Source organism: Minwuia sp. IMCC3060 (genome assembly GCF_029909435.1).
Taxonomy (GTDB): Bacteria; Pseudomonadota; Alphaproteobacteria; order Minwuiales; family Minwuiaceae; genus Minwuia.
This window is the reverse complement of sequence record NZ_CP123782.1, coordinates 1825194-1882864: the sequence shown is the minus strand read 5'-3', so window position 1 is coordinate 1882864 and position 57671 is coordinate 1825194. Positions and strand designations below refer to the sequence as shown.

Genomic DNA, 57671 nt, shown 5'->3' with positions numbered 1-57671 from the left:
CATGCCGGGTACCTTGTGGCACTGCATTTCTGGCTCAACCGATTGAAACAAAATCATTTTTCCGCCGACTTCCGGGTTGGTTGCGATGGCTGTGCATCTGTTCATGGTGGGGACAGTGCACAGGGTGGACCAGATGGCCGGCGGGGCACGGAAGCCGCATCTCCGCACTACCGTGTGTCCGAGCGGTTCCGCTATCCTGCCCCTGGGCCGAAGCGGCATCCGGAAGGGGGGGGAACAATGGACAGAGCCACGGAACTTTCATTGCTGAACGAAGTGCTGGACCTGCTGGGGCGCAAGACCTTCTTCCTGGACGACTGCCAGACCACCAACGCGGTTGCCAACTACTGCTCCGCCGAGCGGTTCGCGCAGGAAACGGCTGGAATCTTTCGCGCTCTGCCCCTGATGGTCGCGCATGTCAGCGAACTCACCGGGGACAATGCCTTCCTCAGACGCGATATCGCCGGACTGCCGATGCTGGTCACCCATGACGGGGCAGGGGCGTACCGGGCCTTCATCAATGTCTGTCGTCATCGCGGTACCCGGCTGGTGGATGCGGAAAGCGGTTGCGCGCGACGTTTCACGTGCCCCTATCACGCATGGACCTGGAACAATCGTGGCGAGCTGATCGGCATTCCCCACGAACGCGAGGGCTTTCCGGAGGCCGACCGGGAGAGCCTGGGCCTGAAACCCCTGGCCTGTGTGGAGCGGCACGGCTGGATATGGGTTGCGCCGGATGACGCCACGATGGGGGAACTGGACGGTTTCCTGGCGGGGATCGGTGATGACCTGGACTGGATCGGCAGTCGGGACCTGCACGTGGTGGCGGAGACGACCGCGGTGCATGACGTGAACTGGAAGATCCTGATCGAGGGCGGCCTGGAATCCTATCATTTCAAGGTAGCGCACAAGGCGACCATCGGCCCGTACTTCAACGACAATCTGTCCACCTACCAGGCGTTCGGAAGTCATCTGCGGTCCGTTCTGCCGCGCGTGTCCGTGAAGGAACTGGCAACGCAGCCGGAGGCGGACTGGCAATTGCGGCAGCATGCCAACCTGGTCTACACGGTCTTTCCGCTCAGCCAGTTGCTGGTACAGCAGGACCATCTGATCTGGGTATGCATGGATCCCGTCAGCGAGACCAGGACCCGCATCAACCTGAAGACCATGGTGCCGGAGGGCGCGCAGCCGATTGAATACTGGCAACGCAACCATGAGATCACCTGTACGACGCTTGCGGAGGATTTCGTGATCGGTGAGAGCATCCAGTCCGGTCTGGCGTCTGGCGCGAACGATCATCTGACCTTCGGGCGGTTCGAAGGCGCCCTGCACATGTTCAACGACGCGGTCGAGCGAATGCTTGGTGGGTGCGACACGGCCTGAAACGGAAGGCACCGGGATGCGTCACGAAAACCACAGATTATCGCTGTGCTTAACGTCAGATTAAGATCGTTGCCCTATTCAGTCCGTGAAGGGCGGTGCATGCCGTCGTCCGTCCCCGTTTCTCGAGCAGTGCCGCAAGTTGAACAGAACCAGGAAATCGTCAGGTAGCAGACGCTTCTTCGAGGTCTTCGAGACCATGATCGGAGCAACAGCACCGGTGCATCTGCGTACGATGGTTATGGAAGAACGCATTGCGCGTCAGATTGATGCTTCCGTTATCTTTGCGGCAGGCAACTTCACGTTCGCTGTGGTTCTCGCGATCGCCCTCAGTCCGTTCGTTCATCCGCTCTTCGTCTGGCCCTGGTTCGCGCTGACAGTCAGCCTGAGTGCGATGCAACTGATGCAATGGCGAACGAAACGGCGCTCGACGCGACGCTCCCATTCCTCGCGGACAGTGGCGTCCATCGTTCAGAAGAACCTGATCTTCGGGGTAATCTGGGGCGTCTTCGGGGCAGTTGCGGTGACGAACGGGACAATCGCGACGGACGTTCTGCTGTTCATCCTGCTGACCATCACGATTTCGGGTGGCGTGATGCTGAACGCCATGATCCCGCTAGCCGCGGTGGTGCTCTATCTCTGTGCCGGGGTGGTTCCCATGGTCGCGGTTTCGACGAAGTACCCTGATGTCGCGGTCTACATGCTGATCCTGTGCCCGGTTCTCCTGGCCCTGATCGCTTTCGCCGCGCGCCAGAACTTTCTGGTCGGCATCCAGTTTGTCCAACGTGAGTTCGAGCTGCTTGAGACCATGACAAGGCTGGAGAATGCGACTCGCGAGAAGAGTGCCTTTGTCGCCAGTACGAGCCATGAGCTCCGTACCCCGCTGAACGCCATCATCGGCTTTTCCGAAGTCATCCGGGACGAGGTCTTCGGCAAGGTGTCGCCGCCCAGGTATGGCGAATACGTCAAGGACATCCATGGCAGTGCGAGACATCTGCTGGGTGTCATCAACGACCTGCTTGATCTCTCGCGCATTGAAACCGGCAATGCGGAGATCACGCTGGAATGGACCAATCTTTCCGAACTGCTTGCCGAGGCGACAGCGATGGTCGCGTCATTGGCGGAAAGCAGGAACATTGCCGTCACCACCAGGGAGATTGACAGCGATCTGATGGTGCGGACCGACATGCAGAGGTTCCGTCAGGTCGTCCTCAACATTCTCAGCAATGCGATCAAGTATTCCAATGAAGGGTCGCAGGTCACCATCAGCCTGGATACGGGTCGGAAGGGTGATCTGGTCCTTTCGGTCAAGGATCAGGGACTGGGCATGAACCCGATAGAGGTGAGACAGGCACTGACGCCGTTTGGCAGAACCGAATCCTCCGTGAGGACAGGTGAGCAGGGGTCCGGTCTGGGCCTGCCCATCACCCGTCACCTGATGCAGGTGCTCGAAGGCGAACTGCAGATCGACCGCGCCAAGGGGCAGGGGACAACGGTGCGGATACTGCTTCCGGCCGAGTTCTGGGCGACGCGGGTGGAAGATACGCCAACCGGTGGCTCGCAGACGGTCGACGCGGCCTGAATCCTGCCGGCGGGCGAGACCATGCGGTCAGTCGGCGGGCATCAGGAACGCAACAGATGTGCCCTTGCCCTCGTCACTGTCGATCTCGAGCCTTCCGCCATGCAGTTCGACCAGCATGCGGGCAACCGGCAGCCCGAGCCCGGCTCCGGTCTTCGCCGAGTAGGCGTTGGTGCGGACGAGTTCAAAGGGCCTGACGACCTGCTCCATCATCTCCTCGGGAATGCCCTGACCACTGTCCGAGACACTCAGTCTGATCTGGCCCCGGTCCCCGGCAATCGCGACGCTGACCTCACTCTCCGGGGCCGAGTACTTGATGGCATTGTCCAGCACGTTGCACAGGGCACGCGTCACAGCCTCCGCGTCCACCGTCGCCATGACGGCATCACGGTCGTGCCGAAGGTGGACCTGGATACCGGCCGAGGCAGCCTCCGTCGCAAACCTGGCAATGCAGGCCTGCGCGAGGTCGACGAGGTCGGTCGGCTGGACATTCAGCTCGTAGTGACCTGATTCGATCCGCGAGATGTCGAGAACATCGTCAACCAGCTTCAGCATGTTCTGACTGCTGGCATGAATGTCCGCCGCATAGTCCCGGTAGGCAGACGGCTGGATCGGTCCCAGCATCTGTTCCTTCATCATCTCGGAGAAGCCCATGATCGCATTCAGCGGCGTGCGCAGTTCGTGGCTCATCCCGGCCATGAACTGGTTGCGGGTGTCGTTGATGGTCTCGGCGAGCAGCAGCTTGGCCTGCTGCCTGCGCAGACCCAGGGCCTGGGCAATGGCGAAATACAGGGTGGCGATAGCGCAGCCGATGGCTGTCAGGTAGTGGTTCACTTCCAGGTAAGGCGTGATGTCGAATACCCGCAGGTACAGATAGACCGAGGTGACATGACTGAACGCCCATCCGACAGTCACCACAGCGGCATTGTCGACGCCGCGGATCCAGAGATAGATCGCGGTTCCCAGCACGAGAACTGCGCCCGGTCCCGCGACGAAGGCTATCAGCAGAGTATCTATCGGTTTCGGCAGGAACGGCGATACGGTCGTCAGCAGGCCCGCGATGATCAGCAGGCGCATGGCGATGTTGATGCGGGGCGTGTGCTCGGCGGTATTCAGGTAGCGCTGAAAGAACCGCACGCCACTGGCGAACAGCAGCCCCTGGACGACGAAATAGAGCAGGTTCGCGTGCTGCCAGGCCTCCGGCCATATCCAGACCTGACCGAACCCGGTCGCGACCGCCACATAGAGCGCATAACTGAGGCTGAACGGCACGAAATCCAGATAGGCCTTGTCCCGCACCGTCAGATAGACGGTCAGAACGTAGAGGCAGACGGCGATGACCGCCCCGAACAGGAGGCCGAGCAGGATCTGGTCGAGCATCAGTTCGCGTGCGAAACGCTTCTCGCTCAGAAGTTCTAGAGGGGCGAGCAGGACCGACGTGCTCTGGACCTGCAGATAGACAACCGTCGTCGCCATGGCGGGCAGGTGGACCGGAAACGCCGGGAAATGACTCTGCCGGAAGCTCTCCGGCAGGGGCAGGCTGTCGCCGCGCGCAATCCGGACAGGTTCGCCGCCCTCCGGGCGTGGCAGATATGCGGTCACGGAATCAATGTAGGGAAAGCGATAGACGAGCACAGCCGACAGAGCCTCCGCTGCCCTGTTGGTCATGGTCAGTCGCAGCCAGAGGGGGCGGTCGCTGAATCCGAGGTGCAGGGATTGCATCGGGCCGTCTGCGAAAGTCAGGCGCCGGGCGTTCTGCAGGTCCGCCGTACCGGATTCATCAAACGCATATGCCAATGCGAGTTCGGTATTCCCCTCCGGTGACGATTGTCATGGCAGGCCCTCCGGCGCATTTGGGAACAACAGGAAGCCGAGCACCACCAGTGCAGCAATCCCGACTGCCCAGCCGGTGTAGGGCGGAACCCCGGGAAACCGGATCTTCCGTATGACGGCAGGTCTGGTCATCGGATCTTCAATTTCCAGGCTCTCCGCGGAAACAACATCATCGTGCACTGTCCCTGCGATAGCAGCTTTTCCGGATTCCGCAAAAAGGAGGAATTGCGAAAGACGGCATTTCCTTTATCTGCCTGTGGCATATGATTAGGCGCGCTAGGCATTTTTCGGGTGGCATGATGGACGAGGTTCTGAAACTGAGGGCAGAGGCGCTGCGCCGCTTCAACCGGACCCACACGAGTCTGGTCGGGCTGCTGCAACAGGCCTATCTGGACAGCGGCCTCTCGCTGACCGAGGTGCGGGTGATCTACGAGATCGCGAACGGGGACGGATTGACCATCTCGGATCTCGCACGGGACCTGATCCTCGACAACGGCTATCTCAGTCGCCTTGTGCGGGGACTCAAGGACCGCGGACTGATCACCGCCGCGGTGTCGCAGGCGGATGGTCGCCAGCAGATCCTCGCGCTGACGGCTGACGGGGCTGAATTGTACCGATCCCTCTCCGGCAGGTCGCAGAGCGAGATGATGAAACTGATCTCCGGCCTTGGGGAGCAGGATCAGCGGAACCTGATGACGGCGCTGCAGTCTGCCGGGACGTTGCTCGCCAGGGCTTGCGGTCGGCCCGCGCCCACGCCGGTCGTCACGCTCAGAAGCCATCGGCCGGGCGACATGGGGTGGGTGATCTCGGCACATGGACGGATCTATGCCACCGAGTTCGGCTGGGATCATACCTTCGAGGCGATGGTCGCGGACATCGCCGCCGCATTCCTGCGCGACTTCGATCCGGAGTGGGAACATTGCTGGATGGCGGAGATCGACGGGGTCCCCGTTGGTTCGGTCACCGTCGTCAGGAAATCACCTGCAGAAGCGCAACTGCGCCTGCTGATCATCGACCCTTCCGCGCGCGGTCTGCGCCTGGGTGAACGCATGGTCGAGGAATGTATTCGCTTCGCGAAATCAAAGGGCTACGGCAAGCTGGTGCTCTGGACCAACGACAATCTGCACGCGGCCCGCCGGATATACCAGAAGGCCGGATTCCGACTGGTGGAGGAGGAGCCGCACCACAGTTTCGGTGTCGATCTGGTCGGTCAGAACTGGGAACTGGAACTTTGAACCGCCGCGCGGGCCTTGTGGCTGCGGCAGCCACCGGGATCCAGGTCGGTCTCGGCATTGTCGCCACGCGCTTCGTCGTGGACCAGGCCGGACCGGTCTCACTCGCCTTCTTCCGCTACGCGCTTGCGTTCCTCTGCCTTCTGCCCGTCGCGCTGAAGATCGCGCCCTGGCCATTTGCCCGCCGGGACGTGATACCGGTGGTCCTGCTGGGTATTGTCCAGTGCGGACTGGTGATCGTCTTCCTCAACATTGCCCTGCAATACATCCCCTCCGCCCGAGCATCGCTGATCTTTGCCACGTTCCCGCTGCTGACCATGGTGCTCTCCGTCCTCTTCGGGAAGGAGGCGTTCAGTACCCGCGTGGCCTTTGCCGTGGTCGTCACGATCATCGGTGTCGGCCTGGCATTGGGGGAGAAGGTGACGGAAACCGCTGTCGTCGATGAAGGCTGGATCGGTGAACTCGCTGCCTTTGCGGCAGCCCTGTCGGGCGCGGCCTGCTCGATCTTCTATCGCCCCTACCTGATGCGCTATCCGACCGTTTCTGTCGGATCGCTCGCCATGCTGGCATCGGTCATCTTTCTTGCTGCCGCGGCGGCGCCGGAGGGACTCTTCGAGACGCTTCCGGCCTTCAGCGACATCGGGTGGATGGCCGTGATCTTCATCGGCGTCGGCAGCGGCGCCAGCTATTTCCTCTGGCTGTATGCGTTGAGCAACGCGGGCGCGACCGAGGTGACGATCTATCTTGGCCTCAGCCCTGTGACGGCCGCGCTGGGGGGGGCCGTTCTGCTGGGCGAGATACCGGGAACGGCGACCTTTGCCGGTCTCGTTCTGGTACTGGCAGGCCTCTGGCTGGCCTCCCGCCAGCAGCCACCACAGGCAACCGGCCCGGCATGACGGCAATCGGCTCTGATCTTGCTTGAAGTGACCCAACGTCTCTGGCTTGGTGTCGAAATGAAACCCTTTCCGGTCCTGATTGCCGTTCCAATGCTTGCCCTGGTGCTGGCGCTGTCTGCTGCCCATCCGGCCCAGGCGCAGCTTGGCAGTCTATGGCGTGCCATAACGGGGCAGGATGAAGGACCGAAACCGGACAAGGGGTTTGGTCCGTTTCGCGATGAATCCCGACGCGTGGAGGAGGCGCTGAACTGCAGTCGCGTGGTGGAACAGGCGACCGATGCCTTCTCGGACCTGCGACGTCACTGCATCCTGGGCGACAATCGGACGGTGCGTGTCACAATCACCGAACCGGTCGGTCATGAGGGGCTGACCAAACGCGTCCGGCTGACCTGGACCGACAATGGCACCGGCGAGAACCGCGCGCTCAACGCCCCGCCGCATGTCGATCGCTCGGCCGCACAGGCGGCTCTGGCGAGGCTTGCGGCGCTGTTCGTGCCGGAGGAGGCCGACTGGCTGATCCGGCTCTTCACCGAAGGGACCGACGGGACCTTCGACGCAGGCCCGTTCAACGTCTCCGTGGTGCACCAGTCCCGCGCGGGCATGGATCTCCGCACCGTCGAACTGCGGGACGGCAACTATGCGGCCCTGGCCAATTCCGAAGCCGAAAGTGCCCGCCCCGGTTTCGATCGGTGCCTCTTCATCGTGCGCAACATCGAAGTCCTGAAGAAACTGGAGATCGACGGGGAGCCGAGGCCTCAGCGCTCTGACCTGCACCTGACCTACTTCCTCTATGCGAAGCGGGGCGACCGGTTCCTGTGCGAGCTGCATGATTCCGGCTATTACCGCATCAGGATCTCGCAGAAGGATGGTGAGGAGTTCCGCACCCTCGCGCATGGCAACATTCGTTGAGCCGACAGCCGTCACCGTCCGAGTGACTGTGATACCGCCACTCGCCAAAATCGTTTAGGCTTCCCGTACGGGCGCGCGAGAATGCTCGTCGGGGGGAATGAACATGGGTTTCGCACGCTCACTGCTGGCATTGATGATCCTGATCCTGCTCGGGTTCTCCTGGTCCGGAACAGGAGAGGTGAAGGCGCAGGCGCTCCAGGTCCTGAAACAGGCCGAGAAGCGTTCCGAGACCGAGACCGCGCCCGCGCCGGGACAGCAGAGCCTGGAGACCCTGCTGGAACCCACTGTCCGGAAACTCGTCGAAGAGAAGCTCGCTGCGGGCAATGCCGCACAGCAGGATGCCGCACCGCAACAGGGCGGGGGCGATCCCTTCGCGGCACTGATCGACGGTGCGCGCAACAGCATGAACGGCATCATCAGGGGCATTGACGGGGTCATCGCCATCTGGCCCCTGTGCCAGAGCGAGGTCGAGGATGCCTTCATCCTGCTGACGGATTTCGAGGGCTGGCCGCGCATGTGGACCGGCATTGCCAATCTTGCGCTGATGCTGGCCGGCGGCGGACTGCTGGCCTGGCTGACGCGGCGCATGTTCGGTCAACTGGTGGTCACGCCAGCGGCGATCCGCGGTCGGCTGCTGCCATCCCTGACGGTCACCCTGGTGGTGCTGCTGCGTGATCTGCTTGTGCTGGCGGTGATGGTTGCTGCCGGTTTCCTGCTGTCACTGGTCTGGTTCAGCCAGTTCGACCCCATGCGGATCTTCCTGATCAGCTATCTCGCCGTGACGGTCGTCGCGATGGCCGGGTGGTTCCTCGGCAATGCGCTGTTCGCGCCGAAGGCACCCGAACGGCGGATGGTGGACCTGGACGACCGCGCCGCGCGGCGCATGGTCTACTGGCTCACCATCGTCCTCGGGCTGGCTGCGCTTGCCGGGTTCAGCATGGGCATGCTGCGCCTGCTGGGCATGCCGCAGGCCATGCTGGACATCGTGCAGCTCGGTGTTGGCGGTCTTCTGGCGCTCGTGTCACTGGTGGTGATCCTCAGAACACCGGTTGATCACGACCGGCCATCGGCGAGCACAGGTCTTGGCGCGATGCTGCACCAGTTGTTCGGGCGCTATCGCCGGGTCTGGCTGGTCGTTGCGACGGCCATGTTCCTGCTGCTCTGGTCCCTGAGTGTCTTTTCCCCGGACCCGAGCAAGACCGTCGCGGTCTTCTGCCTGTTCGGGGCGCTGGCCGGCGGCCTGTTCGTCTCCCGTCTCCATAATCCGGCGGAACCGGACGAGGAATCTGCCGCGCGCGCGACCGACGCGGGCGGGGAGGCCGGGATACTGGAGATGAAACAGGGTGGCGGCCTGCTGCCGTCTGTCCGCCAGATCGCCTATCTGGTGCTGGCACTGATCGGCCTGGCGGCGTTCCTGCACGTGGTTGCCCTCGATATCATTGCCCTGCAGCAGAGCCCGGCCGGGCAGCTGGCGACCGAGGTGCTGCTGGATGTGCTGGCCATCCTGCTGGTGGCCTCCATCGGCTGGGCACTGGTGCAACGGACGATCACCCGCTTCATCGACCGGGAGAACGAGCGCGCGATGGCCGCTGCCGCCGATCATGCAGTTGATGAAGACGGTCTGGGCGGTCTGATCGTTTCCCGCTTCGGCACGCTGCTGCCACTGATACGCGGTTTCATCCTGACCATCCTTGTCGCCATCACCATCATGGTGGTGCTGTCGTCGATGGGACTGGATATCGGTCCCCTGATCGCCGGTGCGGGTGTCGTGGGCATCGCCGTCGGCTTCGGTGCCCAGGCCTTGGTCCGGGACATCATCTCCGGCATCTTCTTCCTGATCGACGATGCGTTCCGCGTCGGCGAATATGTCGAGTTCGGGGAGATCCGGGGCCAGGTGGAACAGATCTCCATCCGCTCCATGCGCCTGCGCCACCATCGGGGGGCCATTCACACGGTTCCCTTTGGCGAACTGCGCTCCATCACCAACTACAACCGCGACTGGGCGATCTACAAGCAGGAGTTCCGGCTGCCCTATGACACCGACGTCGACAAGGTCCGCAAGATCATCAAGAAGGTCGGTCTGAGGCTGCTGGAGGATCCGGAACTCGGCCCGAAGTTCATCCAGCCGCTGAAGTCCCAGGGCGTGTTCCGCATCGAGGAGGGGGCCCTGATCCTGCGCACCAAGTTCACCTGCAAGCCGCGGGAGCAGTTCATGATCCGCAAGGCCGTGTTTCAGGAAGTGAAGAACGACCTCTATGCGGCGGGCATCGAACTCGCACAGCGCCGGGTCCAGATCGAATGGCCGGACTGGGCGAAAGGCGAGGGTGAAACGGAAACCATGAATGCCGATGCGGCCCCCGCCGTACAGAAGCCGGAAGGCCAGAAGACTCCGCCTGCGGGCGCCGTTGCCGCCGCAGGGGCGGCAGGTCTCGTCATCGCGCAGAACACCCAGACCAAGGAATATCCGGATGAGCCCTGAACGCATGACAGACACGAGACATGTCCCTGCCTATTGCGCCCAGTGCAGATCACGCTGCGGCTGCATCGCCGTGGTCGAGAACGGACGCCTGGCCGGCATCGAGCCCATGCCGGACCATCCGACAGGCGCGAAACTTTGTCCGAAGGGCCGCGCCGCCCCGGAACAGGTCTATCACCCTGACCGTCTGACCCGACCGATGCGCCGGACCACGCCGAAGGGGGCAGGGCCGACCGAATGGCAGCCAATAGGCTGGGACGAGGCGCTGGACGAGATCGCGGCGCGGATGGGCCGGGTCAGGGATACACATGGCGCGGAACAGGTCGCCTTCTCCGTCACCACACCCAGCGGCACACAGCTATCCGACGGCATCGCCTGGATCGAGCGCTTCATCCGCGCCTTCGGCAGTCCCAACACGATCTACTCGACGGAGATCTGCAACTGGCACAAGGACGAGGCGGCGAAGTTCACGACAGGCCATGACATCGGAGTTCCGGATTTCGCAAACACCGACTGCATCCTGCTGTGGGGCAACAACCCGGCGAATACCTGGCTGGCCAGGGCCGGTGAAGTGCAGAAGGGGCTGCAGAACGGCGCACGAATGGTCGTGGTCGATCCGCGTCCGACCACCTTCGCCAGTCGTGCCGACTGCTGGCTGCAGGTAAAGCCGGGTACGGACCAGGTGCTGGCACTTGGCCTGGCGCACCTGCTGGTGCGGGATGGCCGCTTTGATGAAGCTTTCATGCGCGACTGGAGCAACGGTCCCCTGCTGCTGCATGGCGACGAGATGCGGTTCCTCAGACAGTCGGACCTGATGGCCGATGGCTCGTCGGACGTGCTGCTTGGCCAGTCATCGTCCGGCGCCCTGCTGCGCTATGATCGGTCGACCGGCCAATGGCTTGATGATCGGGCAGACCTGCTGCTCGACAGTGGCTGCAGGGTCGAGACACTCTCGGGCGGGATCGACTGCCGTTCCGCCTTTGCCGCCTACCGTGAATTGCTGGACCGTCACGCGCCTGACCATGTTTCCGGGGTTACCGGCATACCTGTCGAGGCCCTCGAGAAGGCCGCGGCAATCCTTGGCGACAGCGCATCCGTTGCCTACTACACATGGAATGGTGTGGGGCAGAGCAGTTCGGCCACACAGACCGACCGTGCCATGACCTTGCTGCACGCCCTGACCGGCAGCATCGGCGTGCCGGGCGGTAATGTGGCGGGCGGAATCGCGCGTTTCAACGACATATCCGGTCCCGAGCTGTTGTCCGCAGAACAGCGGGCGAAGGCGCTGGGTCTGGCAGAGCGGCCCCTGGGACCCCCGGCAAATGCCTGGGTCACCGGTCGTGACGTCTATCGCGCCGTGCTGGGGCAGGGGCCATATCCGGTGCGGGCCCTGTTCTCCTTCGGCGGCAATCTGCTCGCTTCGCAGCCTGATACGGCGCTGGCGCGGCAGGCGCTCACCGCTCTGGAATTTCATGTCCACACGGATTTCTTCCTGAACGCTACAGCGGAGTACGCCGACATCGTGTTGCCGGTCGCGACATCCTGGGAGCGGGAGGGGCTGAGCACGAGCTTCGACAACAGCCTGGAGGGGCAGCGGCACGTGCAGTTGCGTCCGGCGGTCGTGGCACCGGTGGGGGAATCACGCTCGGATATCGATATCGTCCTGCAACTTGCCGAACGTCTGGGCTTGTCCGACCGTTTCTTCGATGGCGATGTGGATCGGGGACACGATCACCTGTTGGCTCCATCAGACCTGACCGTCGCGGAACTGCGCCGCAAACCGGAAGGAATCAGCCTGGAGGGAGAGGTCACCTACCGCCCTCATGCCCTGCAGGACGAATCCGGCCAGGTCGCGGGTTTCGATACGCCGACCCGCCGACTGGAGGTCTGGTCGGAGGTGCTGCAGCAGCACGTCGGGTCCGGTTTGCCCTATCCGGCACAGGTTCCCGAAGCCGCAGATCCGTTGCTGCCCCTGAGTCTGGGATGCGCGAAGACCGTCGCCTATTGTCATAGCCAGCATCGCAACCTGCCGTCCCTGCGCCGGCTGGTGCCGGATCCGTTGCTGGAAATCGGCGCGGCGACAGCGGCGGAGCGGGGGATTGCGGATCAGGACTGGGTCCGTGTTTCCACGGCCACGGGCAGTTTCGTTGCCCGCGCCAGGGTGACCCGCAAGCTGCGCGAAGGCCAGGTCTTCGCACAGCATGGCTGGTGGGTGCCGGATCCGTCCGGTCGAGCATATGGCGATGGCACGGGGGACCCGTTGGGGGCCAACATGAACCAGGCTGTCAGCACCGCGAACTGCGATCCTGTCAGCGGGTCGATCCCCCTCAGATCAAGTGCCTGCGAGGTTGTTCGCCTTGCCGGTGATCACGCGTCTGGTGTGGTTGGCGCAGTGTAGCCCATCTTCTCGGGATCACCGGCCGCCCTGTCAGCCAACTGCCTGTCCGCACCCGGTGTAACCGGTGCCGTGACCATGGCAAGTACCATCGCGACCAGATCGTCGGTAAAGACGTCCGAGAGATCGTCGAGTTTTCCGTTCCTGTCCCAGTCGCACAATACACCGGAGGCTGCACGGCTGCCTGCGTAGAGCCTGTAGCGCAGCAGCATCGGCGGCACGTCGGGCAGGCAGTGCACGACACCCTGATGCGCCCGACGCATGCCGCTGTCCATCCCCTTCATGATCTCCATGAGCCGCAGATCTGGATCCTTCAGGACCTGGTCGAGGAAGCGCAGCGTCTGAAGACCGGATTCACCGTCGGAGCGCTGTTCGCACAGGGGGCGGACCAGCGCGTTGATGTAGTCACTCACGACCGGTTGCCTTCCCGAGGCTTCCAGTTCGTCGACAAGCTGGTTCCTGCGGGCATCAATTCTCGCGACACCGCGTTCGAACACGGCCCGCAACAGGCCTTCCCGTGATCCGAAATGGTACTGGATCGCCGACGTGTTGCGTTGACCGGCAGCCTGCAGGATCTGCCTTTGGGAGACCATCGCGATCTCCTGCTGTCCGTACAATTCACCTGCTGCCGTCAAGATCTTGTCCTTGGCACTCATTCCCTGTCTTCTCCCCCGTTGGTCGACGTCCAGTTGTCGCTCGACCTGTCTCTCATTCGGGGCCGCACCGTCATGGTCTTGCTGCCATGATCGTATTCAACCCCGTGGCTCACAACCTACACGTGACTCGACGCGCGTTTGCAGGATGCAACTGCACCTTTTCCTGAACAATTGGCGTCCAGGTCAATGTGCGTTTCGTCCCGGATGATGCGGCGCATCGAAACGCATGCATGGTTGCCAGCGACGGTCGCCGCGCCATACTGCTGCCAGCAGGAACGAAACCGGGTATGGAGGCGGGACAATGAAACTCACACGCAGGCAGATGCTGCAGGGTACGGGCCTGGGGGCGGCGGCGATGCTGCTGGCACCGGGTGGAGCGCTGGCGGCGGCGCACGGCGGCGGGGCGGTGACCATCGCCTATCATGTCAACCTGCCATCCTGGGATCCGACCGTCGGCCTGTCGGCGGTCAATCCGACGATCCAGACATTCTATCAGACAGTCTACGACCAGCCGATCACGCAGAACCCCGACCTCAGCTTCTCACCAGGGTTGCTGACCGGCTGGGGCTGGAACGATGACCGTACCGAGATCTGGATGGACGTGCGCGAAGGTGTTACCTGGCACGACGGTTCCCCCTTCACGGCGGAGGATGTCGCCTGGTCGCTGACCCGCGCGGGTAACCCGGAGACCGGCAATCCGATCCAGTTTCTCTGGTCGAAGGTCACCGACTACAAGGTCAGCGGCAACCGGGTGACCGGCAAGGTTGCGGCCTATGAGCCGACATTCTTCAAGTGGCTTTCGTTCCTGACCGGCTACTTCATGCCCAAGGCCTATTTCGAGAAGGTCGGTGCGGAAGGTTTCGAGAAGGCCCCGATCGGGACCGGCCCCTACATGGTGGAGGAGTTCCAGCGCAACGCCTTCGTCCGGCTGAAGCGGAACCCGAACTACTGGGGCGAGAAGCCGGCCTTCGAGACCGTTGTCTTCAAGTTCGTCACCGATGCGTCTGCCCGCGTGGCGGAAGTGGAGAGCGGCGGTTCCGACATCACGCTGGAGATTCCGTATCAGGAATATGACCGCCTGAAGCAGAAGTCGGGTCTGGCGGGTGTCACCACACCGGTCAGCGACATCGGCATGATCTTCCTGAACGACATCGAGGTCATGACCGATCCGAACGTGCGCAAGGCCGCAGCCCACGCCATCGACAAGAAGGCCATCGTGGACCGGTTGCTGCGGGGCTATGGCGTGCCCATCGACACGCTGCAGGCACCGGAGTACGCGGCGTTCGATCCCTCGATCCAGGTGGCCTACGACCCGGAGGCATCGAAGGCGCTGCTGGCGAAGAGTGGCTATTCGACCGACAATCCGGTGCGGTTCCGCATCCAGACCACCCGCGGCTTCAAGCCGAAGGACTACGAGATGGTGCAGGCCATCGTCGGCATGTGGCGCAAGGTCGGGATCGAGGCGGAGATCGAGGTCTACGAGATCGCCAAGCATTACGAGCTGCGCGCGACGGACACGCTGGCTCCGGCGGCGTTCTACAACTGGGGCAACTCCATCGGCGATCCCTCGACCTCGACCGGGTTTGCCATGTTCGGACCGTCGCCGCATTCCGTCTGGGACGGGCAGGATCTGATCGACATGATCGGCCCGCTGTGGGGCGAGGCCGACGAGGCCAGGCGCATTGCCGGCTACAAGGCCGTGGACAGGCATATCGCCGAGAATGCCTACGTCATTCCGCTGCTGCAGTACGTCCAGCCGATCGTTCATGCTGACACTGTCTCTGTCGGCACGCATGTTTCGGGTGTCCTGCTGCCCCAGGCCGTGAAACCGGCCTGAGGCCGCCGCTGTTGCCGGGACCGCGCCGCGACGGCCGTGGCGCGGTCCTGCCCTCCAGTCCAGTCGGGGAAGTCTGAATGAGTGGCAGCCTGCTTCTCCGCCGGTTGGTGCAGGCGGTGCCGACGCTGTTCGGTGTTTCTGTCGTGGTGTTCGTGCTGGTCCGCGTGGTGCCGGGCAATCCCATCGCCATGATGCTGCCCCCCGGGGCCAGCCTGGAAGACATGGAGCGGCTGCGTCAGGCCTACGGGCTGGATGGCAGCATCGTCGAGCAATATGTGATCTGGCTGGGACAGGCGCTGCAGGGCTCCTTCGGGACCTCCATCAGCCTGCGGCAGGATGTTCTGGAACTGGTGCTCGGGCGTCTTCCGGCAACGCTGGAACTCGCGGTTCTTGCCACCATCATGGCGGTCACCGTAGGGGTTCTGGCGGCAACGGTCGGGATCCTGTTCCGGGGGCGCTGGCCCGAGACACTGATTGACGCCATCAACGGGTTCACGCTGGCGGTGCCGGATTTCATCTGGGCGCTGGCGCTGATCCTGGTCTTCGGCGTGCTGCTGCCGGTGCTGCCGATCTCCGGCCGTGTCGATCCACGGCTGGGCACCGAATTTGCCACGGGATTCTACCTGATCGAGGCACTGGTCAGTGTGCGGTTCACCGTCGTCGGTGACCTGCTGGCCCACATGATCATGCCCGCGATTGCGCTGGCGCTGCCTCTGGCCGCGATCATCACGCGGGTGCTGAAGAACAGCCTGGCGGAGGCCATGGCCCAGGACTACGTGATGATCGCGCGCGTGAAGGGCTTTTCCCGCTGGCGCATCATCTGGGTGGAGGCATTGCGGAATGCCTCGATCCCGGCACTGACACTGACCGGTGTGCAGTTCACCTTTCTGGTCGGCGGCACTGTGCTGGTGGAGAAGATCTTCTCCTACCCCGGTATCGGCAACATGGCGATCGATGCGGTGATCAACCGGGACCTGCCATTGATCCAGGGGCTGATCCTGAGCTTCGCCGTGATCTTCATCGTCGTGAACCTGCTGGTGGACCTCTCCTACGGGCTGCTGAACCCGCGGCTGCGCACATGACCGGGGCGCGGCTGAACTGGCGGATCGTGGTGGGCGGCGGCGCGTTGCTGGTGCTGGCGCTGATTGCAATCGCGGCCCCGCTGCTGGCACCCGTCGATCCGCTGGAGCAGGACCTGTTCCTGGAGCTGCTGCCGCCCTGGTGGCAGGCCGATGCCGATCCGACACGGGCGCTGGGGGCGGACAGTCTTGGCCGGGATGTGCTGTCGCGCCTGATCCATGCCGCGCGACCGGCACTGATCGTGGCCGTCGTCGCGGGGGTGCTGACCATGCTGCTCGGCACGGCCCTCGGGCTGCTGGCCGGGTACATGGGGGGCATGATCGACGTCGTGATCTCCCGCATGGTCGATATCTGGACCAGCTTTCCGCCGGTCCTGCTGGCGATCATGCTGGTGGCGCTGATCGGTACCGGGCTGCATTCGGTCATCATCGCCATCGTGCTGATCGACTGGACGCGGTTCTGCCGCGTCGTGCGCTCCGAGACGCTGGCGCAGACGGAGATGGAATATATCGATGCGGCGGTGATCGGCGGGCTGAAGCGGGGCGCGATCCTGTTCCGGGAAGTGCTGCCGAACGTGCTGCCACTGGTCATCGTGCTGCTGACACTGGAAATGAGCATCGCCATCATCGTGGAGGCGATCCTGTCCTTCGTCGGCCTCTCGGTCTCGTCCGATTCCCCCACCTGGGGCGGCATGATTGCGGAGGGTCGGCAGGTCATTCATCAGGCCTGGTGGGTGATGGCCTTTCCCATGGGGCTGATCCTGATCGCCGTACTGGCGCTGAACCTGCTGGGTGACGGACTGAAGACCGCTCTCGATCCGGTACTGCGCCGATGAACCCGGTCCTCGACATCCGCGATCTGCGCGTGTCGCTGCGGCGCGGTGCCCATCTGGTCCGCGACGTTTCCCTGTCTGTCGATGCGGGGGAGGTCCATGGCCTGGTGGGGGAAAGCGGTGCAGGCAAGACGATGATCGCCAGGGCCGTCCTCGGCATCCTGCCGGATGCGATCCGGGTCACCGGCGGCACTGTCCGGTTCCGGGGCGAGGATCTGCTGCGACTGCCCCCGAAACGGCTCCGGTCGCTGCTGGGGCGCGAGATCGCGCTGATACCGCAGGATCCGCTGACCGGCCTCAACCCCGCCCGGCGCATCTCGGCGCAGATGACCGACATGCTGCGTCATCATCTTGGTCAGTCGCGGGGGGAGGCGCGGGTGAATGCGCTGCGCCTGTTGCAGGAAGTGCAGATCCGTGACCCAGAACAGGTCCTCGACCGCTATCCCCACGAACTTTCGGGCGGCATGCGTCAGCGGGTGCTGATCGCCATCGCCTTCTCCGCCGAACCGTCGCTGATCGTCGCGGACGAGCCGACGACGGCGCTGGATGTGACGGTACAGAAACAGATCCTGCGCCTGATCCGCCAGATGCAGGAACGACACGGCACGGCGGTCCTGTTCGTCACCCACGACCTGGGCATCGTGGCGAAGGTCTGTCACAGGGTCACCGTGCTGCACACCGGGCAGGTGGTGGAGCAGGGGGGCATCGCCGACATCATGTCCGCGCATGCCACGCCCTTCACCCGCGCGTTGATGGACGCAACCCCGCGCTATGACCAGCCTGCGGATGCACTGCATCCGGTGCCGGAACATGTTCACCAGGAATTGCGCGCCGCCGCACGCCGCTTCGACGAGGCCAATCCATGAGTCCGCCGCTGCTGCAGGTGCGCGACCTGACCCTGTCCCTGCCGGACCGGTCGCGCGGCGGCATGTTCAGCAAACCCCCGATGGTCGATATCCTGCGTGGCATCAGCCTCGACCTGCGGGCGGGGCATTCGCTCGGCATTGTTGGCGAAAGCGGGTCCGGCAAGACCAGCCTGGGCCGGGCAATCGTCAGACTGTACCAGCCGACCTCCGGGCAGATCCTGTTCGATGGCGCCGATATCACCACCCTGGATGAGGCTGCCATGCGCGCCCATCGCAGGAACATGCAGATGATTTTCCAGGACCCCCAGTCGTCACTCAACCCGCGCCGCAGGATCGGCGAGATCGTCGCGCAGCCCGTGCTGACACTGGGACTGGAACAGGACCGCCGTGCGGCCCTGAAACGCGCGGATCTGGCGCTCGACCGGGCGGGACTGGGGCATGCTTTTGCGCGGCGCTATCCACATGAACTTTCCGGGGGACAGCGTCAGCGCGTCGGCATTGCCCGCGCCATAGCGACGGAACCAAGGCTGATCGTGGCCGACGAGATCGTTTCCGGACTGGATGTCTCGACGCAGGCGCAGATCCTGGCCCTGCTGAACGATCTGAAACGGGACATGGGCCTGTCACTGGTCTTCATCAGCCACGATCTGTCGGTCGTGCGGGTGCTGGCGGATCGGGTGATGGTGATGCTGGGCGGGCGCGTGGTAGAAGAGGGCAACACTGCCGACGTGTTTCAGGGCCCGAGAAATGCCTACACACGTCAGCTCATAGACGCGGTTCCACTGCCGGTGATCGATCCGGACTGGCTGGACTCGCAACCGGGAACGGAGGGGACGCGAATGGTCGATATCAAGGGGCAGACAGTTCTGGTCACGGGTACCAGCCGGGGCATCGGCAAGGTCTTCGTGGATGCGCTGCTCGCCACAGGGGCCGCGAAGGTCTATGCCGCCAGCCGCAAGGGCGACGGCGCACATGACGACGGCCGTGTCGTCCCGGTGAAACTGGACGTGACCAGTGCTGCCGACATCGCGGCGGCGGCGGGAACCTGCGCCGACACCACGGTGCTGATCAACAATGCCGGCATCAACTTCAATACGAAGCTGCTTGATACCGACCAGACGGATGCGGCCGCAGCGGAGATGACGACGAACTATTTCGGCACCCTGAACATGTGCAGGGCCTTCGCGCCGGTGATCGAAGGCAATGGCGGTGGCGCCATCGTCAACATGGCGTCGATCCTTGCCCGGGTGAACCTGCCGCTGATGGGCTCGCTCTGCGCCTCCAAGGCTGCCGTCTATTCGATGACACAGGGAATTCGCGCTGAACTGGCCACGCGCGGCGTGGCGGTCTTCGCGGTGCTGCCCGGCGCGGTCGATACCGACATGACGAAGGATTTTCCGCCACCGAAGGCCGCGCCCGCCGACATCGTCGCGGAAGTGCTCGCCGGCATGAAGGCAGGGGAAGCCGACATCTATCCGGGCGACATGGCGAAGGGTGTGTCGGGCGGCCTGGCCGCTGACAGGCCCGCCGTCATCGCCGAGATGGCCGGCTACGTATAGGTTAGGGAATCAGGTTTCGGACGAGGGAGCAGTTTCGGATGGGTACTTACGTTGACATCAGCGCAACGGATGGCGCAGGCACCATGCGCGCCTATCTGGCAACACCGGAGAAGGGTTCCGGCCCCGGTCTGGTGCTGTTGCAGGAGATCTTCGGGGTCAATGCCTTCATGAAGGACATGGCCGACTATTTCGCGGAAGAGGGTTATGTCGTGATGGTGCCGGACCTGTTCTGGCGGATCGAGCCCGGCGTGGAACTCGGCAGTTCGGAGGAGGAACGCGCGAAGGCATTCGATCTCTACGGCAAGCTGGACGTGGACAAGTCGATCGAGGATGTGGCTGCCACCATTGCGGCTCTGCGCGCGCATGAGGCACAGGTCGGCAAGGTCGGCGCTGTCGGATACTGCCTTGGCGGTCGGCTGGCTTGGCTCGTGGCCGCCCGGACCGACATCGACGCGGCGGTCGGCTACTACGGCGTGAAGATCGAGGGGGATCTGGCGGAGAAGGGGCGGATCACCGCGCCCCTGATGCTGCATTTCGCCGAACTCGACAGCTACACCCCACCGGAAGTGATCGAACAGATCAGCGGCGCGACCGCCGACATGCCCAATGTGGAGATCTACACCTACCCAGGTGCCGATCACGGCTTCGCCCGCCCGACCGGCGCGAACTATGACAAGCCGTCGGCAATGATGGCCTATTCCCGCACGCTGACCCTGCTGCGACGGGTCCTCGGGCCGGTCTATGACCTCAGCCAGCTCTGGGACATGCACTGCTTCTACGAGTTCGCGGAACGTGACGTGGATGCCACCATGGCGACGATGGTTTCGGCACCCTACGTCAACCACATCCCGACCATGACCGGCGGTGTCGGGCACGATCATCTGAAGCGGTTCTACAAGTACCACTTCGTCGATTCGAACCCGGAGGACACGAAGCTGGTGCCGATCAGCCGCACCATCGGCACCGACCGGCTGGTGGACGAGATGCTGTTCTGCTTCACCCACACGCGGGAAATCGACTGGATGCTGCCCGGTATCGAACCGACGGGGAAGTATGTCGAGGTCCCGCTGATCGCCATCGTCCATTTCCGCGGCGACAAGCTCTACAACGAGCATATCTACTGGGATCAGGCCTCCGTGCTGGTGCAGATCGGCAAGCTGGACCCAGCGGGGCTGCCGGTCGCCGGACATGCCACCGCGCAGAAGCTGCTCGATCCTTCGCTGCCGTCGAATGAACTGATGGGCGACCTCTGGAAGAGCAGTGAGGGCAAGCCGATCTGACGGCGTGCCCTCACGGCGAAATGCACTGCTGATTGTGGCGCTCAGGCGCGTTGCACGGGTCCAGGAACCATTTGACGTACCACAGGCCGAAGCAGGCAGCGACCGGCAGCTTCAGAAATAGGCCCTGCTCTCGAAGGCCGCATAGATCAGGGCAACGGCGCCGCACCATGATGCACCGATCCGCCACGCTAGCATCGCCGCGGGTCCGCCCGCGTACTGGCGGGTTCTGATGACGGCTCCGGCGCTGACCGCCATGACGATGAAGAAACCAAGCAGCAGGCCGGGCAGGGTGGGCAGGGGGACCTCGCCCCAGGCATGTCCGGTCAGGGCACTCAGGCAGCCGACAAGGCCGCCGGTCGCGGCCAGGATCGCGACGATGCGTCCGGGCAGCTTCGGCAGCAGGGCAGCGAGTGCCGCGAAAATCGCACCAAGAAGCACTGCGATCGGTTCAATGAACGGACCAACGTAGGATGCGACCGGAACTGCCACGATGACACCCGCCAGAAAGGCCAGCAGGATCGGCGCGATTCTCGTGTGGCCGCCCAGCCCGACCAGAAGACCAAGCGGCAGGATGCAGAGCAGGATGGTCGGCGCGATCACGGGGAGCGTCACCCCCTCCATGAACGACGCCAGCATGCTGCTGCGGGAAAATGCATGTGCATGGGCCAGCTCCGGCCCGATCAGGACCAGGCCGGCGGCCAGAAGGCCGAATGCGGTGCGGCTCCGGATCAAGCGATACCGACGAGGAATGCGCCGCCGACCGCGGCAATCACGACACCGGCTGCCCGGACAATATAGGCACCCTTCGGCATGGAAGTGGCGAAGCCCAGCAGGATACCCGCGAGGTGCAGCACCCCGGTTCCGACAACGAAGCCCAGTGCATATGCGAACGGGTTGGCCGCATCAGGCAGTTCCGTCCCGTGCGCATGACCATGGAAGATCGCGAACACGCCAACGATGACTGCTGCGATCCACAGCGGTGCCCTGACGGCGAACGCGACCAGCAGCCCCAGGACGATACCTGACACGGCGATGCCCGCCTCCACGGCCGGTACCGGAATGCCGGCAACCCCGAGTGCGCCGCCGAATGCCATCACGAGCGGGAACACCACCGGCAGGATCCAGATTGCGGGCTTGCCGAGGAATGCGCCCCAGAGGCCGACCGCGACCATGGCCACGACATGATCCCAGCCAAGTATCGGATGGGTGAAGCCGCTGATCAGTCCGCCTGAAAGGCCTTCACCCGTGTGCGCCGATGCCTCGCCCGCTGCCAGCAGTGCAAGACCGATCATCACGACCATGGCGGTTCTGAAATGGCTCATGCTGCATCTCTCCACATTCGTACCGTCTGTTTCACCACGCCTGGTGCAACGGACCAGGCGTGGTGATTGAAGACCTGAATCAGGCCTTCACGGTCGGGATCGTGAAGTCCGGGCCGATCTTGTTGCCGCCGGGCCAGCGGCTCGTGACCGTCTTGATCTTGGTGTAGAACTTCACGCCCTCGGGGCCATGCTGGTTGGTGTCGCCGAAGGCCGAGTTCTTCCAGCCACCGAAGGTGTGGAACGACAGCGGCACCGGGATCGGAACGTTGACGCCGACCATGCCGACCTGGACACGGCGGGCGAAGTCGCGCGCGGCATCGCCGTTGTGGGTGAAGATCGACACGCCGTTGCCGAACTCATGGTCGGAGGGCAGGGCCAGCGCCTCATCGAAATCATTGGCGCGGACGACCGACAGCACGGGGCCGAAGATCTCTTCCTTGTAGATGCGCATGTCCGGCTTCACGTTGTCGAACAGGCAGCCGCCCATGAAGTAGCCGCTCTCGTAGCCCTGCATGCGGAAGTCGCGGCCATCGACCACCAGGTCGGCCCCTTCCTCGATACCCAGATTGACGTAGGAAAGCACCTTCTCGCGATGCTCCGCCGTCACCAGAGGGCCGAAATGGGCGTCCGGATCGGTCGAGGGACCGACCTTCAGCGTCTCCACCTTCGGGCGCAGGCTGGCCATCAGGGCCTCGGCCGCTTCCTGACCGACCGGCACGGCGACGGAGATCGCCATGCAGCGTTCACCGGCGGAGCCATAGGCGGAACCGATCAGCGCGTCGGACGCCTGATCCATGTCCGCGTCGGGCATGACGATCATGTGGTTCTTGGCACCACCCATCGCCTGGCAGCGCTTGCCGGCCTCTGCGGCCTTCTTGTAGACATAATGGGCAATCGGCGTGGAGCCGACGAAGCTGACGGCCTGGATGCGCGGATCTTCGAGGATCGCATCGACCGATTCCTTGTCACCATTGACGACATTCAGCACACCCGGAGGGGCACCGGCCTCCAGCATCAGTTCGGCCAGGCGCATGGGGACACTCGGGTCCTTCTCCGACGGCTTCAGGATGAAGGTGTTGCCGCAGGCGATGGCGACCGCGAACATCCACATCGGCACCATGGCCGGGAAATTGAACGGCGTGATGCCGGAGACGACACCCAGCGGCTGGCGCATGGAATAGAGGTCGATGCCGGTGGCGACGCTGTCGGAATATTCGCCCTTCAGCAGATGCGGAATGCCACAGGCGAACTCGACGACTTCCAGCCCGCGCTGCACGGAGCCCTTGGCGTCGGGGACAGTCTTGCCATGCTCGGACGCCAGCAGTTCGCCCAGCTCCTGCATGTTCTGTTCGATCAGTTCCTTGTACTTGAACATCACGCGTGCGCGGTGGATCGGCGACTTGGCCGACCATTCCGGAAAGGCTGCCTGCGCATTGCTGATCGCCGCATCCATCTCGGCACGGCTCGCCAGCGCCACCTCCTTCGACTGCTCACCCAGCGTCGGGTTGAAGACCGGATGGAACCGACCTGAAGTTCCGGCGACATGCTTGCCGCCAATGAAATGTCCAACCCTGTCCATCTGATCCTCCCCGGATGCGCGATATGTTCTGGAATACGACGGGCAATCTATGCCGAGCCAACTGTCGCGGGCAAGGTCGCTGAATGCGATCAGTCGCCGCTGCTCAGGCATGGCGAGGCGGGGGCGATGGCGTCTGGAGACCGTTCCAGCGCCTCCCTGATCGCTTGCGTGAACCGGTCATGCAGAATTCGGGTTCCGGCATCCGACAGGTGGTGCGCATCCTGGTAGAGCAGGGCGCCATCTGCATTCAGCGCGCGGATGACCCGCCCCTCGCCTTCGAACAGAGGTGCCACATCGACCACGGCGACCCCTGCGCCGACCGCCGCGCGGACCGACCGATTGCCCGTGATGCGCAGTTCATGGATGTTCTCCGGCTCGAGAAAGGGACCCTGGTTGTCCCTGCTCACGACCTCTCTCGGCGCGGAGAAGGGCAGGTACGGAGGCTGGGTCAGCAGGATGACCTGTCCTGTCCTGGGCACCAGGAACCGCAGGCTCTCGCACAGCGCCGGACTGCCGGGCGCCAGCATGAACGACCACTTGTGGGTCATGATCACGACATCGGGGGGATAGTCCTCGATCGCCCTTTGAATGTCGGGCCAGAGCGAAGCCTGCGCCCCCGGCAGATGGTTGCGTGACGGACTGGCCAGTACCCGCAGGTTCACGCCCAGTTCGGAGGTGACCCGGTTCAGTGTGCGCGCATACATGGCCGCATGGCTGTCACCGATCAGGGTGACTGTCCGGTCACCGCCATGGTCGATGAACAATCCACCGCTCGCGATCCGGTCGGCATCGGCTGCCGGATACCAGGTTTGGCGCATCTGGTATCCGCCAAGCGCGGCGAGCGCCACGACCACCAGGGTTGCGCCGAACACGGCCAGGTTGCCGCGCCAGCCATTGATCAGCCGGCGCATCGGGCGTTCCACCAGGTAATGCAGCGAGATGGCGGCCACGATCAGTATCCCGATCTTCACAAGTGCCGTCAGGGTGGGGTCCGCCAGGAACATCGCATAGCCGACAAGGGAGAAGATCGGCCAGTGGCAGAGATAGATCGAATAGGAAAGCTTGCCGATCCAGACGCAGGGCTTCAGGGAAAGTGTCCGGTTTACCGGATTGTCCGCGACATGGGCCTGGGAGATCAGCAGCATTGTGGCGATGACCGGCAGAATGGCCTGGATGCCCGGAAATTCGGGACCTTCATGGATGATCGCGAAGGCCAGGGCAATTGCGGCAATGCCCGCCAGGCTGATCAGGGTCGATATGGGACGCGGAGCCTGCCAGCGCTCGAACGCGACCACACCCAGCAGCGAACCGCCCAGCAGTTCCCAGGCACGCGTCGGCAACAGGTAGAATGCGGCTTCATTGTTAACCGGCGTCAGCAGGATGCAGCCGACGAGGCTGGCGATCAGCAGCGCCAGCGTCCCCAGCAACATGCCCTTCGTCAGTCGGGAGAACCCGAACAGCAGCAGCGGAAACACGAGATAGTACTGTTCTTCCACTGCCAGCGACCAATAGTGCAGCAGGGGCTGTGCGAGTGCGGAGAGGGTGAAATAGTCGCCCTGCAGCAGCAGCTTGACATTGATGACCGAGAAGGCGGCGGCAACGATGTTGGCGCCAAGCGAGGCAATGTCCCGGTCCGTATAGATGAACAGCGCCCCGATTGCGGTTGCCACCAGCACGACCATGAATGCCGGCATGATGCGGGCGATGCGGCGCTTGTAGAAGCGACCGAGCGAGAAGTCGCCGGTAACGATCTCCACCGCCAGGATGCGGGTGATCAGAAAGCCGGAGATGACAAAGAAGATGTCCACTCCGACGAACCCGCCGGGCAGCCAGTCACGCTGAAAGGGAAAGATCACGACTGACAGCACCGCGATGGTACGCAAGCCGTCGATGGCAGGCCGGTATTGCAGGGACTGGTGTGGAAGGGAGGCAGAGGCCGTCATCGTCGTGTGCTTGCCGATCCGTGATTGTCCCGCGCGCTGCTGGCGCGACTTCTATCGACTTCGGACAATCGGGTCCAGAACCTCATCACGCTCAGGTCTTCACCGGCGTCGCCCCGCCGCCGTCGAGAATTTCCTTCAGCGGGATATCGAAGGTCTGCCGCTCGCTGGCGATGGAGGAATCGACCACATCCTCCAGCCCGGCGACAACGCTGCCGGCAACCAGCGGCTGGCTGGTCTGGACCTTGAGCGCCAGCATCAGGTCGTAGAGCGTCAGACCGTCCAGTTCCCGCGCCAGCACCCATCGACCGCGCCGGGTTTCGGCGACATAGCCGGTCTTCTCCAGCTGCGACAGCATCGTTTCCATCAGGTTCGGCGCTGTCCGGATGCGGCGGATGAACGCCTGGGTGCGCACGCTCTCGCCGGACGGATGCACCTTCCGCAGCAGACGCAGGATCTCCACCGCCATGGCCAGCCGCCCGACACGGGGCGCGCGGTCGAGATCGACGCTGCCTCGGCCCTGCCATTCCGGCATTGCCGCCGTGATGGAGGCTCCGGCCAGGGTCACGATCCAGACCAGCCATATCCACAGCAGCAGGATCGGCAGCACCGAGATCGCGCCATAGATTGCCTGATAGGTCGGAAACGCCGTGATGTAGAGGCCGAAACCCGCCTTCAGCGATTCGAACAGCACCGCCGAAAAGATTGCCCCGACAGCCGCATCCCGCAGCAGGACATGCCGGTTGGGAAGGACCACGAACAGGGTCAGGTAGCCCCCGAAGGCCAGGACAAGCGGCACCAGGCGGGCAAGCCGGTTGACGACGAAGCTGATTTCCTGCGCGCCGGTACTGTTCGCCATCGCGAACAATGCGCTGGTCAGGGTCAGGCTGAGCAGGAACAGGATCGGGCCGACGGTCAGCAGTGCCCAGAAGGACAGCAGCCGCGTGACGATTCCCCGGCGTCGCACCACCCGGAAGATCCGGTTGAAGGTCCCTTCGATCGTTACCAGCAGCATGACCGCGGTAACGATCAGGCCGACAATGGCGACAGCGGAAAGCTTGCCGACGTTCTGGCGGAAGGTCCCCAGATATTCGCGCACCACGTCGTTGGCATGGGGTACGAAATTCTCGAAGATGAACGACTCGAGCTTTGCCTCCATGCCGTCGAACGCCGGGAAGGCAGCCAGAATGGCGAAGCAGATCGCCATCAGTGGCACCATCGCCAGCAGGGTCGTGAAGGTGAGCGCGCCCGCGACCTGGGTCAGGTTGTTGTCACCGAAGCGCGTCAGGACATAGCGGGAAAATCCGCCTGCTTCCTTCAGCGCGTAGGTTGCCTGATGGATGGCCTTTTCACGATCCACTGCTTATAAGTCCCCGAAGTCGTTAACGGACGAATCCGACGGTCACCAGGGCACGGTTGCGCGCGGGTGGCCTGTCGCGAAGATAGCGGATACCTTGCGTTCTGCATCACCGACAGTCGAGGGGCTTTGAGCGGAATGAGTAACAGCACGGGGCTGATGGCCGGCAAGAAGGGCCTGATCATGGGTGTCGCGAACGATCGCTCCATCGCCTGGGGGATCGCCCGCGCGGCAGCGGATGCTGGCGCCGAACTGGCCTTCACCTATCAGGGGGATGCGCTGAAACGGCGTGTCGTGCCACTGGCCCAGTCCATCGACTGTGATTTCGTCATGCCGTGCGACGTGACGGATGAGGGCAGCATCAACGATCTGTTCGCCGAGATCGAACGGAAGTGGGGCAAGCTCGACTTCGTCATTCACGCGATCGCCTATGCGGACAAGGACGAACTGAAAGGGCGCTATGTGGATACCAGCGCCGGGAACTTCCGCAATTCGATGCTGATCAGCTGCTATTCCTTCACGGCGATCGCCAACCGTGCCGAACCACTGATGACCGATGGCGGCAGCATGGTCACGCTGACCTACTACGGCGCCGAACGGGTGATGCCGCATTACAACGTCATGGGCGTGGCCAAGGCGGCGCTGGAGGCGAGCGTGCGCTATCTGGCGGTTGATCTGGGGCCGAAGAATATCCGGGTCAACGCGATTTCGGCAGGCCCGATCAAGACCCTGGCTGCTTCCGGCATCGGCGACTTCCGCCAGATCCTGCGCTGGAACGAACTGAATGCGCCCCTGAAGCGCAATGTCACCATCGAACAGGTCGGCAATTCCGCACTGTTCCTGATCAGTCACCTGGGTGAGGGCGTGACCGGAGAGGTCCTGCACGTCGATTCGGGTTATCACGTGGTGGGCATGAAGGCCGTCGATGCGCCCGACATGACCGCCTGACGCTACCGGTTCCATGTCACACAACAGTTTCGGTCACCTTTTCCGGATGACAACCTGGGGGGAGAGCCATGGCCCCGCCCTGGGGTGTGTGGTTGACGGCTGTCCGCCGCTGATCGCGCTGGATGAAGCCGACATTCAGGTCTGGCTCGACCGTCGCCGTCCGGGCCAGAACCGCTTCACCACCCAACGGCGGGAACCGGACGCTGTCCGGATTCTGTCGGGGGTGTTCGAGGGGCAGACCACGGGGACGCCGATCAGCCTGATGATCGAGAACGTGGACCAACGCTCGAAGGACTACTCCGACATCAGCGGCAAGTATCGCCCAGGGCATGCCGACTTCACCTACATGACCAAGTACGGCATCCGCGACTATCGCGGCGGCGGACGCTCTTCGGCGCGGGAGACGGCATCGCGCGTTGCCGCCGGTGCCGTGGCCCGCAAGGTGCTGGGTCCCGGTGTCAGTGTGCGTGGCGCGCTGGTGCAGGTTGGCGACATCGCCATCGACCGCGACGCCTGGGACTGGGACGTGGTCGACCGCAACCCGTTCTGGTGTCCCGATCCGCAGACGGCGGAACGCTGGGAGACCTATCTGGACGGTATCCGCAAGGCGGGCAGTTCGGTCGGCGCGGTGATCGAGGTGGTGGCGGAGGGGCTGCCTGCCGGACTTGGTGCGCCCATCTACGGCAAGCTGGATCAGGATCTGGCCTCCGCCATGATGTCGATCAACGCCGTGAAGGGGGTCGAGATCGGGGAGGGGTTTGCGGCCGCTGCCCTGACCGGCGAGGAGAATGCCGACGAGATGCGCATGCGGGATGGCGCGCCGGCGTTCCTTTCGAACCATGCGGGCGGCATCCTGGGCGGCATCTCGACCGGTCAGCCGATTGTCTGTCGCTTCGCGGTCAAGCCGACTTCCTCCATCCTGCAACCGCGACAGACGGTTGATACTGGCGGCAATGATACCGAGATCATCACCAAGGGTCGCCACGACCCCTGCGTCGGCATCCGCGCGGTGCCGGTAGGGGAGGCGATGATGGCCATCGTGCTGGCCGACCATCTGCTGCGCGCCCGTGCGCAGAACCAGACACCATCCGAAGGGGAGTAGGGGACATGTCCCAGCCTGATTACGTACACGCACTTGATGTGCCGGTGCCGAGCGATGCGGAACTGCCGGAGCGGACCCGGAAGTATTTCGAGATCTGCCGGGAAAAGCTCGGGATGGTGCCGAACGTGCTCGCCACCTATTCCTTCGACGCGGCGAAGCTGGATGCCTTCACCGCCATGTACAACGACCTGATGCTGGGCGAATCCGGCCTGACGAAGCTGGAGCGCGAGATGATCGCCGTCGCCGTCAGTTCCGTGAACAAGTGCTTCTATTGCCTGACCGCACATGGTGCCGCCGTACGCCAGCTCTCCGGTGATCCGGCGCTGGGCGAACTGATGGTGATGAACTATCGCGCCGCAGACCTGCCGCCGAAGCAGAAGGCCATGCTGGATTTCGCGACGAAGCTGACAGAAACACCGCAGAAGATGGAAGACAGCGACCGCCAGGCCCTGCGCGACGCCGGGTTCACGGACCGCGATATCTGGGACATCTCGGCGACCGCGGCCTTCTACAACATGACCAATCGCATGGCGAGCGCCATCGACATGATGCCCAACCGCGAATACCACGCGCAGGCGCGCTGAACCCATGGGATTTGTCGGGCGGTTCCTGAGGGGTATCTGGCTGTTCCTGAAGGCAGGCGTCTTCGTGATCGGACTGCTGGTCGTCGCGGGAATCGTTGCCACGTTGACCCTCGCACCCTGGGAGCAGGCCGACGAGGAGCTGCCCGACAGTGCTCTGCTGGATATCGCGATTGTCGGGGACCTGCCAGAGAAGCCGTCCAGTGGTGACTTTGCCCGTTTCGTGCGCGGCGACGCGATGACGCTGACCCGACTGGTGCGGGTGCTGGACCGTGCAGCGCAGGACAGCCGTATCCGGGCGCTCGACATGGATCTTTCGCTGGCCAACCTGGGCCAGACGGATGTGGAGGCGCTGCTGCCCGCCATCCGGCGTTTCCGGGAAGCCGGGAAACCCGCGCGGGTGTTCGCCGAGAGCTATGATCTCGCACGTTATCGTCTTGCCAGTGGTTTCGACGAGATCTGGATGTCGCCATCCGGAGAGTTCGCTGTCATTGGTGTCGCGCTGGAAATGCCCTATGCGGGGGAACTGGCCGATGACCTGGGAATCAGCCCGCAGATCGAGGCCCGCCGGGACTACAAGACCGCTGCCGACTTCATCCGTCGCCGCGAGATGCAGGGTCCGGTGCGCGCGGCCTTTGCGGAGCTGGTTGCGGATGTTCACCGCTCCGCCCTGAACGACATTGCTGCGGGCAGGGGGCTGGACACGGAACAGGTCCGGGTCCTGGTGGCTGAGGCGCTGCTGAACCCGGCGGCTGCCCTCGCCGGCGGTCTGGTGGATCGTGCCGACTATGCCCGCGTGTTTCATCGTGCCGGGGCAGCAAGCGACGGCGGACAGATCGATTTCGCCACCTACCTGCCCGAACTCGCCCATCCGCTGGACGCGGGCGCGCCGAAAGTTGCCCTGATCACGGCGACCGGCCAGATCATGGGCGGTGAAGGTGGCGGATTCAGCGGCGGTGTCATAACCGACGGGCAACTGATCGAGGAGCTTCAGGCCGCTGCGGATCAACCGGAGATCGATGCCATCCTGATCCGGATCGACAGTCCCGGCGGGGCCTACGGCGCTTCCGATGCCATCCGTGCGGTCATGCGGGAAATCGACAAGCCCATCGTCGCATCCATGGGCAATGTTGCCGGTTCCGGGGGCTATCTCATCGCCATCGGGGCCGATGCCATCGTCGCGCATCCCTCCACCATCACCGGATCGATCGGCGTGATCAGCGGGAAGGTCGTGGTGGCTGATCTGCTGGAAGACTACGGCGTCCGCTTCGAGATCGTGCGCAGTGACCGCAATGCCGCGATGTTCTCACCCTTTGCGCCGTTCACCGCAGACCAGCAGGACCGCCTGGCGCGTCGCGTGGACGAAATCTACGCAACCTTCAAGGATCTGGTGGGTGAAGCCCGCAAGCTGCCGGAGGTTCAGGTCGAGGCTGCCGCCCAAGGGCGGATCTGGACCGGTTCACAGGCGTTCGGGCGCAAGCTGGTCGATGCCACCGGTGGACTCGAAACCGCACTTGGCATCATCCGTCAGCGGCTTGGCGTGGCGGCCGAGCGGGAAGTTCATCTGGTGGAGTTCCCGGGTGGTTCACCGCAAGACCGGTTCCTGGAGGCCGTTCAGGAAGGGTTTGGCGATTTCGCGGCTGTCGCGACCGGCAAGCCCGAAATCAGTGTCGAGAAGCTGAGGGAATATCTGGCGGCCGAGGCCGGTACCCGTCTGATGACACCGGACGTCAGCCTGCGCTGATCAGATCCGGGCCTGCTGCGCCATGATCCGGAATGCCTGTGCGACGGTTTCCTGCCTGATCCAGCCCCGACCGCGATCCGCGAAGAGATGACGCTGATGCACGGTGTCCCTGCCTCGGCGGGCACAGGCGATATGCACCAGACCGACAGGCTTTGTGGCCGTGCCGCCCCCGGGTCCCGCAACGCCGGTCACTGAAACGGCAATATCGGCCCGGCTGTTGCGCAAGGCGCCCTCCGCCATGGCGACGGCCACCGGTTCGGAGACCGCACCATGCTCAATGATCAGGGGAGGCGGGATACCTAGCATGTCCTGCTTGGCTTCATTGGAATAGGTCACGAACCCCCGGTCCACGACATCCGAGGATCCCGCAACCTCCGTCAGGATTCCCGCGATCATGCCGCCCGTACAGCTTTCGGCGGTTGCAAGCATCAGCTCCCGCTCGCGCATGTACGCAAGCAATTCAGCGGCATCCGATATCAGGCGCTCTGTCATCATCCGAACACTCCTGTCGCATACTGTAGCAGAAGCACACAGATTCCGGCAAAGATGCCCGCAACGATGTCGTCAGCCATCACGCCCAGCGATCCCTTCAGCCGCCTGTCGGCCCAGCCGACCGGCCCCGGTTTCCAGATGTCGAACAGGCGGAAGCTGACGAACGCCACCAGATAGCCGACCGGATCAAAGGCCGTGAAGGGCAGCAGCGGAATCCACTGGCCCGCAGCCTCGTCGATCACGATCTCGGACGGGTCATGCATCGTCCTGTGTGCCCGCATGTGCGCCCGCGCCGCCCACAGACCGACGCCAAACGTCACGACTATGGCGACGATCAGCGCGACCTGGCCGCCAAGCCACATGACAAGCCAGCCAACGGGCAATGCGGCCAGGGAACCCCAGGTGCCCGGTGCAGGCCGGATCAGACCGGAATAGCCGAACGTGGCCAGGAATGTTGCGATTCTCTGGATGATCATGAGGCTTCGAAGGTATCCGGATCACGTGGCAGTTCAACGGTGGCGATGGCCTGGGCGGCGATGCCTTCCCTTCGGCCCGTGAAGCCCAGCCTTTCCGTCGTGGTGGCCTTGATGCTGATCCTGTGCACCGGAATCCCCAGAATGGCGGCCACATTCTCCCGCATCGCCTGCCGGTGCGGCTTGATCTTCGGTGCCTCGCAGATGATCGTCAGATCGATGCTGATGACCCTGCCGGCCCTGAGCTGGAGCAGCGATGCGGCATAGCGCAGGAAGATATCCGAATTGACACCCTTCCAGCGATTGTCCTCAGGGGGAAAATGATCGCCGATATCGCCCTCTGCCATCGCCCCCAGGACGGCATCCGTGATCGCGTGCAGGGCCACATCGGCATCGGAATGGCCGGCAAGTCCTTGCGGATGCGGGATCGGCAGGCCGCAGAGCACCATTGCCCTGTCATCGGCAAGACGATGCACGTCGAAGCCCGAACCGGTTCTTGTCTCCACGTTGTTCTGGCCCTTCTGACGCAGCAGGCTTTCGGCCCGTTTCAGATCGTCGGCGATGGTGATCTTGAAGTTGTCTTCCGTCCCCGCAACCACCCGCACCACCATACCCGCAGCGCGCGCCACCGCCACATCATCGCTGAAGGCCTGGCCCGTCATTCTGCCATGCGCGTCGGTGATCGCCGCGAAATCAAAGCCCTGCGGGGTCTGCGCGCGCACCAGATGCTCCCGGTCCTGCGTGCCGACGACCTGATCACCTTCGATACGGCTGAGACTGTCGACCACCGGCAGCGCGGGCAGGACCGCAGGGCTGCTCTCCAGCGCATCGCAGACCCGGGAAATCAGTGCATCATCGATCAGGGCGCGCGCGGCATCATGAATCAGCACATGTGTCGGTGCCGATCCGGCCAGTGCAGCCAGACCTGCCGCGACGGACTGCTGTCGTGTCTCACCGCCGACGACGGGGGGCAGCAGGTCGAGGCCGCTGAGGGCCTGGTCGTAGAGATCCTGCTGTCCGGCACCGATGACCACCAGGACCTGGTCGATGCGCGGATGCGCCAGGAAGGCGGAGACAGTCCGCCGCAGGACCGGTTCGCCGTCCAGCAGCAGATACTGTTTCGGCAATTCGCCGCCCAGGCGTGTGCCGCGACCGGCTGCGACAATCAGTGCAGCTGTTTGCATTGCTTCCTGCCATTGACGGAAAAGGGGGTGGCGCGGGACTTGCGACTGGATTAGCGCGAAAGGTGTGCTGCTCACAAGGGCAGCAATAACTTGCAAGCGCCAGTAGGCTGCCGCATATTTGCACAAGAGTTGCGCACTGTTTGCGATTGAGTGATTTATGAGCATATCTATCGGGCGACACCGGATCAGCGATCCTGTGATGCTGGCACCGATGTCGGGTATCACGGATGCGCCGTTCCGCCGAATGGTGAAGCATTTCGGTGTCGGTCTGGCGTTCGCGGAGATGGTCGCCGGTCGCCATGTCCTGAGTGGTCAGGACCGAACCAGTCGCATGCTTCGCCACGACGGAAGTGGTGTGCAGGCGATCCAGATTGCCGGTCGTGACCCGGCGATCATGGCGAATGCTGCACGTTTCGTGGTCGATCAAGGCGCGGACATCGTCGATATCAACATGGGCTGTCCCGCCAAGCAGGTCACCGGTGGCTATGCCGGTTCCGCACTGATGCGCGACCTGGATCAGGCCCGCAGCATCATCGCGGCGGTGGTTGCCGCCGCCCGGGTTCCGGTCACGCTGAAGATGCGGACCGGCTGGGACGATGATTGCCGCAATGCCCCGGAACTCGCCCGCATTGCGGAGGATCTGGGCGTTCGCATGATCACGGTTCACGGGCGCACCCGCTGCCAGTTCTACAAGGGGCGGGCGGACTGGCGTTTCATTTCGGATGTGAAGCGGGCTGTTGCCATTCCGGTTGTCGCGAACGGAGACATCACGACCGTCGAGGAGGCGCGGACCTGCCTGCAGCAGTCCGGTGCCGACGGTCTGATGATCGGACGTGGCGCCCAGGGGCGACCCTGGTTCCCGGCACAGGTCATCGCGGCCTTGCGCGGTCAGACGTTCACCGTGCCGACGGTGCCTGAGATCGGTGCGCTGCTGCTGACGCACTATCGCGACCTGATCGACAGCGGCGACACCTGGCCGATGGTGCGCATCGCGCGCAAGCATCTCGGCTGGTATTCGGTGCACCTTGATGATCCCGGCGCATTCCGGGCCGAAGTGATGACGGCGGAAGACCCGGACGTCGTTCTGAATGCCGTCGCACGGCATTTCGGGACAGATGCCGACCGGATGGCCGTGCAGGCCAGGGCGGCATGATGGGCCGCATCGATGCCTCCGCCATCCTCGACACGATCCCTGACCCGATACTCGTCGCCGGCAAGGGGGGAGCCATACTGCGCGCCAATCCTGCGGCCGAGGAGTTCTTCGGCATGGGGCAGGCGGCGCTGAAGAAGAATCGCCTGCAGGACATCATCCCCTTCGGCAGTCCGATGCTGTCGCTGTTCGAGCAGATACAGTACAGCACGGGCGCTGTGTCCGAATACGGCATCCTGCTCGGCGGCGCCCGGACGGAGGTCAAGACGGTCAACATCAAGCTGTCGCCACTCCACGATGATTCTGGTGCCGTGGTGATCCAGATCGATGAGCGGTCGATGGCGTCGAAGATGGACCAGTCGCTGGTCCACCGCGGTGCCGCACGGGCTGTCACCGGCATGGCGGCCGTGCTGGCGCATGAGGTCAAGAATCCGCTGTCGGGCATCCGTGGCGCGGCGCAATTGCTTGAGACCAATGCTTCGGAGGAAGACCGCGACCTGACCCGCCTGATCGTTGACGAGGTGGGGCGTATCGTTGCCCTGGTCGATCGCATGGAAGCATTCTCCAGCCCCAGCCCACTGGAAGGCGAGCCGGTGAACATCCATGAGGTGCTGGAACGGGTGCGCCGCCTGGCGGAGAACGGGTTCGCCTCCCACGTCAAGATCATCGAGAACTACGACCCCTCCCTGCCGATGATCCCGGGCGACAAGGACCAGTTGATCCAGGTCTTCCTGAACCTCGTGAAGAACGCTGCCGAGGCGGTACCGCGCAAGAAGGGCGAGATTCACCTGAACACGGCCTACCGTCATGGTGTGCGGCTGGCCCTGCCGGGCAGCCGGGAGCGTATCCAACTGCCGCTCGAGGTCACTGTATCCGACAATGGCGACGGCATTCCCGAGGATCTGAGACCGAATCTCTTCGATCCCTTTGTCTCGACCCGTCCCGGCGGAACCGGGCTGGGACTCGCACTCGTCGCGAAGATCGTTGGCGATCATGGCGGCATCGTGGAGGCCGACAACATGGCCCGCGGTGCCCGTTTCCGGGTTCATCTGCCCGTTGTTCAGAACCGAGGGAAGAGAAAACGATGACACCAGCGTCCATCCTCGTCGCCGACGATGATCGTGGTATCCGTACCGTGCTGAACCAGGCACTGGGACGCGCGGGGTACGATGTGCGCTCGACCGGGAACGCCTCCACATTGTGGCGCTGGGTCTCCGACGGGGCAGGGGATCTGGTGATCACGGATGTGGTCATGCCTGACGAGAGCGGTCTCGATCTGCTGCCCCGCGTCAAGAAGCTGCGGCCTGATCTTCCCGTTGTGGTCATGAGTGCCCGCAACACCCTGCTGACGGCGGTCAAGGCGACGGAGCGCGGCGCCTACGAGTATCTGCCGAAACCCTTCGATCTGAAGGAACTGCTGACCATCGTCGAGCGGGCGCTGAGCGCGCCTACGGGAACCGGTGGTGAAGTGGGGATCGAGGGCGAGGAAGCGATGCCGCTGATCGGCCGTTCCCCCGCCATGCAGGAAATCTATCGCGTCATGGCGCGCCTGATGACGACCGATCTGACCGTCATGATCACCGGTGAGTCCGGCACCGGCAAGGAACTGGTGGCCCGCGCGCTGCACGAATACGGCAAGCGCCGCAATGGCCCCTTCGTCGCCATCAACATGGCCGCGATTCCACGTGAACTGATCGAAAGCGAGCTCTTCGGACACGAGAAGGGCTCCTTCACCGGCGCGCTGCAGAAGAGCTCCGGCCGGTTCGAGCAGGCCGACGGCGGCACCCTGTTCCTGGACGAGATCGGGGACATGCCGCTGGAGGCGCAGACCAGGTTGCTGCGCGTGCTGCAGCAGGGCGAGTACACGACGGTTGGCGGACGTACCTCCATTCGTACCGATGTCCGCATCGTCGCCGCGACCAACCGCGACCTCCGGGTGCAGATCGGCCAGGGGCTGTTCCGGGAGGATCTCTACTATCGCCTGAACGTCGTTCCGATCCGCCTGCCGCCGCTGCGGGAACGTTCGGAGGATATCCCGGACCTGATCCGCCATTTCCTCAATCGCGCGTCGGAGGAGGGGCTGCCCGCCAAGACCGTCGACAGGGACGCCATGAACCGCCTGATCAGCTACCGCTGGCCCGGGAATGTGCGCGAACTGGAGAATCTGGTCCGGCGCTTTGCCGCGCTCTATTCCGACGAGACCATCACGGTCGATATCGTGGAGCGTGAACTGGCCGATCCGCTGCCGTCACCGGCGGAGGAATACAGTCCGGCGTCCGAGAGTCTGGGTTCCGCCATCGAATATCATCTGTCGCAGTACTTCACCGCCCATGGGGAGGATCTGCCTCCGGCCGGGCTGTATGACCGCGTCCTGCGCGAGATGGAAAAGCCGCTGATCAACCTGTCTCTGGCCGCGACGCGGGGCAATCAGTTGCGCGCTGCGGATCTTCTGGGCCTGAACCGGAACACGCTGCGCAAGAAGATCCGTGAACTGGATATCCGCGTGGTTCGCGGTGCCGGTTTCGACTGATACGGATCGCCTGACGCCAAGGCATCAGCCACCCCCTGACGCCCGCAGCCAAGCTGGCCTATAGTCCGGGACGTGTTGAGGCACTGATTCCGGAAACCCATGACCGCGCCCGCCCAAGAATCCAGGACACCTGCCGTGATCCGCCTGCGCAACAGGATGCTGGACATGGAGGTCGGTCGCCTGGGTGCGTTCGGGCTGGCGGCCCTGGCGCTGGGGGCGGGGGCGGCGACCTATGCGACCCTGTTCCGCACCGAGGCGCCGCTGCAGAGCGTCGCCGAACTGCCGCCGCTGCTGATCATCTTCGATGTGCTGGTGCTGGTGCTGCTGGTCGTGGTCATCGTTGCGCGGGTCTGGCGCATCTGGCGGGCGCAGCGGGCCGGCATGGCCGGTGCCGCCCTGCACATGCGCCTGGCGAGCCTGTTTGCCGCCGCGGCGGTGGTTCCCGCGCTGCTGGTCGCGGGGTTCTCCACCCTGTTCTTCGACCTGCGGCTGGAGGGCTGGTTCAGTGAGCGGGCGCAGCAGGCCGTCGCCGAGTCGGTCGCTGTCGCGGAATCGCTGATCACCGAACATCGCGCGACCATCCGCGCCGATGCGCTGGCCATGGCGCAGGATCTCAATCGCGTCGCCGGATCGGTGCAGGACAACCGGAATTTGCTGAACCGTGTTGTCAGTGCCCAGGCCGGTGCGCGCGGGCTGAGCGAGGCCATTGTCTTTGATCGCAGCGGCACCATTCTGGCCCAGACCAGCCTGAGCTCCACGGGTCTTGCCGACCAGGTGCCGCTGTCGGCGATCGAGGAAGCAGACCGGGGCGATGTCGTGATGCTGTCCGACACATCCAACGCCCTGTCACCCAACACGCTGACCGGACTGCCGGATGACAAGTCCGCCGCGCTGATCCTGCTCGACGGGTATCTGGGGGTCTATCAGGTCTACCTCTATGTCGGACGGTTCGTGGAGCCACGGGTGGCGGCACAGGTCCAGCGCGCCCGTCAGGCGGCAGAGGACTATGAACGGCTTGCGGCCCAGCGTTTCGGCTTCGAACTCACGTTCTTCCTGATGTTCGTGGTGGTCACGGTGTTGCTGATGCTCGCGGCCGTCTGGCTGGCGCTGACGTTCTCCACGCGCATCTCCCGGCGGCTTGGTGGCGTCGTGGTGGCCGCCGAAAGGGTGCGGGAGGGCGATCTGGCCGCCCGCGTCGTCAACACCGGAGAGGACGACGAGATCGAGACACTGGGCCGGACCTTCAACCGGATGGCGCGACAGATCGAGAACCAGCAGGCCGAACTGCAACTGGCCAACCGGACGGTGGATGAACGCCGGCGGTTCATGGAGACCGTGCTCGCGGGTGTCACTGCCGGTGTCATCGGGCTGGATACGCGCGGCTTCATCGACGTGCCCAACCGTTCGGCCAGTCGGCTGCTGGGTCTGTCGCAGTCTGATCTTGTCGGACGTCACCTGGACGAGGCCGTGCCTGAGATGGCTGACCTGCTGCGTGATGCGACCGACCGTCCGAACCGGCTGGCGGAAGGCGAGATCAGCATCAGCCGCGAAGGCACGTCGAAGACATTCTTTGTCCGCGTCGGTGCCGAGCGCCGCAACAGCGAGGTGCTGGGCTATGTCGTGACCTTCGACGACATCACGGACCTTGTCTCTGCCCAGCGTATGGCGGTCTGGGCCGACGTGGCGCGCCGCATCGCGCACGAGATCCGCAACCCGCTGACACCGATCCAGCTCTCCGCAGAACGTCTGAAACGGAAGTATCTCAAGCAGATAACGACAGATCCGGAGATCTTCATTCAATGCACCGACACCATCGTCAGGCAGGTCGGTGACATCGGTCGGATGATCGAGGAGTTCTCGGCCTTCGCCAGAATGCCGGCCCCGGTGTTCCGCCCGGAGGATCTGGCGGACCTCATCCGCCAGTCGGCGTTCGCGGCGGAGGTCGCGAACCCCGACATCGACTACCAGCTTGAACTCGAGGCACTCGAATCACCTCTGATCTGCGACCGCAGACAGGTCGCCCAGGTGCTGACGAACGTCCTGAAGAACGCGTCTGAAGCCATTTCAGGCCGGGAGAACGGCACTGAGGCCGGTCGGATACGGGTGACACTGAAATGCCACAATGATGTCGCGGTGATAGCAGTCACGGACAATGGTATTGGACTCCCTGAAACCGCGCGGGACCGCTTGACCGAGCCCTATGTGACCACAAGAGATAAGGGTACCGGATTGGGCTTGGCGATCGTCCGCAAGATCATGGAGGAGCACTCCGGGGTGTTGCAGATTGGTGATGCACCCGACGGACCGGGGGCAGAGGTCCGCCTCTGCTTCCCGCTGAGGCACCCTGCGCCGGAGAGCGATGCGGGCGAACAGGATTTGAGGGTATTGGCGACCGATGGACATACTGATCGTCGATGATGAAGCTGACATCCGGGAGCTGGTCTCCGGAATTCTGGAGGACGAGGGCTACGTCACACGCGTGGCAGGCAATGCGGACGAGGCGCTGGCCGCCGTCAGCGAGCGCGCACCATCAATGGTCATTCTGGATATCTGGCTGCAGGGCAGTCGACTGGACGGGCTGGAGATCCTGGAGGTGATCCAGCAGATGGTGCCTGAGACCCCTATCGTCATGATCAGCGGCCACGGCACCATCGAGACCGCTGTGGCTGCCATTCAGCGTGGTGCCTATGACTTCATCGAGAAGCCGTTCAAGGCGGATCGCCTGACCCTGATCGTCGAACGCGCGCTGGAAGCCACCCGTCTGCGCCAGGAAAATGCAGAACTGCGCAGCCGGGCAGGGCGCAACACCGACCTGATCGGCGAATCCGCGCCAATGGTTTCCCTCCGCAGCGAGATCGAGCGCGTGGCCCCGACCAACAGCCGTGTCATGGTTTCGGGTCCGCCTGGCAGCGGCAAGGAAGTTGTTGCGCGCAACCTGCACAACCGCTCGCGCCGCTCCGGCGGTCCGTTCATCGTGGTCAGCGCGGCCACCATCGAACCCGACCGCATGGAGCTGGAACTGTTCGGGGAGGAAGCACGGCAGGATTCTGCCGGTGGCCCCCGAAAGATCGGGTTGCTGGAACGCGCGCACGGCGGAACCCTGTTCCTCGACGAAGTTTCCGACATGCCGGTGCAGACCCAGAACAAGATCCTGCGTGTCCTGCTGGACCAGACCTTTCAGCGCATCGGAGGCAGTCGTCCCGTCAGTGTCGATGTCCGTGTCATCTCCTCGACGAGTCGGGACCTGCCGCAACTGGTTGAAGAGGGCCTGTTCCGCGGTGACCTGTTTCACCGTCTGAACGTGGTGCCGATCAATGTGCCGCCGCTGCGCAGGGTGCGGGAGGATATTCCGGCCCTGGTCGACTATTTCATGCGGCGCACGGCAGAGAACTCTGGCCTCGCACCGCGCCCGGTGGCGGAGGCAGCCATTGCCGCGTTGCAGGCCTGTGACTGGCCCGGAAATGCACGCCAGTTGCGCAATGTGGTGGAGCGGCTGCTGATCATGGCGCCGGGCGAATCCCGCTCCCCGATCACGCTGGAAATGCTGCCGCCGGACATCACCAATCCGGCTGCGGCCACGCTGCGCCCCGATACGGGCAAGGAGATCATGTCCCTGCCACTCAGGGAGGCGCGGGAGATCTTCGAACGGGAGTATCTGCTGTCGCAGATCGACCGGTTCGGCGGCAATGTCACCAAGACGGCGGCCTTCGTCGGCATGGAGCGCTCCGCCCTGCACCGGAAGCTGAAACTGCTGGGTGTCTCGTCGGAGCGCGGACGGTAGATCGGACAGCATCTCCACCCGTGGGCCGCGTCAGTAGGTTCCGCAGCGGAAAACGGTTCGAATTCCATCACAAGCTGAATCCCACTAGGATGCGTTGTCGGCCCGGACAATTCCGTTCGCGTCGCGATGCTGCAGTCGACGGGTTGGCGTTTCATGAAGGTGATTGTCTGCGGAGCGGGACAGGTCGGGTCCAACATTGCGCGCCATCTGGCGGCGGAGCGCAACGACGTGACCATCATCGACCAGTCCCCTGAACTGATCCGCCGGATCAGTGAGGCATATGACGTCCAGGGGCTGGTGGGCTTTGCCTCGCACCCCGACATGCTGGACCGGGCAGGGGCTGCCGACGCCGACATGCTGGTCGCCGTGACCTTCGCGGACGAGGTCAACATGGTGGCCTGCCAGGTGGCACATTCGATCTTCGATGTGCCGACCAAGATTGCCCGCATCCGGGCGCAGAGCTATCTCCGCCCCTCGTTCTCCAATCTCTTCACCCGTGACCACATGCCCATCGACGTGATCATCTCGCCGGAGCGGGAGGTGGCCGAAGCGGTGAATCGCGCCCTGCACATGCCGGGCGCATTCGACATGCTGCCTTTCGCCGACGATCTGGTCCGGATGATCGGCGTCCATATCGACAATGACTGCCCCATCGCGCACCAGCAGCTTCGTCAGCTCACCGAACTGTTCCCGAACCTGAACATCATCGTCACCGGCATCGTGCGGGCGGGGAAACTGTTCGTTCCCACCTCCGTTGACCAGATGCTGCCCGGGGATGATGTCTACTTCGTGGTCGACACCGACCATGCGGCCCGCGCCATGCCCCTGTTCGGCCATGACGAGAATGAGGCCCAGAGGGTCGTGATCGTGGGCGGCGGCAACATCGGACTCTTCCTCGGCAATGCGCTGGAACACCAGGAAGGCCGGGTCAATCTGAAGATCGTGGAGGCGGACAGGGCACGGGCGGAACTGGTGGCCGAGAAACTGGACAAGGCCGTCGTGATCTGTGGCAACGCGCTGGATACGGAGATCATGGAAGAGGCCAACATTGCCTCCGCCCATGCCATCGTCGCGCTGACCAATGACGACGAGACCAATATCCTTGCATCACTGATGGCCAAGCAGCTTGGCTGTGACACGGCCATCACGCTGGTGAACAACCAGGCCTATCAGTCGCTGGTGGGATCGCTGGGCATCGACGTCGCCATTGACCCCCGCGCCACGACGGTTTCAAGTATCCTGCGCCATGTCCGGCGCGGGCGGATCAAGAGTGTCTATTCGCTGCGTGACGGCGTGGCGGAGGTCATGGAGGCGGAGGCGCTTGAAACATCCGCTCTCGTCGGCAAGCCATTGCGGGAAATCGCGCTGCCGGAGGGGGTCATCATCGGTGCCGTGGTGCGCCGCAAGGCGGTACTGAAACCGCGGGGAACCATGGTCATCGAACGCGATGACCGGGTGATCTTCTTCGCCCTGAGGGAAAGCGTGAAGAAACTGGAGAAGCTGCTGGCCGTCGGTCTCGACTTCTTCTGACAGACCACCATCACATGATGCGCAGGTCGCAGCACAGGCAGGGAAATCGGGCATGGCGCTGACGGCTGTCATAGCGATCTTTGGCTGGTCCACGGTGATCTTCGCCGCAGCCATGTTGCTGCCGATTCCCGTCGCGCTGTTCTACGGGGAGACGGGAACACCCTTCACCTTCCTCGTCTCGGCCCTGATCACGGCCATGGTCGGGGGCGCGCTGACTGTCGTCTCCCTGAGTTCCACGCATCGCCGTACCGGTCGGCGGGAGGCATTTCTGCTCGCCGTCATGATCTGGGTCATGCTGCCGGTCTTCGGTGCCCTGCCGTTTCTGACGGTTGCCGATCCGCTGGATGCCTTCCTGGAATCCATGTCCGGTCTCACGACCACCGGTTTCAGTGTCTTTGACACGCCTGAAGCGCTGCCGCGGTCGCTGCTGTTCTGGCGGGCCGAGTTGCAGTGGATGGGGGGGCTGGCCACCATCATGCTCGCCGTCGTGCTGCTGGGCCTTTTCGGCCTGGGCGGGCTGGCGGTATACCGCAGCGCCATTCCGGCCGGCGACAGCACGGCGCTCTCGGGACGCCTGAAGGACACACTCTCCGCGATCTGGTGGGTCTACAGCATCATGACGCTGACCTGTGCGCTGCTGCTCTGGCTCAGCGGCGTGCGGCCATTTGATGCCCTCTGCTATGCCATGAGCACGATCTCGACGGGCGGCTTCGTCACCTCGTCCGAGGGTGTGGCCGGGTTCTCCTCCATCAGCATGGCGATCCTGGTCGTCTTCATGTGGGGCTCGGCACTGAACTTCACGCTGCACTGGGCGGCCTGCCACGGTCGGTGGCGGGTCTATTACGCCGATCCCGAGTTCAGGGCCTTCGGCCGGCTCTGCCTGATATCGGCGGCGCTCATCGCGCTGGTTCATGCGTCAGCCACGGGCGGCGATCCGCTGGAATCGCTGGGGGCCGCACTTTTCTCGGTCGCGTCCGTCGCCTCGACGACAGGTTTCGTGGGACTTTCCATGGAGTCCGGTGTGATCGACGTTCCCTGGCCGACCGGCGTGTCCGTTGTCCTGCTGACCCTGATGATGATCGGCGGTGCCGCAGGCTCGACAGCGGGGGGCTTCAAGCTCATGCGCTTTGCGCTGCTGATCCGCCAGGGCGGCGCCGAACTGGCGCGCCTGTCGTTTCCGAACGGCATCAAGCTGGTCAGCTATGGCGGATATCGTGTTGAATCCGCTGTCTTAAGGTCGGCCTGGAACTATGTGATCCTGTTTGCCATTTCGGTTGCTGTTCTGGCCTTGCTGATCGATCTGGATGGGCACGACCTGCCGACCGCGCTCGCCCTGGCCATTGGTGCCATGAGCAATGCGGGGCAGGCGGCGACCTATGTCACTGTGGAGGCAATCTCGATCGTCGGTCTCGACCCGGTGTCCAAAATAGGTATCGTGATCGGCATGCTGGCGGGCCGTCTGGAACTGCTGGCGCTGATCGGTCTGTTCATGCCGTCGTTCTGGGGGCGGTAGGCCGCCAGTCCTTGCAAGAGCTTCAACAGGTACGGGATCAACACAGTGGGCAGAGTGGCATTCGTGAACGGCCAGTACGTTCCGCATGGTCTGGCAAGCGTGCATGTGGAGGACCGGGGCTATCAGTTTGCCGATGGCGTCTATGAGGTGATTCCCGTCATCGCCGGCAAGCAGATTGACGGGATCGGCCATCGCGAACGTCTTGCACGCAGCCTTCGGGAACTGCGCATCACGCCGCCCATGACCGACCGTGCGCTCGCGCTGGTGATCGAGGAAGTGATCCGTCGTAACCGGGTCCGCACCGGACACGTCTATCTGCAGATCACACGCGGTGTCGCGCCGCGGGACCACGCATTCCCGGCGGACCCGGAGTCGGCGATTGTCGTCTACGCCAACAGCAAGCCCGCAGGCGGCCTGGGCAAGCAGGCCGAAGTTGGGGTGCAGGTCATCACCGCACCGGACCAGCGCTGGGCGCGGTGCGACATCAAGACCGTGGGGTTGCTGCCCAACTGCCTGGCCAAGCAGTCCGCGCGGGAGGCCGGTGCACATGAGGCCTTCATGTATGATGCGGATGGCTACGTGACCGAGGGCAGTTCCACCAACGCCTGGATCGTTGACGGCGAGGGTCGGCTGGTCACCCGGCCCGTCAGCCATGACATCCTGAACGGCATCACCCGCCTGTCCCTGATCAGCCTGGTCGAGGGGGAGGGGATAGAGGTTGTCGAACGTCCCTTCACGGTCGAGGAGCTGAAGAGCGCGCGGGAGGTGTTCCTGACCAGTGCATCCGCCCTCGCCACACCTGTTGTCCAGGTGGATGACCGTGTGATCGGCAACGGGCGTCCCGGCAGTGTGACATCCCGTCTGGTTGAGATATTTCGCAACTATGTCGCGTCGGAACAGGTTGACGCGGCGGCAGGAAAGACCATCTGAGTCCCACTGACAGTTGTGGTGCGTCCTCGCTCAGGTTGATGCCCCGGCAGCAGCGGTTTGCCGCTATGCAAAATGGTGGCTTGTGTGCGGGGCAGCAAAAATCCCAGTGTAGAGTTGTATAGTAGCTCTTCCGGTTGCACGTGTTCGAGGCTTCCAAGAAGCCGGTGCGGGCCGGAACAAAAAGAAGGAACGACGCAAATGGCAAGCGAGCGTCCGCAGAATGTACAGGATGTATTCCTGAATCATGTTCGGAAGAACAAGGTGCCGGTCACCGTGTTTCTGGTGAATGGCGTCAAGCTTCAGGGCATGATCAGCTGGTTCGACAATTTCTGTGTACTGCTGCGCCGGGACGCCCATGTTCAGCTTGTCTACAAGCATGCGATTTCCACGGTAATGCCTTCACAGCCTGTCGACCTTTTCGAGCATATTCCGGCACCGTCTGCATGATGGTCTGCGCCGGAACCCTCTGGAAAGACTGACATTTGACTGAACAACATGGAACGGGTGCCGTTGGTGCCCGAACGCTGCTGATCGATCCCTGGTTGCCGATGGAGGCAACACGGGAGCCTTCGGTGGCGCTGGAGGAGGCTGTTGGCCTCTGTGACGCCATCCAGCTGGATGTGCGCCACGCGGAATCCCTGCGTCTCGACAATCCCCGCCCGTCGACCCTGATCGGCGGCGGCAAGGTGGCCGAGATCGCGGCCGCCGTGGAGGCACAGGAACTGGAACTGGTCGTGGTCGACGCCACTCTCTCGCCGACGCAGCAGCGCAATCTGGAGCGGGCGGTCGGGGCGAAGGTGATCGACCGTACCGGTCTGATTCTGGAGATATTCGGTGCCCGGGCCCGCACGCGGGAAGGGCGGCTGCAGGTCGAACTCGCACATCTGCAGTACCAGCGTTCCCGCCTGGTGCGGTCCTGGACCCATCTGGAACGGCAGCGCGGCGGTGCAGGATTCCTCGGCGGCCCGGGTGAATCGCAGATCGAGATCGACCGGCGTCTGATCGATGAACGTATCGTGCGACTGAAATCCGACCTGGAACACGTCAAGCGCACCCGCGGCCTGCACCGGAAACCCCGACAGGACGTGCCGTTCCCGGTCGTGGCGCTGGTTGGCTACACCAATGCCGGCAAGTCCACGCTGTTCAATCATCTCAGCGGCGCGAAGGTCTATGCCCGTGACCAGCTCTTCGCGACACTGGACCCGACGATGCGGGCCGTGACCCTGTCGGACGGGCGCCCGGTGATCCTCTCCGACACGGTGGGGTTCGTTGCCGACCTGCCGACCCAGCTTGTCGCCGCCTTCTCCGCGACGCTGGAGGAGGTGGTGGAGGCCGACATCATCCTGCATGTCCGCGATGCCGCCCAGCCGGACAGCCAGGCGCAGGCCGCCGATGTGGCTGGCGTGCTGGAGGGACTGGGCATCGACCCCGGCGACACACCGCGGATCGTGGAGGTCTACAACAAGATCGACCTGCTGGATGCGGAGACCCGACAGGCTGTGGCTGACGAGGCTGCGGCACGGAAGTTCCCCGGCGTGCTTGTCTCCGCGATCACGGGGGAGGGGCTGGATGATCTGGCGGCAGAAATCGCCCGCCGCATCGCCCGCACCAAGGTCGAGGTCGTGACGACGGTCGATCCCGCCGATGGCGCGTCTCTCGCCTGGCTCTACCGGAACAGCGAGATCCTGTCGCGGCAGGACGGGGAACAGGCGATCAGCCTGACGGTCCGCATGTCCCCGGCCGACGCCGGACGCTGGGCCAAGGAGCATCCCGGATCATGAAACTGGCCCCGTTGCATGATCGCTTCGGGGTGGAGGTCCTGGATGTTGACGTGCGCCAGGTGCGTGCGGGGCCACTTTTCGGGCGGATCAGGGCAGCGTTCGAGGAACACTCCCTGCTGCTCTTCCGGAACCAGGACCTCGATGATGCGGCGCACCTTCGCTTCGGCGCGCTATTCGGTCCGGTCGAGGATCGCTCCATGGGCGCGAATGGGCCTGATCCGCGGATGGACAATGTCACCAACCGGCTGGCCGACGGAACCGTCGCTGCGCCTGACAGCCTGCATACCCTCAATCTGACCGGGAATCAGCTCTGGCACACCGACAGCACCTTCCTGCCGGTGCCAGCGCTCGCCAACCTGCTGGCGGCCCGTGTCCTGCCGTCGGAAGGTGGCGAGACGGAGCTGGTGTCCACCCGCGTCGCCTGGGCCGACATGCCGCGGGACCTGAAGGCACGGACGCAGGGGGCCATATTCAGACACAGGCTTGCGCACTCGCGGGCACGCATCTCCGGGGAACTTGCCGCTCGCCCGGAAATGAACCGCTGGGGCGACCAGCTCTGGCGGTCGCTTTGGCGCAACCCCGTGAATGGCACGGACTCGCTCTATATCGCCTCCCACGCCTGTGGTGTCGAAGGCATGGAACCGGATGCAGGGCTGGCCCTGATCGATGAACTGATCGATTTCGCCACGCGCCCGGCCATGGTCTACAGCCATGTCTGGCAACCGGGAGACCTGCTGGTATGGGATGAACGCGCCACCCTGCACCGGGGGCGGTCCTGGCCCTATGAGCAGGAACGCACGCTGGCCAGCATCTGCATCTCCGCCGGTGCCCGCGACGGCCTCGCGAGTGTCACGCCTTGGGCAGGTCCGGTTCCTCCGCCACGTGCCGGCCGAAGTCGGGCACATCGGTTTCCTGACCCGCGTCGATGATCGCGCGACGGATGTCGCGGGTGCGGGTGAACAGGTCGAACAGGGCGTCGCCGTCGGACCAGCGGATCGCCCGTTGCAGGGCGGCCAGATCCTCCGTGAAGCGGCCCAGCATCTCCAGCACGGCCTCCCGGTTGTTCAGGAACACGTCGCGCCACATGGTCGGGTCAGACGCGGCAATGCGGGTGAAATCGCGGAAACCGGCGGCTGAGAACTTGATCACCTCGGACTTCGTGACCGCCTCCATGTCATCCGCCGTGCCCACGATGTTGTAGGCGATCAGATGCGGGATATGACTGGTGATGGCCAGCACCTGATCGTGGTGCTTCGTGTCCATGGTCTCCACCAGAGCGCCCATCGCAACCCAGAAGCTGCTCAGACGTTCGGTCGCTTCGGCATCGCCCCCGGGAAGGGGCGTGAGGATGCACCAGCGACCACGGAACAGGCTGGCAAACCCGGCATCCGGCCCGGAATTCTCCGTGCCTGCGATCGGGTGTGCCGGAACGAAGTGGGCGTGCGAAGGAACATGCGGTCCGACCGCGCGAACGACACCATCCTTCACCGACCCGACATCGGAGAGGATTGCGCCCGCCTCAAGGGCAGGTCCGACTTCCGCCGCCACGGTGCCCATGACACCGACCGGTGTGCAGATAATCACCAGATCGGATCCGACCACGGCCTCCGCATTGCTCGCGAAGGCCTGGTCCACCAGGCCGGAACGCAGGGCCCGTGCCCGATGGTCGGCATCGGGCGTAGCACAGACGATCTCCTCCGCCAGCCCGTCCACCCGCGCGGCGCGTGCAATGGACGAGGCGATGAGGCCGATCCCGATCAGGGTCAGCCGCCGAAACGGAATGAAATCACTCATCCTTCGGTCAGGAACTGCTGCAGGGCCGCAACAACCGCCTCATTGTCCGCCTTGGTGCCGATGGTGATGCGCAGGGCTTCAGGCAGCCCGTAGCCGCCCATCTGGCGCAGGATGATGCCGCGCGCCCGCAGGTAGGCATCCGCCGCATTCGCCTGATCCGGGCCACCGGGAAAGCGGGCGAGGACGAAATTGCCGATGGACGGCGGCACATCGAAGCCAAGAGCCTGCAGCTTGTCGGTCATCCAGGGCAGCCAGCGGTCGTTGTGCGCCCGTGCCGCATCCAGATGCGCGGTATCCTCCAGCGCGGCAATCGCCGCCGCCTGCGCCATCAGGTTGGTGTTGAACGGCCCCCGTGCACGATGCAGCACGCTGATGATCTCCGGTGCCGCATAGGCCCAGCCGACCCGCAGTCCGGCCAGTCCGAAGATCTTGGAGAAGGTGCGCGTCATGATGACATTGTCATGCTTCGCGACCAGCGCCGCGCCGGAGTCGTAGTCGTTCTTGCCGACGTATTCGGCGTAGGCCGCGTCGATGACCAGCAGGATGTCGTCGCGCAGGCCGTCGCGCAGGCGCGCAACCTCGTCACGCGACAGGTAGGTTCCGGTCGGATTGTTGGGGTTCGCGAGAAACAGGATGCGGGTGCGTGGCGTCACTGCGGCCAGCAGCGCATCGACATCGGCGCAGAAATCCGTCTCGGGCGCCGCGACCGGGGTTGCCCCGTTTGCCATGGCGGCGATCGGGTACATCAGGAAGCCGTGACGGCTGTAGAGCACTTCGTCACCGACACCGGCATAGGCGGAGGTGATCAGACCGATCAGCTCATCGGAGCCATTGCCACAGATCAGATTGTCCGCGGGCAGGCCGAAACGCTGCCCCAGCATCTGCCGCAGGCGCACCGCCCCGCCGTCCGGATAGCGATGCACCGTCTCGGCCATTTCCTTCAGGGCCGCGATGGCGCGCGGGCTGGCACCCAGCGGCGTCTCGTTTGCGGACAGCTTGCGGACGTTGTCCAGACCCTCAAGCTCCGATTCACCCCCCTTGTAAGGGGTGATCTGCATCAGGCCGGGTTGTGGTGTTGGCGTGGTCATGGCGGCAAACCTCAGGATAGCACCTCGGCACGGGACAGGACCGTGCAAGGGCGCGATAGCACTGCAAGGGCGCAGGGTCCAGAGCGGCGTCAGCCCCGGCTGTCGAGCATCCCGACTGGCCGGGCCGCGGCCCCGATCGGAATGGCCCGGTGGATCTGGCCTTCCGACTGTTGCTCCAGTGCGGCGATGCGGGGGTCACCACGACTGACGAAACCATCGATCTCCAGCAACTGCTTGAAATCATCCTCCCGGCCGCTGGTCGCGATCACGTGGCCGGAAAGACCATGCCGGTCCAGCAGGCCGCCGAGGCGGGTCCGGCTGAGCTCAGGGTCGGTCTGCACGACCACATAGCTGGTGTCGTCGCCGGATTCCTCCGCCGGATAGGTCGCGACGACCATCAGCTTGCGGTCCTCGAAGTGGCCCGTGGCGCTCTCGAAGAACGGCAGTGCGGTGACGACGCTGGCCGAAAGGTCGGATGTAGCCATGTGCGGCCACCAGGGTGACGGAACATCGTGATCCGGCCAGGGCAGGACGCCGATGGTACCCGGCGTCTCAAGCTCCTGCAGGACTCGCTGTGCGCTGCCGCACAGTGTGATGGGGGCAATGGTGCCGAAATGGTTCCGAACCACGTCCCAGTGGCTGATGGACCGCTCCGGCGCATGCAGCGCGATGCGGAAGGGGGACTGCATCTGGCAGGCATCGGCGATCAGTTCGCGCCAGATGCGGGCGACCGAGGCGACAGGCATGGCACCGTCATGTCGCTTGACCAGGGCACGGATGACATTGGCCTCCCGGCCCGGACGCACGATCGGCGCGGCGGCACCGCCGGAGGCACGCTTGGCCAGCCCGACACGCTTCACGACCGCGGCGCGCTCCCGCAACAGGGCGTGCAGCTCCTGATCGATCCGGTCGATGTCGGCCCTCAGCTTGTCCAGGCTCGCGTTGGCTTCATCAGCCATGCCCATCTTGCTCCCTCATGCTCGCACGGTCCCGCTGTCCTGGGACCGTCTCCCCTGCGGCGCGGGAGGATAATGGCAAGCTTGGATTCCGAAAACACAATTCGATGCGGCATGTGACGCCGACACGTCCGGTGATTGCTGGACAAGGCGGGAAGCCGCTGATACTCCAGCGTCAAGCGCCGTACCGCACGAGGGATTGCCGAGCATCATGAGCACCAACAAGAAGCCGCTGGTCGTTGTCACCCGCAAGCTGCCCGATCCGATCGAGACCCGGATGATGGAGCTGTTCGACACCCGCCTGAACCTCGATGACACGCCGATGACGAAGGCGGAACTGATCGAGGCCGTGAAGGTTGCCGATGTCCTTGTCCCCACGGTGACGGACCGGATCGATGCCGCCATCCTCAGCCAGGCCAACCCGAACCTGAGGCTGATCGCCAGCTTCGGCACGGGCGTGGACCACATCGACCTTGCCGGCGCGCGCCAGCGGGGGATCACTGTCTGCAACACGCCGGGTGTGCTGACCGAGGATACCGCCGACATGACGATGGCGCTGCTGCTGGCCGTGCCGCGCCGCCTGACCGAGGGTGAGCGCAAGCTCAGGGAAGGGGACTGGCAGGGCTGGTCACCGACACAGATGCTGGGTCACCGGATCTGGGGCAAGCGCCTCGGCATCATCGGCATGGGCCGGATCGGCACTGCCGTCGCCCGCCGTGCCCGCGCTTTCGGCCTGTCGATTCACTATCACAACCGCCGCCGCCTGCACGAAAGCATCGAGAAGGATCTGGAGGCGACCTACTGGGAGAGCCTGGACCAGATGCTGGCCCGCATGGACATCATCTCCGTCAACTGCCCGCATACGCCCGCGACATACCATCTGCTCTCCGCCCGGCGCCTGAAGCTGATGCGGCCGACGTCGTATCTGGTGAACACCTCCCGCGGCGAGGTGATCGACGAGAACGCGCTGACACGGATGCTGCGGGCAGGCGACATCGCCGGAGCGGGGCTGGACGTGTTCGAGCATGAACCCGCCGTGAACCCGAAGCTCCTGGCGCTCGACAATGTCGTGCTGCTGCCGCACATGGGCTCCGCGACCATCGAGGGACGTGTGGACATGGGCGAGAAGGTGCTGATCAACATCAAGACCTTCGTTGACGGCCACACCCCGCCGGACCGGGTACTGCCCGACCTCTGAGAGCGGACGCGGGTATCGGCGGGAAGCAGCAGGGCCACGCAATGGATGACCTGACGCAACGTGCCGCCGATCTCGATGCCGCCGACCCGCTTTCCGGCTGGCGGGAACGTTTCACCATTCCCGCGGGGCTGGTCTATCTGGATGGCAATTCCCTCGGGGTGCTGCCTTGCAACGTTCCGGCACGGGTGGCGGACGCGGTCTCGCGCGGCTGGGGTGAACAGCTCATCCGGGGCTGGAACGCGGAAGGCTGGATGGACCTGCCACGCCGCATCGGCGACCGGATTGCCGGACTGATAGGCGCACCCGAGAGTTCGGTGATCTGCGCCGATTCGACTTCCATCAATCTCGCCAAGGTCTTGCAGGCCGCTCTTGCCATGGTACCGGAACGCCAGGTGGTGCTCTCCGACACCGGCAATTTCCCGACCGACCTGTATGTGGCGCAGGGTCAGCTCGGCCGGGCAGGGACATTGACGACTGTCGCGCCGGAGGATGTTGCGGCTGCCATGACGCCGGATGTCGGGGTCCTGATGCTGACACAGGTCGACTACCGATCCGGGCGACTGCACGACATGCATGCCCTGACCGCCCGCGCCCGTGATCTTGGCATCGTGACGATCTGGGACCTGGCGCACTCGGCGGGTGCCCTGCCGGTCGATCTTGCCGGAGCCGGAGCGGATTTTGCCGTCGGCTGCGGCTACAAGTATCTCAATGGCGGCCCCGGCGCGCCGGCGTTCCTCTATGTGCGCCCCGAACTGCAGAATCAGGTGAACAGCCACCTGACCGGCTGGATGGGCCACGCAGCGCCTTTTGCGTTCGATCCGGACTATCGTCCCGCAGAAGGCATCGACCGGTTCCGGGTCGGCACCCCGGCTATCCTGTCGATGGTCGCCATGGATGCGGCGCTGGATGTCTGGGACGATGTGGACATGCAGGCCGTGCGGGCAAAGTCTCTTGCCCTAGGCGATCTGTTCATCGCCTGCATTGACCGGTTCGCCGGCGACCATGATCTGCGCCTGGCCAGCCCACGCGACGGCGACAGCCGCGGATCACAGGTGTCATGGCACTGTCCTGATGGCTACGCCGTCATGCAGGCTCTGATCGACCAGGGCGTGATCGGCGACTTCCGGGAACCGGACGTGATCCGCTTCGGCTTCACGCCGCTCTATCTTTCGTTCGCGGATGTGCTGAAGGCCGCGAAGACGCTGGAGGACATCCTGCGCAACCGGACCTGGGATCAGCCGCGGTTCCATGCACGCGCCAAAGTGACCTGATAACGGAAGCGGTTGAGACGTTTACAGCGTCGGCGGACGCCCTATCCTTTGAAAAACAGTGAACCACCCCGAGAGGAAACGAGACATGGCTGAAGCGTTTGTATGTGAGGCAGTGCGGACACCGTTCGGACGCTTTGGCGGCGGGCTGAAGACTGTACGCGCCGACGATCTGGCGGCTCACCCGCTGAAGGCGCTGAAGGAGAAGCTGACCGGCGTCGACTGGGACGCCGTGGATGACGTGATCTACGGCTGTGCCAATCAGGCGGGGGAGGACAACCGCAATGTCGCCCGCATGGCCTCCCTGCTGGCCGGCCTGCCGGAGAGTGTTCCCGGCTCCACCATCAACCGGCTCTGCGGGTCGTCCATGGATGCCGTCGGTACGGCAGCACGCGCGGTGAAGGCAGGCGAGGCGGAACTGATGATCGGCGGCGGTGTCGAGAGCATGACCCGCGCGCCCTTCGTCATGGGCAAGGCGGACAGCGCGTTTTCCCGCTCGGCACAGATGTATGACACCACCATCGGCTGGCGGTTCGTCAATCCGCAGATGAAGAAGATGTACGGCGTCGATTCCATGCCGGAGACGGCGGAGAACGTGGCCGCCGATTACCAGATCAAGCGCGAGGATCAGGACGCCTTTGCCTTCCGCAGCCAGCAGCGCGCGGCGAAGTCACAGGCGGACGGTATCTTCGCGGAGGAGATCGCGGCGGTGACCATCCCGCAGCGCAAGGGCGATCCTGTCGTTGTGGCCGATGATGAACATATTCGCGGCGGTACCACGCTGGAGGCCCTCGCCAAGCTGCCCGCGCCGTTCCGTGAAGGTGGCTCCGTGACCGCAGGCAATGCCTCAGGCGTGAATGACGGCGCCTGCGCCATGATGATCGCGACGGAGGCGGCGGCAGCCCGCAATGGCCTGACTCCGCGTGCGCGCATCCTCGGCATGGCGACCGCCGGTGTGCCTCCCCGGATCATGGGCTTCGGTCCGGCCCCGGCGTCGGAGAAGGTGCTGGCACAGGTGGGGCTGACCATCGCCGACATGGACGTCATCGAACTGAACGAGGCCTTTGCCGCCCAGGCACTGGCCGTGACCCGTCAGCTCGGCCTGCCCGATGATGCTGATCACGTGAACCCGCATGGCGGTGCCATCGCCCTCGGCCATCCGCTGGGTGCCAGCGGCGCGCGCCTGATCCTGACAGCCGTCAACCAGTTGCACCGCACCGGCGGCCGCTATGCGCTCTGCACCATGTGCATCGGCGTCGGGCAGGGCATTGCCATCGTGCTGGAGCGGGTCTGAGCCTTCCTGCGCGGCGGTTTCGGTCGAACGACTCAGCCGCGCAGGCTTGCGCCTACTGACTTGGCCATGTTGGCGATGACCTTTTCGCCGACCGCGTCGATTTCCTTGTCGGTCAGCGTGCGGTCCATGGGTTCCATTCGCACGGACATGGCCACGGACTTGGCATCCGCGCCGATGCGCTCGCCCTCGTAGAGGTCGAAGATGTCCACCGCCGTGATCAGGTTGCGATCGGCACCGCGGGCGGCGCGGATCATGTCGGCGACGGCCACATCGCGGGCAACGACGAAGGCGAAGTCGCGCGTCACGGCCTGGAAGTCGGAGACGGTCAGCGGCGGGCGCGTCGTCTTGCGACCGGCCTTCGGCTGCGGGATGGCATCCATGAACACCTCGAACCCGACCAGCGGCCCCTTGATGTCCAGTTCCTCCAGCACCGCCGGATGGATTTCGCCGAACTGCGCCAGCCGCAGCTTCGGACCCAACTGGATGACGCCCGAACGGCCCGGGTGATACCAGGCGGATGCACCGCGCGCGATCTGGACCTTGGACGTGTCCAGCCCGACGGCGTTCAGCAGGGCCTCCGCGTCGGCCTTGGCGTCGAATGCGTCCACGGCGCGGGGGCTGGCGGCCCAGTGACGGTCGCCGGTACGTCCGCGCCGTATGCCGCCGGCCACCGTGTCCTGCCCGTCAGGGGCATCGCTGCGGTACTGCGGACCGACCTCGAACAGGGCGATGTCGCCGTTGCCCCGTGCTGCATTGCGTGCGGCGGCGGTGATCAGGTTGGGCAGCAGCGACGGCCGCATGCAGTCCAGATCAGCGGAGATCGGGTTGGCGAGCCGCAGGGTCGCGTCGCCGCCACCGAACAGTTCCGCCTGCGCCTTCGGCAGGAACGACCAAGTCACGCATTCATACATGCCGCGCGCGGCCAGCGCCCGGCGGGCGGTGCGCACGTTGCGTTGCCCGGCCGTCAGGGAAGGGGTCGCCACGTCGCTGAGACGCGGCAGCTGCACGGTCTCGATATGGTCATAGCCGAAGATGCGAACGACATCCTCGACCAGGTCGGCTTCGCCATCCACATCGATGCGCCAGCTCGGCACGCTGACCTGCATGTCCTCGCCCTCACCTTCGACGCCGAAACCGAGGTCGCTCAGGATACGGCGGGTCTCTGTCTCCGGCACCTGCACACCGCCCAGGGAGGCGATTCGGCTCTGGCGCAGGCGCAGGGTGCGTGACTGGTCAGGAATCGCACCCGTCTGCACGATGTCACTGGCCTCGCCACCGCAGAGCGTGGTCACCAGACGCGCCGCGACATGGATGCCCCAGGCCACGCTTTCCGGGTCGACGCCGCGTTCGAAGCGATAGCGGGCATCGGAATCGATACCGTGCCGCCGACCGGTCTGGGCCGTGCGAACCGGATCGAACCAGGCGCTCTCGATGAAGACGTTCACCGTCTCCGCCGTACAGCCGTTCGCCGCGCCACCCATCACGCCACCGAAGCCATGGGCGCCGGAGTCGTCGGCGATGACGCATTCGGTGCCCGCCATCTCGTAGGTCCTGTCGTCCAGCGCGACGAAGGACTCGCCTTCGCGTCCCAGACGGACCTGGATGTCGCCCTGCACCTTGTCCGCGTCGAAGACATGTAGCGGGCGGCCAAGGTCGTAGGTGACGAAGTTGGTGATGTCGACCAGTGTCGAGATCGGGCGCAGGCCGATGGCCTTCAGCCGTCGCTGCATCCACTCAGGGCTCGGGCCATTCCTCACACCACGGACGTAGCAGCCGTGAAAAACCGGGCAGGCATCCGCCGTCGCCGGATCGTCGAAGGTGAAGCGTACCCCGATGGGGGAGGGGAAGGCACCGCCGACTGGGCTGCGGTCGAACGGCTTCAGGGTGCCCAGTCCGGCAGCGGCCAGATCGCGGGCGATGCCGTGGATGCCGAGGCACTCCTGGCGGTTCGGCGTGATCGCCACCTCGATCACCGGATCGTCCAGCCCGACGACACCGGCGAACGGCACACCCACGGGTGCGTCTGCGGCCAGTTCGATGATGCCGTCATGTTCGTTCGACAGCCCCATCTCCCGCTCTGACACCAGCATGCCGTTGGAGTCGACACCGCGGATCTTCGTCGGCTTCAGGGTAAGGCCGGTGCCCGGAATGGTCAGGCCGGAGCGGGCGAAGACGCCCTTCATGCCCGTCCGCGCATTGGGCGCGCCGCAGACCACCTGCTCGATACCGCTGCCGGTATCGACCTTGCAGACGCGCAGCCGGTCGGCGTCCGGGTGCGGCACGGCCTCCACCACATGGGCCACTGTGTAGTCGGCCAGTTCGGCGGCGCGGTCAGTGACGCTCTCCACCTCCAGCCCCACGGCGGTCAGCTTCTCCAACACCTGTTCCAGGGTCGCATCTGTCTCCAGATGATCCTTCAGCCAGCCAAGGGTGAGTTTCATCGGCTCAGCCCCCCGCCCAGCGATGGCACATCTGTCGGCTGGAACCCGTAATGGCGCAGCCAGCGGACATCCGAATCGAAGAAGGCGCGCAAGTCAGGGATGCCGTACTTCAGCATCGCGATCCGGTCGATGCCCATGCCCCAGGCAAAGCCCTGCCACTCTTCCGGGTCCAGCCCGCAGGCGCGCAGGACGTTCGGGTGGACCATGCCGCAGCCGAGGATTTCCAGCCAGTCGGTGCCTTCACCGATGCGGATCTGGCCCTTGTCGAAGGAACAGCCGATATCGACCTCCGCGGACGGTTCCGTGAAGGGGAAATAGCTGGGGCGGAAGCGCATCCGCACCTCGTCCAGTTCGAAGAAGGCGCGGCTGAAGGCTTCCAGCGTGCCCTTCAGATGTCCCATGTGCAGGTTCCGGTCGATCACCAGCCCCTCGATCTGATGGAACATCGGCGTATGGGTCATGTCGGAGTCGGAACGGTAGGTGCGGCCCGGAATGACGATGCGGTGCGGCGGGTCCTGCGTCTCCATGGTGCGGATCTGCACCGAGGAGGTATGAGTCCGCAGCAGCATCCGCTCCCCGTCGTCCTTCGGATCGAAGAAGAAGGTGTCGTGCATGTCCCGCGCCGGGTGGGCCGGCGGGAAGTTCAGGGCCGTGAAGTTGTGGAAATCATCCTCGATGTCCGGCCCTTCGGCGATGGCGAAGCCCATGTCGGCGAAGATCTCGGTGATCTCGTCCACCACCTGGCTGACCGGATGGATGCGGCCCGTCACCTCGGGCCGGGCGGGCAGGGTGATGTCCACCTGCTCCGCGGCCAGGCGCACTTCCAGCTCCGCGCGCTTCAGGGCGGTGCGGCGGTCGTCGATGGCCTGGTTGAGGGAATTCTTCAGC

The 57671-nt window shown here is 64.2% G+C and carries 46 protein-coding genes (1 of these 46 only partly in view); 31 read left to right on the top strand and 15 right to left on the bottom strand.

The genetic code is table 11. The features are described from left to right. Positions 1 to 237: 237 nt before the first annotated feature. Positions 238 to 1380: an SRPBCC family protein gene (locus QGV54_RS08880; RefSeq protein ID WP_281017200.1), complete on the top strand. Its 1143-nt coding sequence runs from the start codon at positions 238 to 240 to the stop codon at positions 1378 to 1380. Positions 1381 to 1612: 232 nt separating this feature from the next. Continuing rightward, on the top strand, positions 1613 to 2959 hold the full coding sequence (locus tag QGV54_RS08875) for a HAMP domain-containing sensor histidine kinase (RefSeq protein WP_281017201.1): 1347 nt from the start codon (positions 1613 to 1615) through the stop codon (positions 2957 to 2959). Between the two features lie 27 nt (positions 2960 to 2986). Here QGV54_RS08875 and QGV54_RS08870 read toward each other — a convergent pair whose 3' ends face one another. Further along, positions 2987 to 4753, bottom strand: a complete 1767-nt coding sequence (locus QGV54_RS08870; RefSeq protein ID WP_281017202.1) for a sensor histidine kinase — start codon at positions 4751 to 4753, stop codon at positions 2987 to 2989. Positions 4754 to 5085: 332 nt separating this feature from the next. Here QGV54_RS08870 and QGV54_RS08865 point away from each other — a divergent pair, with 332 nt between their 5' ends. The 5 genes from QGV54_RS08865 to QGV54_RS08845 all read left to right on the top strand — a co-directional run bounded on the left by QGV54_RS08865 (position 5086) and on the right by QGV54_RS08845 (position 12700). Further along, positions 5086 to 6024 carry a helix-turn-helix domain-containing GNAT family N-acetyltransferase gene (locus QGV54_RS08865; RefSeq protein ID WP_281017203.1) on the top strand — a complete coding sequence of 313 codons (939 nt, stop codon included), beginning with the start codon at positions 5086 to 5088 and terminating at the stop codon, positions 6022 to 6024. Beyond that, complete coding sequence (locus QGV54_RS08860) at positions 6021 to 6917, top strand: DMT family transporter (RefSeq protein ID WP_281017204.1); 897 nt, start codon at positions 6021 to 6023, stop codon at positions 6915 to 6917. The genes QGV54_RS08865 and QGV54_RS08860 overlap by 4 nt, the downstream gene beginning before the upstream one ends. A 57-nt stretch (positions 6918 to 6974) precedes the next feature. Further along, positions 6975 to 7826 carry a hypothetical protein gene (locus tag QGV54_RS08855; RefSeq protein ID WP_281020137.1) on the top strand — a complete coding sequence of 284 codons (852 nt, stop codon included), beginning with the start codon at positions 6975 to 6977 and terminating at the stop codon, positions 7824 to 7826. Positions 7827 to 7929: 103 nt separating this feature from the next. After that, entirely contained in the window at positions 7930 to 10305 is a 2376-nt protein-coding gene (locus tag QGV54_RS08850; protein WP_281017206.1) for a mechanosensitive ion channel family protein, read from the top strand. 4 nt (positions 10306 to 10309) lie between these two features. Then, positions 10310 to 12700: a molybdopterin-dependent oxidoreductase gene (locus tag QGV54_RS08845; protein WP_281017207.1), complete on the top strand. Its 2391-nt coding sequence runs from the start codon at positions 10310 to 10312 to the stop codon at positions 12698 to 12700. On the opposite strand, the gene QGV54_RS08840 is transcribed toward QGV54_RS08845, so the two are convergent. Further along, positions 12670 to 13353 (bottom strand): hypothetical protein, encoded by a 684-nt coding sequence (locus QGV54_RS08840; RefSeq protein WP_281017208.1) that lies wholly within the window; start codon positions 13351 to 13353, stop codon positions 12670 to 12672. The genes QGV54_RS08845 and QGV54_RS08840 overlap by 31 nt on opposite strands. Before the next feature lie 301 nt (positions 13354 to 13654). Here QGV54_RS08840 and QGV54_RS08835 point away from each other — a divergent pair, with 301 nt between their 5' ends. The 6 genes from QGV54_RS08835 (at position 13655) to QGV54_RS08810 (ending at position 20807) form a co-directional block, all read left to right on the top strand. After that, positions 13655 to 15190 (top strand): ABC transporter substrate-binding protein, encoded by a 1536-nt coding sequence (locus QGV54_RS08835; RefSeq protein WP_281017209.1) that lies wholly within the window; start codon positions 13655 to 13657, stop codon positions 15188 to 15190. A gap of 77 nt (positions 15191 to 15267) precedes the next feature. Continuing rightward, positions 15268 to 16272 (top strand): ABC transporter permease, encoded by a 1005-nt coding sequence (locus QGV54_RS08830; RefSeq protein WP_281017210.1) that lies wholly within the window; start codon positions 15268 to 15270, stop codon positions 16270 to 16272. Then, positions 16269 to 17105 carry an ABC transporter permease gene (locus QGV54_RS08825; protein ID WP_281017211.1) on the top strand — a complete coding sequence of 279 codons (837 nt, stop codon included), beginning with the start codon at positions 16269 to 16271 and terminating at the stop codon, positions 17103 to 17105. Before QGV54_RS08830 ends, QGV54_RS08825 begins: the two co-directional genes overlap by 4 nt. Continuing rightward, positions 17102 to 17968 carry an ABC transporter ATP-binding protein gene (locus QGV54_RS08820; protein WP_281017212.1) on the top strand — a complete coding sequence of 289 codons (867 nt, stop codon included), beginning with the start codon at positions 17102 to 17104 and terminating at the stop codon, positions 17966 to 17968. The genes QGV54_RS08825 and QGV54_RS08820 overlap by 4 nt, the downstream gene beginning before the upstream one ends. Further along, complete coding sequence (locus QGV54_RS08815) at positions 17965 to 19527, top strand: SDR family oxidoreductase (RefSeq protein WP_281017213.1); 1563 nt, start codon at positions 17965 to 17967, stop codon at positions 19525 to 19527. The genes QGV54_RS08820 and QGV54_RS08815 overlap by 4 nt, the downstream gene beginning before the upstream one ends. 38 nt (positions 19528 to 19565) lie before the next feature. Then, a complete protein-coding gene (locus tag QGV54_RS08810) occupies positions 19566 to 20807 on the top strand; it encodes a dienelactone hydrolase family protein (protein ID WP_281017214.1) in 1242 nt (413 codons plus the stop codon). A 111-nt stretch (positions 20808 to 20918) separates the two neighbouring features. On the opposite strand, the gene QGV54_RS08805 is transcribed toward QGV54_RS08810, so the two are convergent. The 5 genes from QGV54_RS08805 to QGV54_RS08785 form a co-directional block, all read right to left on the bottom strand. Continuing rightward, on the bottom strand, positions 20919 to 21539 hold the full coding sequence (locus tag QGV54_RS08805) for a hypothetical protein (RefSeq protein ID WP_281017215.1): 621 nt from the start codon (positions 21537 to 21539) through the stop codon (positions 20919 to 20921). Beyond that, positions 21536 to 22129, bottom strand: a complete 594-nt coding sequence (locus QGV54_RS08800; RefSeq protein WP_281017216.1) for a HupE/UreJ family protein — start codon at positions 22127 to 22129, stop codon at positions 21536 to 21538. Before QGV54_RS08800 ends, QGV54_RS08805 begins: the two co-directional genes overlap by 4 nt. Before the next feature lie 79 nt (positions 22130 to 22208). Continuing rightward, positions 22209 to 23708 carry a CoA-acylating methylmalonate-semialdehyde dehydrogenase gene (locus tag QGV54_RS08795; protein WP_281017217.1) on the bottom strand — a complete coding sequence of 500 codons (1500 nt, stop codon included), beginning with the start codon at positions 23706 to 23708 and terminating at the stop codon, positions 22209 to 22211. 89 nt (positions 23709 to 23797) lie between these two features. Continuing rightward, a complete protein-coding gene (locus QGV54_RS08790) occupies positions 23798 to 25651 on the bottom strand; it encodes an acyltransferase family protein (protein ID WP_281017218.1) in 1854 nt (617 codons plus the stop codon). A gap of 91 nt (positions 25652 to 25742) precedes the next feature. Beyond that, on the bottom strand, positions 25743 to 27008 hold the full coding sequence (locus QGV54_RS08785; protein WP_281017219.1) for a YihY family inner membrane protein: 1266 nt from the start codon (positions 27006 to 27008) through the stop codon (positions 25743 to 25745). A 135-nt stretch (positions 27009 to 27143) separates the two neighbouring features. On the opposite strand from QGV54_RS08785, the gene fabI reads away from it, so the two are divergent. Genes fabI through sppA form a run of 4 tightly spaced genes read left to right on the top strand, consistent with a single transcriptional unit; the run spans position 27144 to position 31380 of the window. Continuing rightward, positions 27144 to 27953, top strand: a complete 810-nt coding sequence (fabI, locus tag QGV54_RS08780; protein ID WP_281017220.1) for an enoyl-ACP reductase FabI — start codon at positions 27144 to 27146, stop codon at positions 27951 to 27953. Between the two features lie 13 nt (positions 27954 to 27966). Beyond that, positions 27967 to 29055 carry a chorismate synthase gene (aroC, locus tag QGV54_RS08775; RefSeq protein ID WP_348637622.1) on the top strand — a complete coding sequence of 363 codons (1089 nt, stop codon included), beginning with the start codon at positions 27967 to 27969 and terminating at the stop codon, positions 29053 to 29055. 5 nt (positions 29056 to 29060) lie between these two features. Continuing rightward, positions 29061 to 29639 carry a peroxidase-related enzyme gene (locus QGV54_RS08770; protein WP_281017222.1) on the top strand — a complete coding sequence of 193 codons (579 nt, stop codon included), beginning with the start codon at positions 29061 to 29063 and terminating at the stop codon, positions 29637 to 29639. Between the two features lie 4 nt (positions 29640 to 29643). Next, positions 29644 to 31380, top strand: coding sequence for a signal peptide peptidase SppA (sppA, locus tag QGV54_RS08765; protein ID WP_281017223.1), 1737 nt, complete (start codon positions 29644 to 29646; stop codon positions 31378 to 31380). Here the strand turns inward: sppA and QGV54_RS08760 are convergent, their stop codons facing one another. From QGV54_RS08760 to QGV54_RS08750, 3 genes are read right to left on the bottom strand one after another with little or no spacing between them, the layout of a single operon-like run. After that, positions 31381 to 31875 carry a CinA family protein gene (locus QGV54_RS08760; RefSeq protein ID WP_281020136.1) on the bottom strand — a complete coding sequence of 165 codons (495 nt, stop codon included), beginning with the start codon at positions 31873 to 31875 and terminating at the stop codon, positions 31381 to 31383. It abuts the gene before it with no gap. Further along, the gene (locus QGV54_RS08755) at positions 31872 to 32348 is read right to left on the bottom strand and encodes a phosphatidylglycerophosphatase A (protein WP_281017225.1); all 477 of its coding nucleotides are present in this window, start codon (positions 32346 to 32348) and stop codon (positions 31872 to 31874) included. The genes QGV54_RS08760 and QGV54_RS08755 overlap by 4 nt, the downstream gene beginning before the upstream one ends. After that, entirely contained in the window at positions 32345 to 33529 is a 1185-nt protein-coding gene (locus QGV54_RS08750) for a bifunctional 2-C-methyl-D-erythritol 4-phosphate cytidylyltransferase/2-C-methyl-D-erythritol 2,4-cyclodiphosphate synthase (RefSeq protein WP_281017226.1), read from the bottom strand. The genes QGV54_RS08755 and QGV54_RS08750 overlap by 4 nt, the downstream gene beginning before the upstream one ends. Positions 33530 to 33740: 211 nt before the next feature. On the opposite strand from QGV54_RS08750, the gene dusB reads away from it, so the two are divergent. The 11 genes from dusB to QGV54_RS08695 all read left to right on the top strand — a co-directional run bounded on the left by dusB (position 33741) and on the right by QGV54_RS08695 (position 47673). After that, positions 33741 to 34682: a tRNA dihydrouridine synthase DusB gene (dusB, locus tag QGV54_RS08745; RefSeq protein ID WP_348638775.1), complete on the top strand. Its 942-nt coding sequence runs from the start codon at positions 33741 to 33743 to the stop codon at positions 34680 to 34682. Further along, on the top strand, positions 34679 to 35767 hold the full coding sequence (locus QGV54_RS08740) for an ATP-binding protein (RefSeq protein WP_281017228.1): 1089 nt from the start codon (positions 34679 to 34681) through the stop codon (positions 35765 to 35767). Before dusB ends, QGV54_RS08740 begins: the two co-directional genes overlap by 4 nt. After that, positions 35764 to 37209, top strand: coding sequence for a nitrogen regulation protein NR(I) (gene ntrC, locus QGV54_RS08735; RefSeq protein ID WP_281017229.1), 1446 nt, complete (start codon positions 35764 to 35766; stop codon positions 37207 to 37209). Before QGV54_RS08740 ends, ntrC begins: the two co-directional genes overlap by 4 nt. A gap of 135 nt (positions 37210 to 37344) precedes the next feature. Then, entirely contained in the window at positions 37345 to 39627 is a 2283-nt protein-coding gene (locus tag QGV54_RS08730; RefSeq protein ID WP_281017230.1) for a PAS domain-containing sensor histidine kinase, read from the top strand. Further along, the gene (locus tag QGV54_RS08725) at positions 39605 to 40990 is read left to right on the top strand and encodes a sigma-54 dependent transcriptional regulator (protein WP_281017231.1); all 1386 of its coding nucleotides are present in this window, start codon (positions 39605 to 39607) and stop codon (positions 40988 to 40990) included. Before QGV54_RS08730 ends, QGV54_RS08725 begins: the two co-directional genes overlap by 23 nt. Positions 40991 to 41143: 153 nt before the next feature. Then, positions 41144 to 42520 (top strand): Trk system potassium transporter TrkA, encoded by a 1377-nt coding sequence (gene trkA, locus QGV54_RS08720; RefSeq protein ID WP_281017232.1) that lies wholly within the window; start codon positions 41144 to 41146, stop codon positions 42518 to 42520. 52 nt (positions 42521 to 42572) lie between these two features. After that, entirely contained in the window at positions 42573 to 44033 is a 1461-nt protein-coding gene (locus tag QGV54_RS08715; RefSeq protein WP_281017233.1) for a potassium transporter TrkG, read from the top strand. Between the two features lie 45 nt (positions 44034 to 44078). Then, on the top strand, positions 44079 to 44963 hold the full coding sequence (locus QGV54_RS08710) for a D-amino-acid transaminase (protein WP_281017234.1): 885 nt from the start codon (positions 44079 to 44081) through the stop codon (positions 44961 to 44963). A gap of 198 nt (positions 44964 to 45161) precedes the next feature. Continuing rightward, entirely contained in the window at positions 45162 to 45410 is a 249-nt protein-coding gene (hfq, locus tag QGV54_RS08705) for an RNA chaperone Hfq (protein ID WP_281017235.1), read from the top strand. Between the two features lie 101 nt (positions 45411 to 45511). Then, positions 45512 to 46744 carry a GTPase HflX gene (hflX, locus tag QGV54_RS08700; protein WP_348637710.1) on the top strand — a complete coding sequence of 411 codons (1233 nt, stop codon included), beginning with the start codon at positions 45512 to 45514 and terminating at the stop codon, positions 46742 to 46744. Beyond that, complete coding sequence (locus QGV54_RS08695) at positions 46741 to 47673, top strand: TauD/TfdA family dioxygenase (RefSeq protein WP_281017237.1); 933 nt, start codon at positions 46741 to 46743, stop codon at positions 47671 to 47673. The genes hflX and QGV54_RS08695 overlap by 4 nt, the downstream gene beginning before the upstream one ends. On the opposite strand, the gene QGV54_RS08690 is transcribed toward QGV54_RS08695, so the two are convergent. From QGV54_RS08690 to QGV54_RS08680, 3 genes are all read right to left on the bottom strand, one after another. After that, positions 47594 to 48538, bottom strand: a complete 945-nt coding sequence (locus tag QGV54_RS08690) for a prephenate/arogenate dehydrogenase family protein (protein ID WP_281017238.1) — start codon at positions 48536 to 48538, stop codon at positions 47594 to 47596. The two genes, QGV54_RS08695 and QGV54_RS08690, sit on opposite strands and share 80 nt — an antisense overlap. Then, the gene (hisC, locus tag QGV54_RS08685; protein ID WP_281017239.1) at positions 48535 to 49626 is read right to left on the bottom strand and encodes a histidinol-phosphate transaminase; all 1092 of its coding nucleotides are present in this window, start codon (positions 49624 to 49626) and stop codon (positions 48535 to 48537) included. The genes QGV54_RS08690 and hisC overlap by 4 nt, the downstream gene beginning before the upstream one ends. 89 nt (positions 49627 to 49715) lie before the next feature. Next, complete coding sequence (locus QGV54_RS08680) at positions 49716 to 50585, bottom strand: chorismate mutase (protein ID WP_281017240.1); 870 nt, start codon at positions 50583 to 50585, stop codon at positions 49716 to 49718. 208 nt (positions 50586 to 50793) lie between these two features. Between QGV54_RS08680 and QGV54_RS08675 the strand changes: the two genes are divergently transcribed. The 3 genes from QGV54_RS08675 to pcaF all read left to right on the top strand — a co-directional run bounded on the left by QGV54_RS08675 (position 50794) and on the right by pcaF (position 54342). Next, a complete protein-coding gene (locus tag QGV54_RS08675; RefSeq protein ID WP_281017241.1) occupies positions 50794 to 51780 on the top strand; it encodes a D-glycerate dehydrogenase in 987 nt (328 codons plus the stop codon). A 41-nt stretch (positions 51781 to 51821) separates the two neighbouring features. Then, complete coding sequence (gene kynU, locus QGV54_RS08670) at positions 51822 to 53051, top strand: kynureninase (protein ID WP_281017242.1); 1230 nt, start codon at positions 51822 to 51824, stop codon at positions 53049 to 53051. Between the two features lie 85 nt (positions 53052 to 53136). After that, a complete protein-coding gene (gene pcaF / locus QGV54_RS08665; protein ID WP_281017243.1) occupies positions 53137 to 54342 on the top strand; it encodes a 3-oxoadipyl-CoA thiolase in 1206 nt (401 codons plus the stop codon). Positions 54343 to 54374: 32 nt separating this feature from the next. On the opposite strand, the gene pheT is transcribed toward pcaF, so the two are convergent. After that, positions 54375 to 56783, bottom strand: coding sequence for a phenylalanine--tRNA ligase subunit beta (gene pheT, locus QGV54_RS08660; RefSeq protein ID WP_281017244.1), 2409 nt, complete (start codon positions 56781 to 56783; stop codon positions 54375 to 54377). Continuing rightward, positions 56780 to 57671, bottom strand: partial view of a phenylalanine--tRNA ligase subunit alpha gene (gene pheS / locus QGV54_RS08655; RefSeq protein ID WP_281017246.1) — the 3' portion only. 182 nt of this gene lie beyond the right edge of the window; the window shows 892 of its 1074 coding nt (coding positions 183-1074); its start codon lies beyond the right edge, outside the window; the stop codon is at positions 56780 to 56782. The genes pheT and pheS overlap by 4 nt, the downstream gene beginning before the upstream one ends.

What these genes read in the sequence shown, in the direction of transcription:
- trkA (WP_281017232.1), top strand. Translation starts at nt 41,144, where the DNA reads ATGAAGGTGATTGTCTGCGGAGCGGGACAGGTCGGGTCCAACATTGCG.
- QGV54_RS08770 (WP_281017222.1), top strand. Translation starts at nt 29,061, where the DNA reads ATGTCCCAGCCTGATTACGTACACGCACTTGATGTGCCGGTGCCGAGC.
- QGV54_RS08850 (WP_281017206.1), top strand. Translation starts at nt 7,930, where the DNA reads ATGGGTTTCGCACGCTCACTGCTGGCATTGATGATCCTGATCCTGCTC.
- QGV54_RS08715 (WP_281017233.1), top strand. Translation starts at nt 42,573, where the DNA reads ATGGCGCTGACGGCTGTCATAGCGATCTTTGGCTGGTCCACGGTGATC.
- QGV54_RS08695 (WP_281017237.1), top strand. Translation starts at nt 46,741, where the DNA reads ATGAAACTGGCCCCGTTGCATGATCGCTTCGGGGTGGAGGTCCTGGAT.
- QGV54_RS08755 (WP_281017225.1), bottom strand. Translation starts at nt 32,348, where the DNA reads ATGATCATCCAGAGAATCGCAACATTCCTGGCCACGTTCGGCTATTCC.
- dusB (WP_348638775.1), top strand. Translation starts at nt 33,741, where the DNA reads ATGTCGGGTATCACGGATGCGCCGTTCCGCCGAATGGTGAAGCATTTC.
- QGV54_RS08740 (WP_281017228.1), top strand. Translation starts at nt 34,679, where the DNA reads ATGATGGGCCGCATCGATGCCTCCGCCATCCTCGACACGATCCCTGAC.
- QGV54_RS08675 (WP_281017241.1), top strand. Translation starts at nt 50,794, where the DNA reads ATGAGCACCAACAAGAAGCCGCTGGTCGTTGTCACCCGCAAGCTGCCC.
- QGV54_RS08845 (WP_281017207.1), top strand. Translation starts at nt 10,310, where the DNA reads ATGACAGACACGAGACATGTCCCTGCCTATTGCGCCCAGTGCAGATCA.
- QGV54_RS08760 (WP_281020136.1), bottom strand. Translation starts at nt 31,875, where the DNA reads ATGATGACAGAGCGCCTGATATCGGATGCCGCTGAATTGCTTGCGTAC.
- QGV54_RS08690 (WP_281017238.1), bottom strand. Translation starts at nt 48,538, where the DNA reads ATGAGTGATTTCATTCCGTTTCGGCGGCTGACCCTGATCGGGATCGGC.
- QGV54_RS08865 (WP_281017203.1), top strand. Translation starts at nt 5,086, where the DNA reads ATGATGGACGAGGTTCTGAAACTGAGGGCAGAGGCGCTGCGCCGCTTC.
- QGV54_RS08680 (WP_281017240.1), bottom strand. Translation starts at nt 50,585, where the DNA reads ATGGCTGATGAAGCCAACGCGAGCCTGGACAAGCTGAGGGCCGACATC.
- QGV54_RS08880 (WP_281017200.1), top strand. Translation starts at nt 238, where the DNA reads ATGGACAGAGCCACGGAACTTTCATTGCTGAACGAAGTGCTGGACCTG.
- kynU (WP_281017242.1), top strand. Translation starts at nt 51,822, where the DNA reads ATGGATGACCTGACGCAACGTGCCGCCGATCTCGATGCCGCCGACCCG.
- pcaF (WP_281017243.1), top strand. Translation starts at nt 53,137, where the DNA reads ATGGCTGAAGCGTTTGTATGTGAGGCAGTGCGGACACCGTTCGGACGC.
- QGV54_RS08815 (WP_281017213.1), top strand. Translation starts at nt 17,965, where the DNA reads ATGAGTCCGCCGCTGCTGCAGGTGCGCGACCTGACCCTGTCCCTGCCG.
- hisC (WP_281017239.1), bottom strand. Translation starts at nt 49,626, where the DNA reads ATGACCACGCCAACACCACAACCCGGCCTGATGCAGATCACCCCTTAC.
- hflX (WP_348637710.1), top strand. Translation starts at nt 45,512, where the DNA reads ATGGAGGCAACACGGGAGCCTTCGGTGGCGCTGGAGGAGGCTGTTGGC.
- pheT (WP_281017244.1), bottom strand. Translation starts at nt 56,783, where the DNA reads ATGAAACTCACCCTTGGCTGGCTGAAGGATCATCTGGAGACAGATGCG.
- QGV54_RS08800 (WP_281017216.1), bottom strand. Translation starts at nt 22,129, where the DNA reads ATGAGCCATTTCAGAACCGCCATGGTCGTGATGATCGGTCTTGCACTG.
- QGV54_RS08840 (WP_281017208.1), bottom strand. Translation starts at nt 13,353, where the DNA reads ATGAGTGCCAAGGACAAGATCTTGACGGCAGCAGGTGAATTGTACGGA.
- QGV54_RS08795 (WP_281017217.1), bottom strand. Translation starts at nt 23,708, where the DNA reads ATGGACAGGGTTGGACATTTCATTGGCGGCAAGCATGTCGCCGGAACT.
- fabI (WP_281017220.1), top strand. Translation starts at nt 27,144, where the DNA reads ATGAGTAACAGCACGGGGCTGATGGCCGGCAAGAAGGGCCTGATCATG.
- QGV54_RS08790 (WP_281017218.1), bottom strand. Translation starts at nt 25,651, where the DNA reads ATGACGGCCTCTGCCTCCCTTCCACACCAGTCCCTGCAATACCGGCCT.
- sppA (WP_281017223.1), top strand. Translation starts at nt 29,644, where the DNA reads ATGGGATTTGTCGGGCGGTTCCTGAGGGGTATCTGGCTGTTCCTGAAG.
- QGV54_RS08855 (WP_281020137.1), top strand. Translation starts at nt 6,975, where the DNA reads ATGAAACCCTTTCCGGTCCTGATTGCCGTTCCAATGCTTGCCCTGGTG.
- ntrC (WP_281017229.1), top strand. Translation starts at nt 35,764, where the DNA reads ATGACACCAGCGTCCATCCTCGTCGCCGACGATGATCGTGGTATCCGT.
- QGV54_RS08820 (WP_281017212.1), top strand. Translation starts at nt 17,102, where the DNA reads ATGAACCCGGTCCTCGACATCCGCGATCTGCGCGTGTCGCTGCGGCGC.
- QGV54_RS08810 (WP_281017214.1), top strand. Translation starts at nt 19,566, where the DNA reads ATGGGTACTTACGTTGACATCAGCGCAACGGATGGCGCAGGCACCATG.
- QGV54_RS08875 (WP_281017201.1), top strand. Translation starts at nt 1,613, where the DNA reads ATGGTTATGGAAGAACGCATTGCGCGTCAGATTGATGCTTCCGTTATC.
- hfq (WP_281017235.1), top strand. Translation starts at nt 45,162, where the DNA reads ATGGCAAGCGAGCGTCCGCAGAATGTACAGGATGTATTCCTGAATCAT.
- QGV54_RS08725 (WP_281017231.1), top strand. Translation starts at nt 39,605, where the DNA reads ATGGACATACTGATCGTCGATGATGAAGCTGACATCCGGGAGCTGGTC.
- QGV54_RS08825 (WP_281017211.1), top strand. Translation starts at nt 16,269, where the DNA reads ATGACCGGGGCGCGGCTGAACTGGCGGATCGTGGTGGGCGGCGGCGCG.
- QGV54_RS08835 (WP_281017209.1), top strand. Translation starts at nt 13,655, where the DNA reads ATGAAACTCACACGCAGGCAGATGCTGCAGGGTACGGGCCTGGGGGCG.
- QGV54_RS08750 (WP_281017226.1), bottom strand. Translation starts at nt 33,529, where the DNA reads ATGCAAACAGCTGCACTGATTGTCGCAGCCGGTCGCGGCACACGCCTG.
- aroC (WP_348637622.1), top strand. Translation starts at nt 27,967, where the DNA reads ATGTCACACAACAGTTTCGGTCACCTTTTCCGGATGACAACCTGGGGG.
- QGV54_RS08830 (WP_281017210.1), top strand. Translation starts at nt 15,268, where the DNA reads ATGAGTGGCAGCCTGCTTCTCCGCCGGTTGGTGCAGGCGGTGCCGACG.